General features: G+C 41.6%; 48 protein-coding genes and 2 pseudogenes (2 of these 50 only partly in view). 23 read left to right on the forward strand and 27 right to left on the reverse strand.

The annotated features are described in order from the left end of the window. Positions 1–1,937 carry the 5' portion of a TonB-dependent receptor gene (locus HG263_RS01210; RefSeq protein ID WP_171624264.1) on the reverse strand. 841 nt of this gene lie to the left of the window's left edge, so 1,937 of the gene's 2,778 nt are visible here — the first part of the coding sequence; its start codon is at positions 1,935–1,937; its stop codon lies beyond the left edge, outside the window. Between the two features lie 379 nt (positions 1,938–2,316). On the opposite strand from HG263_RS01210, the gene HG263_RS01215 reads away from it, so the two are divergent. Further along, complete coding sequence (locus HG263_RS01215) at positions 2,317–3,234, forward strand: GGDEF domain-containing protein (protein WP_171624265.1); 918 nt, start codon at positions 2,317–2,319, stop codon at positions 3,232–3,234. Continuing rightward, complete coding sequence (locus HG263_RS01220; protein ID WP_171624266.1) at positions 3,234–4,271, forward strand: helix-turn-helix domain-containing protein; 1,038 nt, start codon at positions 3,234–3,236, stop codon at positions 4,269–4,271. Before HG263_RS01215 ends, HG263_RS01220 begins: the two co-directional genes overlap by 1 nt. A 2-nt stretch (positions 4,272–4,273) precedes the next feature. Here HG263_RS01220 and HG263_RS01225 read toward each other — a convergent pair whose 3' ends face one another. The 7 genes from HG263_RS01225 to HG263_RS01255 form a co-directional block, all read right to left on the reverse strand. After that, the gene (locus tag HG263_RS01225) at positions 4,274–5,287 is read right to left on the reverse strand and encodes a cupin-like domain-containing protein (protein ID WP_171624267.1); all 1,014 of its coding nucleotides are present in this window, start codon (positions 5,285–5,287) and stop codon (positions 4,274–4,276) included. 1 nt (position 5,288) lies between these two features. Further along, positions 5,289–6,002, reverse strand: coding sequence for a SapC family protein (locus tag HG263_RS01230; RefSeq protein ID WP_171624268.1), 714 nt, complete (start codon positions 6,000–6,002; stop codon positions 5,289–5,291). Between the two features lie 14 nt (positions 6,003–6,016). Further along, positions 6,017–7,567 carry a tryptophan halogenase family protein gene (locus tag HG263_RS01235; protein ID WP_171624269.1) on the reverse strand — a complete coding sequence of 517 codons (1,551 nt, stop codon included), beginning with the start codon at positions 7,565–7,567 and terminating at the stop codon, positions 6,017–6,019. Between the two features lie 85 nt (positions 7,568–7,652). After that, a complete protein-coding gene (locus tag HG263_RS01240) occupies positions 7,653–10,613 on the reverse strand; it encodes a TonB-dependent receptor (protein ID WP_171624270.1) in 2,961 nt (986 codons plus the stop codon). A gap of 211 nt (positions 10,614–10,824) precedes the next feature. Next, on the reverse strand, positions 10,825–11,826 hold the full coding sequence (locus HG263_RS01245; protein ID WP_171624271.1) for a LacI family DNA-binding transcriptional regulator: 1,002 nt from the start codon (positions 11,824–11,826) through the stop codon (positions 10,825–10,827). 15 nt (positions 11,827–11,841) lie between these two features. Continuing rightward, entirely contained in the window at positions 11,842–13,185 is a 1,344-nt protein-coding gene (locus HG263_RS01250) for a glycoside-pentoside-hexuronide (GPH):cation symporter (protein WP_171624272.1), read from the reverse strand. Positions 13,186–13,196: 11 nt separating this feature from the next. Then, on the reverse strand, positions 13,197–14,534 hold the full coding sequence (locus HG263_RS01255) for a GH1 family beta-glucosidase (RefSeq protein ID WP_171624273.1): 1,338 nt from the start codon (positions 14,532–14,534) through the stop codon (positions 13,197–13,199). Between the two features lie 223 nt (positions 14,535–14,757). Here HG263_RS01255 and HG263_RS01260 point away from each other — a divergent pair, with 223 nt between their 5' ends. Both HG263_RS01260 and HG263_RS01265 read left to right on the forward strand, forming a co-directional pair. Continuing rightward, the gene (locus tag HG263_RS01260; RefSeq protein ID WP_171624274.1) at positions 14,758–16,029 is read left to right on the forward strand and encodes a sugar MFS transporter; all 1,272 of its coding nucleotides are present in this window, start codon (positions 14,758–14,760) and stop codon (positions 16,027–16,029) included. After that, positions 16,026–18,563 carry a glycoside hydrolase family 3 protein gene (locus HG263_RS01265; RefSeq protein ID WP_171624275.1) on the forward strand — a complete coding sequence of 846 codons (2,538 nt, stop codon included), beginning with the start codon at positions 16,026–16,028 and terminating at the stop codon, positions 18,561–18,563. The genes HG263_RS01260 and HG263_RS01265 overlap by 4 nt, the downstream gene beginning before the upstream one ends. A 417-nt stretch (positions 18,564–18,980) precedes the next feature. On the opposite strand, the gene HG263_RS01270 is transcribed toward HG263_RS01265, so the two are convergent. After that, the gene (locus HG263_RS01270; RefSeq protein WP_171624276.1) at positions 18,981–19,337 is read right to left on the reverse strand and encodes a hypothetical protein; all 357 of its coding nucleotides are present in this window, start codon (positions 19,335–19,337) and stop codon (positions 18,981–18,983) included. Positions 19,338–19,616: 279 nt separating this feature from the next. Between HG263_RS01270 and HG263_RS01275 the strand changes: the two are divergent. Beyond that, a pseudogene (locus tag HG263_RS01275) lies at positions 19,617–20,087 on the forward strand (transposase); the annotation flags it as partial. A gap of 509 nt (positions 20,088–20,596) precedes the next feature. Here HG263_RS01275 and HG263_RS01280 read toward each other — a convergent pair. Next, a complete protein-coding gene (locus HG263_RS01280; RefSeq protein WP_171624277.1) occupies positions 20,597–21,571 on the reverse strand; it encodes a transposase in 975 nt (324 codons plus the stop codon). 80 nt (positions 21,572–21,651) lie between these two features. Here HG263_RS01280 and HG263_RS01285 point away from each other — a divergent pair, with 80 nt between their 5' ends. Next, on the forward strand, positions 21,652–22,422 hold the full coding sequence (locus HG263_RS01285) for an IS4 family transposase (RefSeq protein ID WP_171624278.1): 771 nt from the start codon (positions 21,652–21,654) through the stop codon (positions 22,420–22,422). 47 nt (positions 22,423–22,469) lie between these two features. Here HG263_RS01285 and HG263_RS01290 read toward each other — a convergent pair whose 3' ends face one another. From HG263_RS01290 to seqA, 7 genes are all read right to left on the reverse strand, one after another. Further along, a complete protein-coding gene (locus HG263_RS01290; RefSeq protein ID WP_171624279.1) occupies positions 22,470–22,784 on the reverse strand; it encodes a hypothetical protein in 315 nt (104 codons plus the stop codon). A gap of 253 nt (positions 22,785–23,037) precedes the next feature. Continuing rightward, positions 23,038–24,600, reverse strand: coding sequence for a dihydrolipoyllysine-residue acetyltransferase (locus HG263_RS01295; protein WP_171624280.1), 1,563 nt, complete (start codon positions 24,598–24,600; stop codon positions 23,038–23,040). 9 nt (positions 24,601–24,609) lie between these two features. Continuing rightward, positions 24,610–25,587, reverse strand: coding sequence for an alpha-ketoacid dehydrogenase subunit beta (locus HG263_RS01300; RefSeq protein WP_171624281.1), 978 nt, complete (start codon positions 25,585–25,587; stop codon positions 24,610–24,612). Beyond that, positions 25,587–26,804: a thiamine pyrophosphate-dependent dehydrogenase E1 component subunit alpha gene (locus HG263_RS01305; RefSeq protein ID WP_171624282.1), complete on the reverse strand. Its 1,218-nt coding sequence runs from the start codon at positions 26,802–26,804 to the stop codon at positions 25,587–25,589. Before HG263_RS01305 ends, HG263_RS01300 begins: the two co-directional genes overlap by 1 nt. Positions 26,805–27,090: 286 nt before the next feature. Beyond that, positions 27,091–28,125, reverse strand: a complete 1,035-nt coding sequence (gene astE, locus HG263_RS01310) for a succinylglutamate desuccinylase (protein WP_171624283.1) — start codon at positions 28,123–28,125, stop codon at positions 27,091–27,093. A 108-nt stretch (positions 28,126–28,233) separates the two neighbouring features. Next, positions 28,234–29,871, reverse strand: coding sequence for a phosphoglucomutase (alpha-D-glucose-1,6-bisphosphate-dependent) (pgm, locus tag HG263_RS01315; RefSeq protein WP_171624284.1), 1,638 nt, complete (start codon positions 29,869–29,871; stop codon positions 28,234–28,236). Between the two features lie 9 nt (positions 29,872–29,880). Further along, positions 29,881–30,432 carry a replication initiation negative regulator SeqA gene (gene seqA, locus HG263_RS01320; protein WP_171624285.1) on the reverse strand — a complete coding sequence of 184 codons (552 nt, stop codon included), beginning with the start codon at positions 30,430–30,432 and terminating at the stop codon, positions 29,881–29,883. Positions 30,433–30,559: 127 nt separating this feature from the next. Here seqA and HG263_RS01325 point away from each other — a divergent pair, with 127 nt between their 5' ends. The 6 genes from HG263_RS01325 to HG263_RS01350 all read left to right on the forward strand — a co-directional run bounded on the left by HG263_RS01325 (position 30,560) and on the right by HG263_RS01350 (position 35,007). Further along, positions 30,560–31,324: an alpha/beta fold hydrolase gene (locus HG263_RS01325; protein ID WP_171624286.1), complete on the forward strand. Its 765-nt coding sequence runs from the start codon at positions 30,560–30,562 to the stop codon at positions 31,322–31,324. An 85-nt stretch (positions 31,325–31,409) separates the two neighbouring features. Continuing rightward, on the forward strand, positions 31,410–31,631 hold the full coding sequence (locus tag HG263_RS01330; RefSeq protein ID WP_171624287.1) for a DUF2788 domain-containing protein: 222 nt from the start codon (positions 31,410–31,412) through the stop codon (positions 31,629–31,631). A 2-nt stretch (positions 31,632–31,633) separates the two neighbouring features. Next, positions 31,634–31,912, forward strand: a complete 279-nt coding sequence (ybfE, locus tag HG263_RS01335; RefSeq protein WP_171624288.1) for a LexA regulated protein — start codon at positions 31,634–31,636, stop codon at positions 31,910–31,912. Between the two features lie 14 nt (positions 31,913–31,926). Next, positions 31,927–32,454: a flavodoxin FldA gene (gene fldA / locus HG263_RS01340; RefSeq protein ID WP_171624289.1), complete on the forward strand. Its 528-nt coding sequence runs from the start codon at positions 31,927–31,929 to the stop codon at positions 32,452–32,454. Positions 32,455–32,562: 108 nt separating this feature from the next. After that, positions 32,563–33,009, forward strand: a complete 447-nt coding sequence (gene fur / locus HG263_RS01345; protein ID WP_171624290.1) for a ferric iron uptake transcriptional regulator — start codon at positions 32,563–32,565, stop codon at positions 33,007–33,009. 153 nt (positions 33,010–33,162) lie between these two features. Further along, on the forward strand, positions 33,163–35,007 hold the full coding sequence (locus tag HG263_RS01350; RefSeq protein WP_171624893.1) for an ABC transporter ATP-binding protein: 1,845 nt from the start codon (positions 33,163–33,165) through the stop codon (positions 35,005–35,007). Here HG263_RS01350 and HG263_RS01355 read toward each other — a convergent pair. Continuing rightward, positions 34,991–35,590, reverse strand: coding sequence for a TetR family transcriptional regulator (locus HG263_RS01355; RefSeq protein ID WP_171624291.1), 600 nt, complete (start codon positions 35,588–35,590; stop codon positions 34,991–34,993). The genes HG263_RS01350 and HG263_RS01355 overlap by 17 nt on opposite strands. A gap of 293 nt (positions 35,591–35,883) precedes the next feature. On the opposite strand from HG263_RS01355, the gene HG263_RS01360 reads away from it, so the two are divergent. Together HG263_RS01360 and HG263_RS01365 are read left to right on the forward strand one after the other, a co-directional pair. Further along, complete coding sequence (locus tag HG263_RS01360) at positions 35,884–37,056, forward strand: efflux RND transporter periplasmic adaptor subunit (RefSeq protein WP_171624292.1); 1,173 nt, start codon at positions 35,884–35,886, stop codon at positions 37,054–37,056. Between the two features lie 6 nt (positions 37,057–37,062). Continuing rightward, complete coding sequence (locus tag HG263_RS01365; protein ID WP_171624293.1) at positions 37,063–40,236, forward strand: efflux RND transporter permease subunit; 3,174 nt, start codon at positions 37,063–37,065, stop codon at positions 40,234–40,236. Positions 40,237–40,291: 55 nt separating this feature from the next. Here the strand turns inward: HG263_RS01365 and HG263_RS01370 are convergent. Together HG263_RS01370 and HG263_RS01375 are read right to left on the reverse strand one after the other, a co-directional pair. Continuing rightward, positions 40,292–40,687 (reverse strand): annotated as a pseudogene (locus HG263_RS01370) (hypothetical protein); the annotation flags it as partial. Between the two features lie 337 nt (positions 40,688–41,024). Next, the gene (locus HG263_RS01375; protein ID WP_171624294.1) at positions 41,025–41,633 is read right to left on the reverse strand and encodes a GNAT family N-acetyltransferase; all 609 of its coding nucleotides are present in this window, start codon (positions 41,631–41,633) and stop codon (positions 41,025–41,027) included. Between the two features lie 181 nt (positions 41,634–41,814). Between HG263_RS01375 and HG263_RS01380 the strand changes: the two genes are divergently transcribed. Genes HG263_RS01380 through HG263_RS01405 form a run of 6 tightly spaced genes read left to right on the forward strand, consistent with a single transcriptional unit; the run spans position 41,815 to position 49,013 of the window. Beyond that, entirely contained in the window at positions 41,815–42,414 is a 600-nt protein-coding gene (locus HG263_RS01380) for a PilZ domain-containing protein (RefSeq protein ID WP_171624295.1), read from the forward strand. 54 nt (positions 42,415–42,468) lie between these two features. Beyond that, entirely contained in the window at positions 42,469–43,506 is a 1,038-nt protein-coding gene (locus tag HG263_RS01385; RefSeq protein ID WP_171624296.1) for an agmatine deiminase family protein, read from the forward strand. Positions 43,507–43,514: 8 nt separating this feature from the next. Beyond that, positions 43,515–44,405 carry a carbon-nitrogen hydrolase gene (locus HG263_RS01390; RefSeq protein ID WP_171624297.1) on the forward strand — a complete coding sequence of 297 codons (891 nt, stop codon included), beginning with the start codon at positions 43,515–43,517 and terminating at the stop codon, positions 44,403–44,405. Between the two features lie 23 nt (positions 44,406–44,428). Beyond that, positions 44,429–47,917: a transcription-repair coupling factor gene (gene mfd, locus HG263_RS01395; RefSeq protein ID WP_171624298.1), complete on the forward strand. Its 3,489-nt coding sequence runs from the start codon at positions 44,429–44,431 to the stop codon at positions 47,915–47,917. Further along, positions 47,914–48,750, forward strand: a complete 837-nt coding sequence (locus tag HG263_RS01400; protein ID WP_171624299.1) for a CsiV family protein — start codon at positions 47,914–47,916, stop codon at positions 48,748–48,750. Before mfd ends, HG263_RS01400 begins: the two co-directional genes overlap by 4 nt. A gap of 14 nt (positions 48,751–48,764) precedes the next feature. Next, positions 48,765–49,013, forward strand: a complete 249-nt coding sequence (locus tag HG263_RS01405; RefSeq protein WP_171624300.1) for a DUF3862 domain-containing protein — start codon at positions 48,765–48,767, stop codon at positions 49,011–49,013. Between the two features lie 165 nt (positions 49,014–49,178). Here HG263_RS01405 and HG263_RS01410 read toward each other — a convergent pair whose 3' ends face one another. The 6 genes from HG263_RS01410 to HG263_RS01435 form a co-directional block, all read right to left on the reverse strand. Beyond that, on the reverse strand, positions 49,179–49,343 hold the full coding sequence (locus HG263_RS01410; protein WP_171624301.1) for a hypothetical protein: 165 nt from the start codon (positions 49,341–49,343) through the stop codon (positions 49,179–49,181). Positions 49,344–49,476: 133 nt separating this feature from the next. Beyond that, entirely contained in the window at positions 49,477–49,851 is a 375-nt protein-coding gene (locus HG263_RS01415) for a rhodanese-like domain-containing protein (protein WP_171624302.1), read from the reverse strand. Positions 49,852–49,898: 47 nt separating this feature from the next. Further along, complete coding sequence (locus tag HG263_RS01420) at positions 49,899–50,087, reverse strand: hypothetical protein (protein WP_171624303.1); 189 nt, start codon at positions 50,085–50,087, stop codon at positions 49,899–49,901. 185 nt (positions 50,088–50,272) lie between these two features. After that, the gene (locus HG263_RS01425) at positions 50,273–50,812 is read right to left on the reverse strand and encodes a manganese efflux pump MntP (protein ID WP_171624304.1); all 540 of its coding nucleotides are present in this window, start codon (positions 50,810–50,812) and stop codon (positions 50,273–50,275) included. Between the two features lie 132 nt (positions 50,813–50,944). Next, a complete protein-coding gene (locus HG263_RS01430) occupies positions 50,945–51,238 on the reverse strand; it encodes an antibiotic biosynthesis monooxygenase family protein (RefSeq protein ID WP_171624305.1) in 294 nt (97 codons plus the stop codon). Positions 51,239–51,836: 598 nt separating this feature from the next. Beyond that, positions 51,837–52,361 (reverse strand): YaeQ family protein, encoded by a 525-nt coding sequence (locus HG263_RS01435; protein ID WP_171624306.1) that lies wholly within the window; start codon positions 52,359–52,361, stop codon positions 51,837–51,839. A gap of 157 nt (positions 52,362–52,518) precedes the next feature. Between HG263_RS01435 and HG263_RS01440 the strand changes: the two genes are divergently transcribed. Then, on the forward strand, positions 52,519–54,930 hold the full coding sequence (locus HG263_RS01440; protein ID WP_171624307.1) for a TonB-dependent receptor: 2,412 nt from the start codon (positions 52,519–52,521) through the stop codon (positions 54,928–54,930). Between the two features lie 130 nt (positions 54,931–55,060). Then, on the forward strand, positions 55,061–56,887 hold the full coding sequence (locus HG263_RS01445) for a di-heme-cytochrome C peroxidase (RefSeq protein WP_171624308.1): 1,827 nt from the start codon (positions 55,061–55,063) through the stop codon (positions 56,885–56,887). A 65-nt stretch (positions 56,888–56,952) separates the two neighbouring features. Here HG263_RS01445 and HG263_RS01450 read toward each other — a convergent pair whose 3' ends face one another. Then, the gene (locus HG263_RS01450) at positions 56,953–57,144 is read right to left on the reverse strand and encodes a DUF3185 family protein (protein ID WP_171624309.1); all 192 of its coding nucleotides are present in this window, start codon (positions 57,142–57,144) and stop codon (positions 56,953–56,955) included. A gap of 282 nt (positions 57,145–57,426) precedes the next feature. On the opposite strand from HG263_RS01450, the gene HG263_RS01455 reads away from it, so the two are divergent. Further along, on the forward strand, positions 57,427–57,671 hold the 5' end (the start) of the coding sequence (locus HG263_RS01455) for a collagenase (RefSeq protein ID WP_171624310.1). Its footprint extends 589 nt past the window's final position; 245 of the gene's 834 nt are visible here — the first part of the coding sequence; it begins with the start codon at positions 57,427–57,429; the stop codon falls past the right edge of the window.

Consider the following 57,671-nt stretch of genomic DNA (forward strand, 5'->3'; position numbering starts at 1 on the left):
ACTTCATCGGTGACCAGCTCAACTCTGTTGCCATTAGTATTAAAATCGGTCGTTTCATAGCGCAACCCCGATATCACCTGCCATTGACCAATATCCATTGTTAACATCAAATACGCAGCCCCGATCTGCTCTTCAGATGTGTAGCTACCACCAGCGCTTTTGATATTGCTCTCTAGGTGGTTAGTTTCAAATGAACTGCGATTTAACTTAACAAAATTTTTCAGGGCATTTTGACTTAATCCCGAACCAAACTTACCTAAGTCATAGTTGGGCTCGTTTATTTTGAATTGCTCTGCCACTACCTCATCAAAACCACCATCAAACACGATGATATCGGCGTTTTTAAGTTTTTCTCGTTGTGTGTACTTAGCACCAAATTTTAGTTGTGCGTTGTAATTAGCAATCACCAGATCTTTACTCAAGTCTAGCTTGAAACTTGTCGACTCATCTTCGCTAAAGTTATTTTCAACAACAACTTCATCCAAAGAAAACTTATTCAAGTCGAAAGCATCATCACTTGCACTGAGAGTTGGCTTTTCTCCTAAGCTTGCATAGCCAAGCCAAAAGCCTTTTCCTGCAAAACTGGTGTCGAGGCGATTCGGCTCTTTTTCATTAGACTTCGAGTAACCTAAACTGTACTCCACTACCCATTCATTTAATTGGTGTTCAGCACCAGTAACTATTGAGACAACTTGTTGCTCTTCAAATCTATCTTTTGTATCTCTGTCCATTTTTGCTGATTGAAACAATGCTGAGTTAGCTGATAACTCTGATGCAACCAGCTCGCCTTTATCAAACTTGTATTCGTTACGTAGGCGATACTCATCATCAGAAAATTCACTAACGAGTGTTTTTAGATAATATAGATTCCCCTGCTCGTCTTTTAAGTCTAAATTGATAGCACCTCCAAGGCGCTCCCTTTCAATCGTATAATGACGCTGCTCGATTTCTTCAGCTGATAGCACTGATGTTGTATTACCGTTGCTCCTTTGAAGGTCAGTGGCATACCATCCGCCATCGGTTTCCATGTTATGAGAGCCAAATCGCCTTTGCGACCAAGATAGTGCTGATGCAATGCCAAAGTCATAGCCTTTGGACAATTCAAATACATCGCTATAGCTTGCAGACAACTTTGGACTACTTTTTTCAACTTGTGCGTTATAAGTATTTTGCACGCTTGCGCTGTAGCTTGTTCCATCTCTATCAAACGCACTTAAGCTCTTAACTTCAATGCTGCCTCCAATTGCTGATGCATCCATATCAGGTGTGACCGTTTTACTCACCTCTAAACTTTGAATTAGCTCACTTGGGATCACATCCATAGCGACGCTGCGAACACCCGCTTCCGGAGATGGCAGATTTGCGCCATTAATAGTGACATTATTTAAATTTGGATCTATGCCACGTATCCCGACAAATCTCCCCTCGCCTTGATCTCGTTGAATAAACATCCCTGGTAAACGTTGTAACGCTTCAGCTGCATTTTGATCCGGTAACTGACCGATTGAATCACTACTTACGATAGACTTGATCCCTAAAGCGTTTTTTTGTCTATTGAGCGCCCCTGCCTGGCCAGCGCGTTGACCTATAACAATGACATCTTCAAGTGTTACATCGTCGCTTTGTAAAAATACATCAACATTTACGGTACCATCAGCGCCAACGATGACTGTTTTGCGCACTGATTTAGCCCCGATGTAATCAACTTGCAGCGTATACGTGCCAGCAGGAAGGTTTGTTAATTTAAAAGAACCATCTCTTGCACTTACCGTGCTCCTATTAAGCGCTTCAATAGTTACTCTCGCACCTTGAAAAAAAACGTTTTTTTCTTCACTTGCGATTTTACCAGCGATTGAACTTGCAAAACTTGAAGATGCAAATAATGCACAAGTTAGGCTTAAAGCGACTTTAGATTTTGAAAATGTAAACGGTTTCATTGCTACTCTCTAGTTACACGGTAATTTTTACAAACAGTTGTTTGCTACGACGGCACCGAACAATAGAGAATTGATATGTAAGAAATATTTCAATGTTTTTGAAAAGCGTCTAAATTAGCATTAATGCGTATGATTTAAGGCAGTTTTGAGCCATTTTGACCCCCCTTTTTTTAGCCAATTTGCCATTTTGAAGGGAAATTCATCGTAAAAGTTCGTTAATTGTCATCTTTTTGTCCCGTTACGTGAGCTATTTTAACCCTGCCAAGCGATATGCTTTTGAGCAATACTTTTAAATGCGCTTGGCTGTGTTCTGATACTCGCGTAGAAAATCGAGCCAATTACCAACATCTCTAAAAAATTTAGACTTCTAAGGCAATAAATGAGCGTTATACAACAAAGTTTCTTTAAACTACACAAGCCATTGTGGGTACTGCTGGCCATAGTGATCCCTACCACAATTCTAACGGTTGCAAGCAACAGCACACTAAAAAATACTGATGCAGTAGATTGGATAGATTGTATCTGTGAAGGGGGTATTGCCTTTATGACGCTACTTTGGCTGATAGCAACACTACTGTCTCGACCCAAAGGAAACGTCACCCTGTTACTGTTTTTTGGCTTATCTGCAATGCACATTTCGATGCTTATGGACTTCCTCGATGAGTTTTACCGTTTTGATAGCGCTAATACTTGGCTCAGTGCATTTGAGGCGTTTCCCGCATTTATTGGGATGATACTCATGTCTTTTGCAATGTACTTTTGGTACCAAGAACAGCAAATATTAAACTTTATGTTGTTAAAAAAAGAGCGCTTTTATCGCGAATATGGTTTAACCGATTTTATAAGTGGCTTATACCGCGCCGAATATATGAAACAGCAAATTGATAAAGAGTTACTGGCATTAAAGCACCACAATATTCCATTTTGTATTGCTTTAATTGATATAAAAGAGTTCTCAGTATTTAACGAAAAATATGGTGTAACGAAGGCCAATAGCCTACTTGCTGATGTGGGCCAAATTATCTTGTTAAATCTACGTGACTCAGATTTAGCCTGTCGATATGCCAGCGATAGGTTTATCGTACTGATGCCTAACACCAATTTGAGCACGGCAAAACAAGTTATCAATCAGGTTGCTGATAGAGTTTCTAACCATAGGCCATACGCGCAAGGCCATTTAATTTCCGGAAGTAATGACGTGCATTGGTTATGTGAACAAGCACACAAGGGCGAGCAACAAGCAAGTTTACTTGCTCGTATTAATGCACAGTTAAATACCCAAAAGTCGGCGGCATAATGGCGCAGTTTTATGAAGTGGAAGATGCCATTTTTGATGCGCATACGCTTATTTTACCAATCGTTGAAATGGCGGCACAACGAGGGGTGATGCCCGACAAAATACTCAAAGGCTCTAAGCTATTTTACGATGACCTAAATAAGCAAACGAAACGAGTCAGTTTTGCACAGTTACACTGTGTGATCAGTAATACCACCAAACTATTGAATGCCGATGGCATTAGCTTTTTACTTGCAGAGCGCTTATTTCACAGCTTGCATGGCAATGCGTTTCAAGCACTTATGCACGCATCAAATTTACAGCAAATGTTTAGAATAAGTCAGCTTACCCAATATGAGCTATTCCCCTACATGTATGCAAAAAGCTACTATGGGAACGAGCAAGTGCATTTTGTGGTAAATTTCTCTGTGTGCGAGCCTTGTGAAGTCGTTAAAGGGTTTTTCTACGAGCTATTAGCGGGTTTAATTGAATGTTTGCTGAAGTGGCATTTCAACAAGCCGGCTAAAAGACAAGAGTCGCACGGATTTCATATTAAATTTCCAATCGCACCACCTAATCATATTGAGCAGTTCCATAGCCATTTAAGTTGTCATTATTCATTTGCTCATCCGATGTTTATAGTATCGGTTGACCGCGCCATATTGCTTAACAAACGCGACAATGCGCTCCCAGCTATGACCTCTTATTATCTTAAACAATCAAGGTTATCTGACTACACAATAGGGTTTAAGCAACACCTAGCACAGCTAATAACAAAAATGCCAAAAGCCACCAGCGAACAAATCGCGACAGTAATGGGCATAAGTAGTGCAACACTTAAACGTAAGCTAAAACAACACAATACCAGCTTCAAAATGCTTAAAGATGAATGGCAAAAACAGCAGTCTCTTATATACATTACCGCGCAAGGTTACTCCAATGAAAAAGTGGCACAAGCGCTGGCTTTTACTGATATTACAAATTTTCGGCGCGCCTTTAAGCGCTGGACCGGCAAAACCCCAAGTCAGCTCAGAGCAGAGACAAAACCGTTCCTTTGAAGTTAACTATTGAGCTTCTGAATAATTTGCCAACGCAGTTTCCTTGCCATTTCCTCATCAATCTCACCTAAACTCCCCAACGCATCTTGGTTTATATGAGAATGTGCATTATCAGAAAATACATAATGGTCAAATACCGCCTTGTATGCTTGTTTCTGAGCGCTCGGCAAATGCCCAACAGACAAAATGGCATGAAGTAACGCATCCGTTGGTAACCCTAGATAGGCCTCGCTTTGACGCCACCAATAGTTTATTAAACCGTTGATAGACTCTGTACTTTTGACATGGTGCCACCACATACTAGGAATATAAATCGCGTCACCAGGCGCTAATTCTACAAATTTTGCGCCCTCTAATGCGGTTTTAAATTTAGGATGCTTTACATAATCTGGTTTCGAAAAATCAACCATGCTGACGACTTGCCCTGCAGGTGTAAAGTCGATGGGCCCGGGATATAAGCAATCGATCAGTTGCGGTTCAAACAAGGTAAACTGCCTCTTTCCCGCAACAACACACGCGATATTATCGGGAACATCATAATGTGCTGCCACCTCACTTTGATTACCAAGCCAGATACTCACCAATGGGGCAAGCTCAAGCATAGGTAAATTATTTTCTTGCTGTAAATTAGGTAAACAATAACCTAAGGTAGTTGACCCCATATAAAGGCTTGGCTGATTTTCGCTACGTTGATTAAGTAATTGGCAGAATATATCTTTAAGATGCGTTTTTACTTGCGAAAAGTTCTTTTGTGTATGGCTTGATGTATAAAAAAACCTGCCTTTGTACTTCGCTTCGCACTGGTAGGCATAAACACCTACCCCAGCATCAAAATGCTTCAAATAATCGCAAAATGCTCCATCGGAGTGATTTGCCGCCACAACAATCGGCCAGTCCTTAACCGCATTTTTGAACACCAAAGGTTGCGGCACGCGCTCTTTAGACTGAGCAATAACAATTGCAACCATTTCTTGGGCGGTCAAATTGCTGTACGCCTTTATATGCCCGTTTAACACGTTATCTTTCCTCTATCTGCTCTTTCATTCGCACCAGCTTTCTTAGCTGACCTAATGACGCCAACACCATATAAATATGCTGTAGATAGCCTTGATTATGAAGCTCTACTATGGCGTTGTCTGTCAAGCGAGAAAGTACGTCCTCATTGATAGTGTACAAGCCACTTAAACGTGCAGTTCCCGCATTAATTAACGCGCTTTCTAGCAACTCATATTTTAGTAAGCTAGCAACAAAAGATTCACTTTGACTATGCCCACTATGGATTGCCAACAAGATGCTATTAACATTTTGCAAATAGTCGCTCATGCCACCTTGGCTTGAAAACAACGCCTCTCCTTGTTGTGTACTTACCCTTGGATGTGACATATCAATATGTACTGCCGGTTCACTCACCGGAATGCCATTTAGCTGCTTTTCGACAAAACCAATTAGAAAAGGTTGGCGTAGAATGCTCAGCGGTATGTATTGTGCCTGCCAACCACTCTGAGTTAGATACAAGTTTTCCCGCTCGTTAAATCCAAGCAACGCAACCGCTTCGAACTGCCCTGTTTGGCCGTTCTTTTTAAAAAATATTGGATAATCGCTTTGTAGTTGCGCAAATTCTGACGGAAATACCCGGGTAATACTCACATCATCGCCAAGGCTTGCACTGCGCTGAGTGAGTATTTTGATATCTTTGTGAGTAATATTATCGAGTAGTTGTTCTTGACTCATAAAACGTCCTTTAACTAAATCGTTGAAATACCAAACTTGGTAATATTCGTTAACAAGTCTCGGTTAGTTGGTAACGTGCCTAGCCCTCGCTGTGCATTTTGTGTAACTTGTTTGAACAGAGTATTTATCACTTCATGATTTATTTGATCTGACCAAGCGCTCTGATACAGCGTTGAAGAAAATCCCATCCCAAATAACACATACTGATAACTTGCCGCAGAGAAAACCTCATCGATGTGATCTAAATCACTGTGCTTAGGTGGCTGATATTGCCAAAGTAATAGCAATTCTTGCAGAGTTTGCGGTATATGCTCAGCGCGCATGGTTTGCCAATAGGCCGTGTCATCACGACTGCTTAAGACGTAATGCAATTTTAAAAAGTCGATGATGCGGTGCCAACGATAAACAAATTTGGCATTAAACCGATTTGCAACCACATTCATCATCGAATGCGTTTTGGGGAAATTGTCAATGAGATATTGAGCACTTAGCTCTATCATAACCAAAGCTGACGCTTCAAGCGGTTCCAAAAAACCTGCAGACATACCGATTGCCACACAGTTATTGTGCCAAAGCTTTTCTCTAAATCCTGGATTGAATTTGATCTCTTTAAATGTACTGGGTGCTGGCGCTTCTAAGCCTTGATCAGTGATATAATTAGCTAGTTGCAGCTTCGCAGTATCAAAGTCACAATACTCACTTGCAAAGGTATAACCAATGCCTCTGCGGGTTGGCAATGCAATATCCCATATCCAGCCATAGGGTTGGGCTGTTGATTTAGTGCATGACGCAATTTTTGCTTGCTCGTCACTATGCATGACCTGTACGGCAACTGCGCTGTCATTTTTCAATATGTGTTTTTGTGACAACCAAGAGACTTTAAAGTGCTCACCTAATAAAAGTGATTTACTGCCTGTACAATCAATAAACAAGTCAGCAGTAATTTGACCATGGTCGATGCTCGTAACGGCAAGTATATCGCCATCATTATCGCCAAGGACTTTACATACATCATCTACAATAAGTTTTACGCCAAGTCGCTCTGTCGCGTGCTCTTTAAGTAACTTCGCGAATTTATCCGCGTTAAGGTGATAACCATAATTAGCTTTGCCTGCAAATTGTATATCACTGGGCAACCTAGGTGCTTTGTTTTCATCGCACCAGTAAGCTTGAGCGCTTACCGCGTGGGCAAAATCGACTTTATCTTTAACCGTTAGCCAAGGTGAAACCATATCAATGTCTTGTTCGAACCCAACAGGCAAAGAAAATGGGTGATAATACGAATGATTTTGTGCCTTAGCCCAATTGACAAATTCAGAGCCTTGTTTGAATGACGCATCACATCTTTGTATAAATTCCCCTTCCGTTATTCCTATTTTCTCTAGCGTGTTACGCATTGTTGGCCATGTTCCTTCGCCAACACCAATCGTCGCAATATTTGCAGATTCAATGAGCGTTATTTCAACCTCGTGGCTATGCGTAGCAGCAAGCACACATGCGGTTAACCAACCGGCACTTCCGCCGCCAACAATAAGTACACGTTTTATCTGTTTAGTCTGTGCCATATGCTGTTATCTCGTGACATTTTATAAAACAAAGCCGCAGTTAAATGCGGCTTTATATTAATAATAGTACGGTTCCAAACGCAGGTTAGAAAGTATAACGCGCACCTAAGTTATAGCGAGCACCGTATTGAGCACCATTTAAGAATTGCTCAGGGTAACGCACGTACACACGCTGCGTTTCCTCGGTGATATTCAATCCTTCAAAGAATACCGTCAACTGCTCCGTTACTTGATAGTTTACGTTTACGTCAATTTGTGAGTAAGCTTCCGTAAATGCAGGTGAAGAGTGCTGATCAAAATCAGACAAAAATTCATCACGCCAGTTGTATGAAACCCTGACCGATAAACCATCTTTATCGTAAATTGCCGATAGATTGGCTGAATCGCTCATGCCCACTAACGCAAACTGCGGCGTTGTGATATCGCGATTTACGCTTACGTCACCGTTAACCATAGTCGCATTTGCTTGTACACCAAAGCCACTATCACCAAACATGTGTTGTAGTGCAATCTCCCATCCATATAAACTAGATGATCTTAGGTTTACGTCTTTTGAAACCGCAAAGGAGGCTAATGGATCTGTCTCATCAGCACCGATACGCGAACCAGATTCAGCGCCCATGTTGGCATTGATGCGGTCGTGGATGGCCTGATCTGACGGCTGGATACCTTCTGCAATCAACTGCTCGCGTGCTTCTTCAGCTCGCGGCCCGATAAAGACATCACGAAGGCCTTCTATCGTCTCATTGGTTGTGACATTAACAAGGAAGTTATCAACTTTTTTATTGAAGTAACCCACAGACACATAACTACCTTCGTCATAGTAATACTCAAGTGACACATCGTAATTATCGGCGACATAAGGCTTTAACTGAGGATTACCTACTTCAACTTTACGCTGGCCAACTTTCGGATTGCCAACAAAGTTTTTGGTTGAGCCTAATGCGCCAATAGGTGGACGTGTCAAAGAGCGTGAGTACGACGCACGTGCAATCACGTCATCCATTAGCTCATAATCTATATCAATACTGGGTAAAAACTCTTCAGTCTCGCCTGAACCATCGGAGAAACTTTGCTCTGATGCATAAACGTATTCCCATTCATTACCATTTACCCACTCCATAGCAACAGCAGGTCGCTCCAAACCCATCGAGTCAATGTCGGTTTTTTCGTACCGTACACCTACTGACACGTTTAATGGTCTATCTGCAACATCAAAGGTCATGTTAGCTTGAGTATAAAGTGATGTTGTTGTCTCTTTGACTCGGCTATCATTATCAATTGGACCGGCTTGAAATTGACCATTGACCTCCTGCGGCCAACCATCGTTGAAAATATCCGGAGCGATGGTATCTTCAATGGTTTCAAACAAATTAAGAACTTTGTCGAAATCGGCAGTTAGATAGTAATTAACTGGCTTATTTCCAGCATTCGAAAAACCATCTAACATGCCATCAATTGCGACACGGTTAAACATATCATCAGGGAAGTGTACTGCTGACCAGTTCCACCAACCGGCTGGTAAGTTTTGTGAGTAAGCAGTGGTTTGTCTAAATTCCATTTTTGTACGTGCTGCACCAAAAGACACTTTGTTTAAAAAGCCGCTTTCATTGTTAACCCATTCACCTTTAAGCTGGAACTGGGTCATATCATTAGTTTTATCTTCTTGCGTTACAGCGCCAAATAACGAACCCATGTCTGCGCCTGTAAGCTCAGCCTGAGGATTACCTTGACCGTCAACTAAGTCAAAGCCCCACAAAGGCACGCCGCTACCCGACACCGCATTGGTCTTCACATTAATATTTGCAGTATTCGGGCCAAACGCATCGCCTGCATCATCACAAAAACCACAAGACGTGTTGCCTATGATCACAAATGCATCATTACCCAACCCAGCACCTTTGTTGGTTGCAGAAGAGTCATGTGCATCAAGCTCAAATTTAAGAGAGTCAGATGCTTGCCATTGCAGGTTTAACCCTAATGACTTGTTTTCATTTACATATTCTGCACGGCTTAGGTTAGTTGCATAGTCGCCGCCAACTTCCGCTACATTGGTGTATGTGCCATTTTCGTTAATCGTGGCACTTTTAACGTTACCGCCGTTGTTAAACCACACACCAAAGGCGTTCCGATTTGATTCAAATTCTAATTTTGAATAGGTATAGTCAACTGTTGCTGTAAAGTCGTCATTGGCTGCGTATTGCAATACAAGCTGGCCGTTTACACGAGTACGCTCATTATCATTAATTGAATAACCAGAGTTTTGCGGGTACCACGTTGCACCATCCGAGCGCTGGTTGTTGTCTGTGAGGTCAAGATTTGGTGAAGCACTCAAGTCTACATTGGGGATCCAGTTGTCGATAGCCGCTTTTTCTTCACGGTTGTTTCTGTCTTGGTAAGAGCCCGACAACAACACACCAAATTTATCATCATTGAAAGTATTGCTATAAATACCCGACACTTCAGGCGTAATATCATCGCCCGCTTCATTTGAGGTTTCAAGTACCCCTTTAACACCCAGTGACGCTTTTAGACCTGGAGACGTTAAAGGTCTCGCAGTTAACATATTTACGGTTGCACCAATACCACCGCTTGGTAAATCTGCTTTAGTTGTTTTGTAAATTTCGACCGCACTGACACCTTCGGTCGCAATATTTGCAAAATCAAATGAACGACCGCCAACTGTGGGCAATTGACGTCCATTCAAGGTGACTAAGTTAAACTCAGGTCCCATGCCACGTACGGTTACTTTACTACCTTCGTTATTACTGCGGTCTATCGACACACCCGTAATACGTTGTAGCGATTCGGCCAAGTTGGCATCTGGGAATTTACCAATGTCTTCTGCGGTAATGGCATCTACAACACCTGTAGCGCTTCGCTTCACGTCCATTGATTTGATTAAACTACCCTTGATACCTGAAATTTCGATAACTTCGATGTTTTCTTGTTGTTCTTGAGCCACTGCATTAGGTGCAAAGTTACCTGCTAAAATAAGCGATAAACTCGTTGCTAACACCGACTTGTTAAAATGTTTTGTTGTCATATTGATCCCCGGACCACACGATTGTTTATAGCTTCTCGAAAACGTAGTTCACATTTTAAAGAAGCACACAATGTAAGCGCTTACAATTAACTTCAAAAAAATATGAAAGCGCTTACATTTAACTTAGAGCATATGCTGCTTATAGTCAAATAAAATATCACACGCTCATTTTTTTTAGTTTTATTTAGTATTAATATCAGCTAGTTATAGTCTATGTGTGCTGAATACTCGAATTTCTCACCTTGAGCTTGGGCACAAATACAGGCGTCACTTGCACATCTTTTTTGTTGTATACCGTTTTTAGTATCGAATACGCAGCCATTTTACCCATGTCATAAATTGGATAGTCTATGGTAGTCAATGTTGGATACAAATAACTTGCATAGATAATATTATCGAAACCAACGATAGATAGCTCATCAGGTACCACGATACCTAATTGCCTAGCTCGACTCATAACGCCCGAGGCCATTTCGTCATTTGCACACACAATTGCGGTAAACTTTTGACCCCGTTCTAAAAAATAGTCTAGCCCTTTACACCCTGAGTCCTGTCGATAGTCACCTTCAAACAGCTGAGCTTGGGTAAATGCTATGTTTGCCTCATTGAGCGCCTGTTTATGCCCTGTTAAGCGCGCTTGCGCATCTTGCTTCCAAAGAGGCCCAGAGACATAAACTAGCTGTCGATGGCCCAGGTTAAGCAGGTGTTGCGTAGCTAGATAGCCACCTTGACGGTTATCGAGGCAAATACACCTGTTTTTGAGGCTTTCTATATATCGATTGATTAAGACAAACTCTATTCCTCGCTGCTCAAGCTCCAGCAAGTACTCATCACTGACCGCTTCTGCATGTAAAATAAGCGCATCGCACTTGCGGCCAATTAAAAACTCTATGCTTTCTTTTTCTCTTTTCTCATCTGAGTGACCGGAGGTAATTATGGTGTGCTTCCCCTCGTACCTCAGTGTTTCTTCGATAGCACTCATCATATCGCCAAAAAATGGACCATGAAGTTCAGAAACTAAAACACCGACACTATTGGAGCGATTAGACGCAAGCGACTGAGCAATCGAGTTAGGTTGATAGCCTAACTGAGCCATCGCATCTAACACCTTTTGTTTGGTTTTATCGCTGACTTTAGCGTTATTATTCATTACTCGAGACACTGTCGCTAGCGATACCCCCGCCAGCTCAGAGACTTGATAAATGGTGGCCATACACTTCCTTAAAAACTAATGACTATGTTGCTGCTTTAACTCGCTAAGCTCAGCTTGAACGGATAACATCATTTGCGAATCGAGTGCATAATTACGCATTAAAAAAGCAACCAAAATAGAGCCAAATGCTGGCAATATACTAAAACTTAAAGCAATGCCACGTTGTGTGTATTCTGATTGTGCCATATCAGCTTGATAACCAAAATAGCTAAGTAACCAACCAGCCATAGCACCGCCCAATGCAATGCCCATTTTGATGAAAAACACCACTGATGAATAGACCATTCCTGTGACGCGGCGTTTGGTTCTAAGATGCCCATAGTCGATAGTATCTGCCATCATAGCCCACAGTAAAGGCGTAGCCATTTGCAAAAAAAAGCTCCACAGTGCAAACAGTGCAAATGCAATTTGCCACTGGCTTTGTTTTACAAAAAACGCCAGTGCACACAGTAATGCAGCCAAAATTTGTAGCACAATATAGGCTTTTACCTTACACACTTTACTCGCCAACCAACTAGAGCACGCACACCCTAAAATGCTGGCAACCATTCCTAGGGTCACAAAATGACTGACCATTTGTGGCATGTCTAAATAATATTTTACATAATAGACTGCCAGTGATGCTTTAAGCACTTGCCCTGTCAGTAGGCTTACACCCACCAATGACAAAATACGCCATTGAGAGTTTTTATATAACAATTTAAAGTCACTTGAGAGTGATGGGGTTGATGCGCTAGGCTTAGCGATCACGCGTTCTTTTGTGCCAAAAAAGCACAATAAAAACAATAGTAAACCAAGAACTCCCATAACAGCCATAGTGAGCTGATAGCCCCTTTGCACATTACCTTGGCCCAATAAGTCGACCAAAGGCATAGTCCCTGCTGCGATGATTAGCCCGCCAAGCATACCAAATACAAACCGATATGATTGCAGCGAGACTCGTTGCTGAGGATCGGCGGTCATGACGCCGCCTAAAGCAGAATACGGAATGTTGATAGCGGTATACACCAACATTAATAGAGCATAAGTGACAAACGCATAAGCCACCTTTAAATTGTATGGCCAGTCAGGCGTAGTAAAAGCCAAAACACTAATGAGGGCAAATGGTACGCAAAGCCATAGTAAATAAGGACGATATTGACCGTATTTAGTATGCGTTCTATCTGCAATAGCGCCCATCAGTGGGTCGGTGACCGCGTCAAATATACGTACAACGAGAAACAGTGTGCCCACCAGCGCGGGCTCAATCCCCATCACATCGGTATAAAACAGCAATAAAAACATCATAACTGTTTGAAAAATTAAATTACTCGCGGTGTCCCCTAATCCATATGCTATTTTTTCTTTTTTTGTCAGCATAAATGTTGTCTCTATATTTTTCGCGATAGCAGCATATCTTGATATGCCAAGGCGCTTTGTTTAAGTGTTCTTTGCTGGGTTTGGTAATCAACATAAATAATACCAAAACGTTTTTTATATCCTAGCGCCCATTCAAAGTTGTCCATTAAGCTCCAAGCAAAATACCCTTTGATATTCACGCCTGCAACTATCGCCTGCTCAACAGCATCTAAATGGCTTTTATAATAAGCGATCCGCGCGTTATCAACCACTTGACCATCAATCAGTTTATCGTCGATTGCGGCACCATTTTCTGTAATATAGATGTCTGGCAAAGTGTAGCGCTTATTTAAGTCGGTTAATAATTTAACCAGACCTTGCGGGTAGACCTCCCACCCCATATCTGTCAGATTCATACTCTGAGGTGAACAAACCTTAAAACCATCTTGCTCACAGTGCTGGTAAATTGCCCTGCTGTAATAATTAACGCCAAGAAAGTCTATCGGTTGCGAAATGAGCGACATATCTCCAGCTTCAACCTGTGGTCGGTGCTCTTTAGGCATAGAGTGAATAATGTCTGGGTAGCTCCCTTGCAAAATAGGTCGTAAATACCATTGATTAAAGTGTTCATCTGCCAGCTTAGCAGCTGCAATATCTTGTTCGTTGCTACTTGCAGCATAACTAGGGCTAAAATTAAGCACAATGCCATTTTTGCTCTTTGGACTATTTTTGCGCAGCACCTGCATCGCCAAGCCATGTGCGAGTAACAAATTATGCGCCGCCTGCTTACCTCGCTGCTTGCCTTTTAAACCTGGTGCATGAATACCCACTTCATAACCTAAATATGCACTGCACCAAGGTTCATTGAGTGTTGCATACGAATACACTCTATGTGCAAATTCCTTTGAGACAATATCCACATAATGGGCGAATTCAAAAGCAGTGTCTCGGTTTAACCAACCGCCTTTATCTTCAAGATGCTGTGGTAAGTCCCAATGGTATAGCGTAACAAATGCTTTTATATCTAGCGCTTCTAGCTTATCTAAAAGACGACTATAAAACGCTAATCCTTCTGGGTTTGGGGAACCATCTTGGTTCACTACACGCCCCCACGCAATAGAAAAGCGATATGCATCCACACCTAGATTTGCGATCATTTGTATATCTTGTTGCCAATATTTAACATGCTCACAGGCTGTATCACCATTGGACGAGTCTGCAATCGCACCTTTTTTAAGGCAGAACGTATCCCAAATCGTATCTTGCCTTGACCCACGCGCACCTTCAATTTGAAACGAAGACGTGGCAACGCCAAACATAAAAGACGGGTCGTTAAGCGGTGACATGTTTGACAACTTCAATGAGTTCATTAGTTCTACTCTTAATTTTTTATCGTTTAAAGCAGCTTTCGATTTATTAAAACTCGATAACAAAAAAGCCTTGCTTGTTGCTTTACATCATGACTATGCTATAAATGAAAGCGCTTACATTTTTACTTAACGTTAATGGTAATCTAGTAAATGGTCAAGCCGTTTTAATATTTAAATCGCTAAGCTATTAAAATAAAAAGTTTAATTATAATGAGGAACAAGTATGGCAGGGTCTCCACCGGTAATGCCACCACATGGCACAGCTGAACAGCACAGCGGCACAAATAATATGTTTGCACTAAGTGCACTCACAACACTGTTTTTTATGTGGGGCTTTATAACCTGCTTAAATGATATTTTGATCCCTTACCTCAAAGCAATGTTTTCGCTTAACTACACTCAAGCTATGTTGATCCAATTTTGCTTTTTTGGTGCCTACTTTGTGGTCTCACTCCCTGCGGGAAAATTGGTTGCTAAGCTGGGTTTTCAAAGAGGTATTGTAACTGGGTTACTGGTTGCCGCTCTAGGATGTGCACTTTTTTATCCTGCAGCAGCATTGGCTCAGTATAGCTTGTTTCTTGGGGCGTTATTTGTTTTAGCCAGCGGAATTACAATATTACAAGTTTCAGCAAATCCGTTTGTAAGTATATTAGGCAGCCCCAAAACAGCATCTTCTCGCTTGACCATGACTCAAGCATTTAATTCATTGGGCACTACTGTAGCGCCAGCATTTGGCAGTATGCTGATTTTATCTGCAGGAGTTACCAGTCAAGATGGCAGCGAAGTTCAGTTTTCTTATTTATTGTTAGCTGGCATGTTATTGGCTCTTGCTTTGGTATTTGCATTGATAAAACTTCCCAGTGTTAAGCATAACGAAGAGCAAAATACGATGACCAGTCGTTTTGCTATTTTGCATCACAAACATTTGAGCTTGGGCGCAGTTGCTTTATTTTTATACGTTGGTGGTGAAGTAGCCATTGGCAGCTTTTTAATCAATTACATTGGTCTTGAAAACATTGCGGGGCTTGAAGAAGCACATGCTGCCCATTTGATTACCTACTATTGGGGCGGCGCAATGGTTGGTCGTTTTGTTGGTGCAGCCGTAATGCAAAAGGTGAATGCAGCAAATGTACTTGTATTCCACGCGCTTATGGGCGCAATACTGGTGCTGTTGGCAATTTTTACCAATGGTGCGCTGGCAATGTGGTCTTTACTGCTAGTGGGCTTATGCAACTCTATTATGTTTCCAACAATTTTTAGTTTGGCTATTAACTCTTTGAAAGCGCAAACAGCCCAAGCGTCTGGCTTATTATGTTTAGCTATCGTAGGGGGAGCTATTGTGCCACTACTACAAGGCATGCTAGCCGATAATATCGGCCTACAGGCTTCTTTTGTATTGCCCTTATTGTGCTTTGTTTATATCGCTTACTACGGTTTTGCAGGTACGACACCACAAAAATTTAAACGCTTCGACATTCAACCGGAAAAATTATGATGCCAAGAATTTCTTTAATCACCCCTGTCATGATCGCCGCTTTTGGGTTATCGGGCTGTGCACAAGATTTAGACTCAAAAACAGAGCAAACGACACACGCTGCAAACACGGCTATATGGCCTAAATTGCCCAAAACTGTGCCTGTAGATAAAACAGTTGAAAGCAAGGTATCCGCGCTACTGGCAAAAATGACGCTAGAGCAAAAGGTCGCACAAATGATCCAGCCAGAGATCCGCGATGTCACCGTTGAAGACATGCGCCGCTATGGCTTTGGTTCATATTTAAATGGCGGGGGCGCATTTCCAAACAATAACAAGCACGCTACGCCTGCTGACTGGATAGCGTTGGCCGAAAAGATGTATCAAGCATCTGTAGACGATAGCCTTGATGGGATTAATATTCCTACCATGTGGGGCACCGATGCGGTTCACGGACATAATAACGTCATTGGCGCGACTCTATTTCCTCATAACATAGGGTTAGGCGCCGCTAATAACCCAGAGCTTATTGAAAAAATAGCCGCTATCACAGCAAAAGAAGTGATGGTTACCGGCATTGATTGGGTATTTGCACCAACCGTTGCCGTTGTGCGTGATGACCGTTGGGGTCGCACCTACGAAGGTTATTCTGAAGACCCAGCCATCGTTGGCAAGTACGCTGCAGCAATTGTATCAGGATTGCAAGGTCGACCCGGTGATGGCTTTTTAGGTGATCAACAGGTTATTAGCACCGTTAAACACTTTGTTGGTGATGGTGGCACTCAAGGTGGTGATGATCAAGGTAATAACCTTGATAACGAACAAGACCTGTTTGACATACATGCTCAGGGCTACGTACAAGGTTTGGGTGCTGGTGCGCAATCGGTGATGGCTTCTTTTAACAGTTGGCATGGTGAAAAAATACATGGCAACAAATACTTGCTCACCGATGTATTAAAAACTCAAATGGGGTTTGACGGTTTTGTGGTCGGTGATTGGAATGGTCACGGCCAAGTGACTGGGTGTAGTAATGAAAACTGCAGTCAAAGTATCAATGCAGGACTTGATATATTTATGGTTCCCACTAATGCGTGGAAACCGCTGCTTGAAAATACGATAGCGCAAGTTAAAAATGGCGAAATAAGCCAAACCCGAATTGATGACGCAGTGTCTCGTATTCTCAGAGTCAAATTTAGGGCGGGCTTATTTGACAAGCCTAGCCCTGCAAACAGAGCGCTTTCTGGTAAAACTGAACTGATCGGTCACCCTGAACACCGTGCGGTTGCACGTCAAGCGGTACGCGAGTCGCTGGTATTACTTAAAAATAATGACGGTATTTTACCACTTAAACCTAGCACGCGTATTTTAGTGGCAGGTGATGGTGCCGACAACATTGGCAAACAATCGGGCGGCTGGACTATTACATGGCAAGGCACAGGTAACAGTAATGAAGACTTCCCTGGTGGTAGTTCGATTTATGATGGTATAAATGACGTTGTATCTGCGCACGGCGGACAAGTGCAACTCAGTGTTGACGGGTCATTTACTGACAAACCCGATGTAGCAATCGTGGTCTTTGGTGAAGAACCATACGCTGAGGGAAATGGGGATTTAGACAACCTTGATTATCAACGAGGTCAGGCTAAAGATCTTGCGCTCTTAAAGCAATTAAAAGCCCAAGGTATTCCTGTGGTATCGGTGTTTATTACTGGCCGCCCTCTTTGGGTCAATCCAGAGATAAACGCATCTGACGCATTTGTCGTCGCTTGGTTACCGGGCTCTGAAGGTAAAGGTGTTGCAGATGTACTGTTTAGTAACGCTGATGGAAAAATTAACCACGACTTTAAAGGTCAATTATCTTTTTCGTGGCCTAACAGCCCAGATGATACCGCTGTGAATGTTGGTAACGAACAGTACGCCCCCCTATTTGCCTATGGCTATGGATTAACTTATCGCGACCAAACAAACCTGCCGTTACTGTCTGAAGAAATTACTCAGACTGCAAACTCTGTTAGTAAATTAGCGATTATGCAAGGCACGGTAAAATCTCCTTGGTCGTTACAACTGCATAGCGCTGAAAAGTCATTGACCATGACAAGCAATACTGCAAAATTAGAGAGTGTAAGGGTGAGAACCACAGACCGATTTGTACAAGAAGATGCACGTGCAATTCATTTTATGAGTAGTGAGATCAGTAAAGTTGCAATCGCTCATGTATTTCCTGAAGACTTGCGTGCATTTAACAGCAAAGGAAGTGTGCTAAGTTTCGATATGTTGCTCAATAGTGATGTATCGAATGACGCAAAAGTTGGTATCAATTGCGATGTGGCGTGTTCGCAAGGAGTTTTACTATCAAAATTAGTTACAAATAAGGATAAGGGTAAGTGGAAAACAATTCACATTGCTACTAATTGTTTTGCCAACGACACCGACAATATGGCAAAAGTGTATAGCCCTTTTGCTATCGCAAGCAAAGGACCTCTTAATTTAGTCGTTTCTAATATATCTTTCAATACCAACACAGATACAGCGCTTGTGCACTCTTGCAGCGAATAAGTCAGATTAAAAATATGTTTATATCTCAAAAGGCCGACAGGCCCTTTGAGATAAACAAATTAGATGAGGGAGCGCAACGCAGTTTTAGAACTAATTTAACCTGCCACTAAAAAGTGCCGTTAAAATAAGTGAGTGAAGTAAAAATACAAGCCATTTTTCAGGTTAATGATTTGAATAAGTCTTAAATTTGGCCTGTCAGATTCGTTCAATAGACCTCAATAAAACCAGACAGTCGCTGATGTGCCAAGCTTGGTCGTTCAACAGCAAATTAATATCTTAAATCTATTTACGATAAGGACGCTCAACCGAGTCATTTCTGGACAGAATTGAGTTAGAGACTAAGGACAGTTTCGCGCCAGAAGCAGCCGTTAAATAGTATTATTAAAATCAACAACTCTGACCCCATAGATTACCTTTTTAATATAGAAAATATCTAATATTTGCAGTTTTCCAACTTTCCCAACCGTTACAGCTCGTAGGGACATCGTCCCCGTCAAACCAGACGCTGCCCATTTGAGCGTTAGTGGATTTGGCATGCATTAACATTGAAAGCAAAGAATTACACATCTCCGGACTAGTTTTGTAGTTCGTTCCTGGAACGCTCCACTCTTGATTCGGTTGACAAATAAACACAGCCTGATTCATGGAGCTTAACTTAAGCATGATTTTATTTGATGAATGAAGACCTAATTTTTCTACAGTGCCAGTACATTTGATTGTTCCTGAAAGCACCGGAGGCGACATTATTAAAAGTAGTAGTAGAAATTTTTTCATGAGGTTTCCTTGTGAAAGCTAACGCCCAAATATGGGGCTGATTAATAGTTTACTAAAATGTGAAGCGAAGCGGAACCGAACAAACTGTTACGAATCCGACTTTAATAGAAACTAAGATGGACAAACTAAGATGGACAGGCTCTTAAAGTCATGCTTAAAATCTCTGACCTTGTCTTTTTAATCCCTCAAGTTCATTTCAATATTAACCGATATGTTCCCAAAAAGTAACTTCCCTGCCAGCTTGTTGTCTACAAGCAAAAAGCGAAAGGAAGAAAAGAACTCAATCGTTCGGGAAAACCAAAACAATCAAAGCATGCAAAAGTGCATATTAAATCAGCGAGAGATCCATGGCTTATCTCTAGCTCACTTCCTTATTCACGTAACTCTGCAACTAAGCTAGTCAAGATTTACCAGCTAAGAATGCAGATAGAAGAAGGATTTAGAGATATGAAAAGTCGGCGTTTTGGACAAGGGTTCACATACAATAAAGCAACCATTCAAAGCCGTTTATCCTTGCTTGTATTGCTCACCACCTTGGCACACTGGTTTCTTATGATTTTAGGCATGACGGTTAAACTTGAGAACAAGCATAGACAGTACCAAGCTAACTCTTTAAAAACAGGCAACATACTGTCATTACAATTTATTGGTCAACGTGTCGCTGTAGATAAAGGCGTAAGGCTGTATATGCGAAGCTGCTTAAATGCAATTAAGCAGCTTCAAAATGTGGGAGCTGAAAATGATTATTGAAACGTATAATGATTTTGTGGGGATCGTACAGACTCTGCCCCCATTGATTATTCCATTGATTATTTCGTTACTCTTACCCAAGATACAACTGACCTATTACCTTCACAAGTTTTTGTATCATGGAATGCTAAATTATTGTTCGTGGTGAAGGCTGTAAGCACAATTGAAAATTTCCTATTCGCTACCGATTCGTTTGGGCTTTTAACTCGATATAAAGAACTACCGCAACCATGGGGAACGTTAGAGTTAAACTCAAAAACAGTTGAGTCGCCAATCTTAAAAAGGACACACACTTAAAAAGGATCTCGGTTAAATTTTGCGCCTTGGGCCCTTTAATTTACCAAACTCACATTTAACTTAATCTGCACGTTCCCAAAAGGTAACTTTCAGTAATCTAAAATCGCTTTTTGGTTGTTGATTACATTAAAATAACAAAGCTACTGGCACAGTTTATCGCATCTCGGTCTATGCCTTAGCGAGGTGTAGGTGATTAGGTTGACTTATTGAGGTTAAGTTAACAGCGTTTTACTGCTTTTTATACTGCTTCGTCGTTTATGTTGTGCGCGTTCACAGTACATATCTAACGAATGTGCTTTGCCTACGGCACCATGAAAAACACGTTCAAACTGGGTGGTCAGTTTTAGCCAGTTTTCGGCCTGAATATTGAGGCGCTGCAGAATCAGAGCTTGGTATGATTCTATGTGCCCTCGTTTATCTGCTCGTATGCATTTTCCAGTGAGTTCAACCAGCTCTAGATAAGATTTCAGCTCAAAAGGCAATCCTTTTGGCATATGTTTTCTGGGACTACCTACAAAACGGGCTAGTTGTTTAGGTTGTTTTCCTAATGTGGCAGCTTCACAGCGTTTTTTGATGCTGGTATGTTCTGATTGTTCCGGGGTCCGTGCCATTTTCGCGCGTATTGGATTTAAATCTACGTATGCCATGCAGGCCATCAGTGCTGCGTCGTCTAACAGCGCTTGGCTTTTAAATCGCCCTTCCCAAAAGTGGCCTGTGCATTTATCTTCTTTGTTGGCACGGCGGGCTATGTGCTCGTTTAGCACGCGCATAAACCAACTAATGCTCGATAAGCGGTTTCGGTACTCTTTGATATCTTTACTTAAAAAGAACCGCTGACCTTCATCTAACGCTTCACCATTGAGATATTTATGGCTGAGCAGTGTGCCTTTAAACAATTTATGCCAACGTAGTAAAATAGCTCTATCACCCAATCTTTGTGCTTTTTTATCATCTACATACAGCACAATATGAGTGTGGTTACTCATCACCGCATAGGCACAGACATCAATACAAAACACCTGCGCTAAAAACAACAAACGCTCTTCTACCCAGCCTCGTCGATGCTCATACGACTTACCCGTGAGTTTATCTTCGCCGCACAAAAACGCACGGCGAACACAACGCGAAACACAGTGATAATACTTAGTATCGGATAGGCTAATTTGACACTTCCTTGCTAATCCCATCGTTCACTCCTTGAACTGAGAATTGAAATGATTTTGAAGAACTCAAAGTATAGAAAAGTCACTTAAAGTTTCAAATTCGAGTGCCTGTCCTTTACAAATTTTGCAAATTTTATCAGCGAGATTGTAAGCCTATTATTGTCACTGATGCAGGTTTTAAAACACCTTGGTTTCGCAGTGTGTTAGCACAAGGTTCGGACTTTGTTAGTAGAACCCGACTACCAAACTTTTACTCTGTTGACGGGGAGTGTTGGCAATGTATTACACACCTTTACAGAAAAGCGACACAACATGCTCAAGCATTTATTGGCTGCATTGCTCGTAGCAACCCCCTAAAGTGCCAGCTTGTTGTCTACAAGCAAAAAGCGAAAGGAAGAAAAGCACTCAATCGTTCGGGAAAACCAAAACAATCAAAGCATGCAAAAGTGCATATTAAATCAGCGAGAGATCCATGGCTTATCTCTAGCTCACTTCCTTATTCACGTAACTCTGCAACTAAGCTAGTCAAGATTTACCAGCTAAGAATGCAGATAGAAGAAGGATTTAGAGATATGAAAAGTCGGCGTTTTGGACAAGGGTTCACATACAATAAAGCAACCATTCAAAGCCGTTTATCCTTGCTTGTATTGCTCACCACCTTGGCACACTGGTTTCTTATGATTTTAGGCATGACGGTTAAACTTGAGAACAAGCATAGACAGTACCAAGCTAACTCTTTAAAAACAGGCAACATACTGTCATTACAATTTATTGGTCAACGTGTCGCTGTAGATAAAGGCGTAAGGCTGTATATGCGAAGCTGCTTAAATGCAATTAAGCAGCTTCAAAATGTGGGAGCTGAAAATGATTATTGAAACGTATAATGATTTTGTGGGGATCGTACAGACTCTGCCCCCATTGATTATTTCGTTACTCTTACCCAAGATACAACTGACCTATTACCTTCACAAGTTTTTGTATCATGGAATGCTAAATTATTGTTCGTGGTGAAGGCTGTAAGCACAATTGAAAATTTCCTATTCGCTACCGATTCGTTTGGGCTTTTAACTCGATATAAAGAACTACCGCAACCATGGGGAACGTTAGAGTTAAACTCAAAAACAGTTGAGTCGCTGTCCAATTGATAGACATAATTTACCTGACTTGTACCGACATCTTTGCCAGCAAATGCTTGCACCGAGAAAAATGCTAGAAAAAGCATCACAAATTTATTCATTTTATCCTCTAATTGCTTTCAATTTATTGGTATAACAGTGAATTCAGGTTAATGCTCTACCCACTAGAACCACATCACACCAACTAACAAATTTTAATTATGCCAAATATTAACATATTAACTACCTTTTTGTCCCCAAATAATCCACAAGAGTCAAAGGTCAAAACGAGAATTTACTTAAGCAAGAATCGAAAAACGCGGGCCAACAAAAAAGCCCAGCAACATGGCTGGGCTTTTGATAATTAATAATGAGTTAACTCATTGCCATCATCATCTTGGCAGGGTTTTCAAGGAAGGCTTTCCAAAGGTTATTAAACCTTGCAATAGTGCCACCGTCTATTACACGGTGGTCGCCTGACCAGCTCACTTGCATAATGGCTCTTGATACCACATTACCTTTGTCATCAAAGCGCGGTAAGTGTTGCAGTTTGCCTAGCGCTACAATCGCCACTTCAGGCTTGTTGATGATAGGCGTTGCGGTTGTGCCACCAATTGCTCCGATATTTGAGATTGAAATCGTACCACCTTTTAAATCTTCTGGTGATACGCGCCCTTCTCTAGCTGCATCTGTTAAACGCGTTACTTCTTGCGCAACCGCTACAATTGATTTGCTTTGACAGCCTTTGATGTTTGGTACTAATAGCCCCAATTTAGAGTCAACCGCCATACCGATATTATGGTCATCAAAATAAGTGATTTCTGTGCAGTCATCATTCACTTGAGAATTCACAACCGGAAACTCTTTTAGCGCTAAAGACAATGCTTTAATGAAAAACGGCATCATCGTTAACTTAATGCCTTCTTTGGCGTATTGCTCCTTAAGCTCTTTACGCAGCGCAATGATCTCTGTTAAGTCAATTTCATCACTAAACGTAAAGTGAGGAATAGTTGAAACAGAGGCCACCATTTGCTTAGCCATTGCCGCTTTCATACCACGAATTGGCTCAACACGCGTGCCGCCAGATGTTTGGTTTTGTGTCGATTTTGACGAACTGGTCGTTGCAGCAGCGCTAGCTCCAGAGCTAATTGACGCGCCACCTTCTACAAATCGCGTAATGTCTTCTTTATACACTCGACCATTCTTACCTGTGCCAGGCACTTGGTTGATGTCAACATCATGCTCACGCGCTAGGCGACGAACGGCAGGTGATGCTATTGCCTTACCATTGGCAGGCAGCTGTGCTTTTTGTACTTGCTGACTTGCAGCTTTAACCGTTTGGGCGGCCGCTTTCACTTCAACTTTTGCTTCTGCTGGCGCGTCACTGAGCCCAGCTAAACGCAACTGAAATAGTGGGCTGTGTACTTGAGCAATGTCACCTTTTTGGTAGTAGAGCTTTTCTACAATGCCATCGTGTTTTGCAGGGATCTGCACCAAAGCTTTGTCAGTCATTACATCACAAACAGCTTGGTCTTCTTTAATTTCATCCCCTTCTGCGACTAACCATTCGACGATTTCACACTCTACAATCCCTTCACCGATATCTGGTAAAATAAAATCTTCAAGTTGCGAAGCCCCTTGATTAGCTGGCGAGTTTGACACTTCTTCACCCGCAGTGCTGTCATTTGCAGGCGCACTGCCTGCCACTTCCATTGCAAATAATGGCTCATGCACCTTGGCTATTTCGCCTTTTTCGTAGTGCAATGTGGTGATAACACCGTCATGTACGGCGGGGATCTGAACAAGCGCCTTGTCAGTCATAACGTCGCAAATTGGCTGATCTTCTTTCACTTCATCACCCACTGCAACTAACCATTCGACGATTTCACACTCAACAATGCCTTCGCCAATATCTGGTAAGATAAATTCTTTTGCCATGACTATTCCTTAAAACTCTACAGATTTCTTAATCGCAGCGAATACTTTCAATGCATCAGGTACGTATTCTTTTTCAAGCGCCAGTGGATAAGGCGTATCTAAACCACATACTCGAGCAATAGGCGATTCAAGGTGTAAGAAACACTCTTGTTGGATTGTCGCCGCTATTTCTGCACCAAAACCGTTAGTTATCGGTGCTTCGTGGCTAACAATTAGGCGCCCTGTTTTAACAACTGACTTAGCAACTGTTTCAACATCCCAAGGCAAAATGCTTCGTAAGTCAATCACTTCACAGCTAATACCAGCTTCTTCTGCTTTTGCGGCGGCTTGCTCAATGATTTCCATTTGCGCGCCCCAGGCCAGTAGAGTAACGTCTGAACCAGTTTTAACTACTTCTGCTTTGCCAATCTCAATGCTGTAATCTTCTTCGGGTACTTCACCTACCGATGCACGGTATAAGCGTTTTGGTTCAAAGAAGATCACTGGATTGTCATCTTTAATACAAGCTCTTAGCAAGCCTTTAGCTTGATAAGGGTTACGCGGCACAACCAATTTTAAACCAGGCGTGTGTGCAAAATATGCTTCTGGTGATTGTGAGTGATACAAGCCACCTGCAATACCACCACCGTAAGGCGTGCGTATCGTCAAGTTACCGACGTTAAACTCGTTACCGCTGCGGTAACGGAACTTAGCAGACTCATTTACAATCTGGTCAAACGCAGGGAATATATAATCAGCAAACTGAATTTCAGCAAGTGCTGGTGCACCAAACGCAGCTAAGCCGTTGGCAAAGCCTAAAATACCTTGCTCAGTTAAAGGCGTATTAAATACACGGTGCTTACCGTACTTTTCCTGTAAGCCAGACGTTGCTCTAAAAACACCACCAAAATAACCCACATCTTCACCAAAAATACACGCCTGTGGGTGTTCATTCATGGTGATATCTAGCGCCGAGTTAATGGCGTGTAGCATATTCATTTTAGCCATTATTTAATTCTCCCTGCTGTCACTGGATAGGCATCTGGGTGCTGCTTTATATGCTCTTTTAATTCTTCATATTGCTTTTGCAATGACGGAATAGGCGTATCGTAAACATCCGACACAAGCTCTTCAAGCGCTGGCTTTTGTACTTTTTCTGCAACTTTAACCGCTGCTAAAATATCTTCGCGAATTTTATCTTTTGCAGCTTCATCTTCTTTTTCGTCGATCCAGCCCTGCTTCGATAACCACTTTTTAAAGCGTTCAATTGGACAATTGGCTTTAAATGCAGCCTCTTCTTCTTTGCTTCGATAGCCAGAAGGATCATCTGAAGTTGAGTGCGCACCTAAACGATAAGCAATTGATTCAATTAAAACCGGCTCACCTTGCTCAGCTGCAATCTTACGAGCAGCTTGTGTTGCAGCAAAAACCGCCAGTGCATCTGCACCATCAACTCGAATGGTTTTAATACCATAACCAACACCACGAGAGGCAATACCATCGCCTTTAAACTGCTCATCCGCAGGCGTTGAAATTGCGTAGCCATTATTACGTGCAAAGAAGATAACGGGCGCTTCATGCACCGCTGCCATATTAAGACCTGCGTGAAAGTCCCCTTCAGATGCCGCACCTTCACCAAAGTAACAAATGGTCACGTTATCGATTTCTGACTCTAATTTGCCAGTCTCTTTGTCTATATGCTTAAGCTTTTGGCCATACGCATAGCCTGTGGCTTGGGGAATTTGTGTGCCCAAAGGAGAAGAAATAGTCAGGTAGTGCAGCTCTTTAGAACCGTAATGCACAGGCATTTGACGGCCTTTTCCTAAATCTTTTTCGTTAGAGAATAACTGGTTCATGAACTGCTCAAGGGTAAAACCGCGATAAGCGATAGCCGCTTGTTCACGGTATTGAGCCATGATCATATCATCTTGCTTTAAAGCTGCAGCACTTGCAGTAATTGCCGCTTCTTCGCCCAAACACTGCATATAAAAGCTCACACGACCCTGTCGTTGTGCAGCTTGCATACGTTCATCCAATAAACGAATAAAGCGCATCGTTTCATACAGTTTTAGTGCTGTGTCTTTATCTATGTCTGGTGCTTGCGCGCCATCGAGTACTTCACCGTTGTCACCTAAGATAGTCAACATCGGAATATCGAGGGCGTGGCTATCTATAAACTTCAACGCGTGGCTGATATTTAACGATATGTTATTGGGGTTAGTCATAACCTACCTTCTCTTGTTGTCATAACAAATTTGCAGCTATCAGGCATGTATGTACATACGCTAGTTTTGAACAGCACCAATCACATTGAATATTTTAATTATGAACTGGCAGTAGTTTGTAAAAATAATCTGTTCAACAAATGCAAATTGATTAAATAAAAACTACCGACACTTTACGTTAACGTAAAGGGTTATTCAACTAATCCTAGATGAATAACCCTTAATTTGCATAATTATGCTTGGAAAGATTTTATTACGGCTGGCTAAATCTTTTTATAACAGTGGGTTATACAAATTTTTCATCAACTTCCATAGGAATAACTGTCAACAGAGCACGCTGACCAAGTGCAACATTGGCATTTGGAAAAATTATCGCCTCACCCTCTACTTCCGCTAAATATCTAGTCTCACCATCTACAGCAAGCAATTCACCTTTAGCAAACCCGGTAAAGTTTTCAGCACTTTCTGAAAATGGAAAACTAAAATCTTGTTGTGTTCTATTAATGGTCCGATGGACTTGAAAAAGCTCATAATCCGATGAATTAAAATCACCAAATCCAATATTATCCTGGCTAATTAATGCAGACAATGTTTGTTTTGTTTTTGCAAAACGGCTCATATCGTTTTCGCCAAACGGCTTAACTTGCCCCAATTCTACCGTAAATGCGTCTGCATCAAATTGCTTTGAAGAAAAATAGCTGAATGTCGTTGCTTCTGTGCGCATCATGAGTACAGTATTTACACCGCAGGCTAACAAAAATTGTAGCTGTGACTTTTTCCAAGGCTTACCGTGTAAAAATGGATAAACGGCAAACTTTTCGTTTTTAGAGCCTCGAATAGCGGTATGTAGGTCGTAATGACAGCGGTATCTACCCTGTTCCACCGAAGTAAAGAACTCTCTAACATATTGCTCTAAATTAGCAGCACGTTTGCGCTCTTCATTTTCAACGCCACCTTGTGCATGTGTGCCATTAAACAAGCGGTTTAAGTTTTCTTCTACAAAGCGCTCACCGATATTAATCGACTTGGGGTTGCCAAAAATAAACAGTACGCGGTGCTTAAGCAATAGCTCTTCTTTAATAATCGCTTGAATTAACTCATCGCATATTTCAATCGGCGCGGTTTCATTACCATGAACAGCACTAGATAAAACGATATCTTTATGGCCGTAGCTACTAGGAGTGAACTGGATCACACCTGTATCTAGCACATCTACCACTGTGCCATTGCCTAACGTAAATCGTTCGGGCGGCAAATAGAACTCATTGTTTCTTGTCAGTGTTAAAAAATCGCCTGTGGTTTTTAATTCTTCTAGGTACATACGGTCACCAAGTTCTAATTGTGAGAGAAACTACCTAACATACAAAGGTAGATAATATTTAGATAAAAAAAAGCCATGCAATAGCATGGCTCAGTTTCAAAACTTTAACTAGCTAATAACTGAATCAACTAACGCTTTCGCTTCTTGCTCTAACTGTTCAAGATGCGCTTCGCCTTTAAACGACTCAAGGTATATCTTATAAATATCTTCTGTGCCAGAAGGGCGAGCCGCAAACCAACCGTTTTGCGTCACGACTTTTAAGCCACCAATCGCAGCTTTATTACCTGGAGCATTGGTTAATATTTGGGTTATTTTATCACCTGCCAGCTGATCGGCTTTTACATCTTCCGGACTCAGCGCTTTTAATCGTGATTTTTGCTCAGCTGACGCAGGTGCATCGATTCTTTTATATATCGGCGCACCAAACTGTGCTTCAAGCTCTTGGTAACGCTGTGATGGTGTTTTGCCTGTTACCGCTAAAATTTCTGCGGCCAGTAAACCTAAAATAAAGCCATCTTTATCGGTATTCCACACATCTCCATTTAGACGTAAGAACGAGGCTCCAGCACTCTCTTCACCGCCAAATGCTAACCACTGCTTGCTTAACCCTTTAACAAACCACTTAAAGCCTACAGGTACTTCATAAACTTCGCGATTGTTAGCCTGCACTACTCTGTCAATCATTGCCGATGAAACCAATGTTTTGCCAATTTTTACATCACTTGGCCAATCTCTATGAGTAATAAGGTAATCAATAGCCACGGCTAAAAAATGGTTCGGATTCATTAGACCATCTTTGGTAACGATACCATGGCGGTCATAATCTGGGTCATTACCGATACCGATATCATAGTCATCTTTAATTGCGATTAAATTTGCCATCGCATACTGAGATGAGCAATCCATACGTACTTTGCCGTCCTTATCGAGCGGCATAAAAGCAAACCTCGGATCGATTTGATCATTAACAACCGTTAAATTGAGATTGTATTTTTGCGCTATAACAGGCCAAAAGTTGATGCCTGAACCACCAAGAGGGTCTACACCTATCGATACACCCGCTTTTGCTATTGCTTGCAAATCAATAATATTTGCTAAGTCGTCTACATACGGGGTGATCAAATCTTGATACTTTATAAACCCAGAACGTCTTGCTTTAGCAAACGAAAATAGTTCCACTTCTACTAAATCTTCTAGCAGTAACTTGTTTGCTCTATCTTCAATCCATTTTGTTACATCAGTATCTGCAGGTCCGCCATTAGGAGGATTATATTTAAAACCACCATCTTCAGGTGGATTGTGCGAAGGCGTAATTACAATACCATCAGCCAATTCATTTGGATTTTCTTTGTTATGGCAAACAATTGCGTGGCTGATCACCGGTGTAGGTGTGTAGTCGTCATCTTCTTGAGTTATCACCTGCACTTCATTAGCAACCAATACCTCAATAGCAGAATTAAAAGCAGCTTCTGATAGTGCATGAGTATCTTTACCTAAAAATAAAGGGCCAAATATATCATTTGCTTTTCTGTAATCACAAATCGCCTGAGTGATCGCTAAGATATGCGACTCATTAAACTTGACGTCGTATGAGCAGCCTCGGTGACCTGATGTACCAAAAGCAACACATTGCTCAGGATTTTGCTCAAGGTCTGGCTCATTAATATAATAAGCAGAGACAAGTTTTGGAATATTAACCAATTGCGACTGTGTTACTGGTTTCCCAGCACCTGGATGGATTGCCATAAGATGTCCTTATAGGTAGTCTCGGATAGTTTCGGCTTGCGCTTCAGTGTAGCCTAAGCTTAATGCGACTTCATGAAGCATCATTTTCTTACGAGTCGTATTTGAGTTGGTCATCACCCAATATTCGCTATCAAGAATATTTTTGGGATTCATACTACTACCACTTTCAAGTAACGCTTCTTTGCTTTTTGCAAAATAGATCCTATCACGCCCTTTGATATCTAACACTTTATGAAAGCTTTTTTTATGGGTACGATGTAAAGCGCAAAGAATAAACAAAAAGCGCCCAACCACACCTTTTTGCATGGCCAGTTCTTCTTTGTTTAGAATGTTAAATACATTAGCGTTAGATTCAACTGATTCTTTTTCAACTGCTGTATCTGTGCTTTGTTCGGGTTGTTCAGTAACATGCGTACTTTCATCACAGATGGCGTTCGTTCTATTACTGTCAGTAGAGAGGTTCAATAAACGACGTAATATTTGTGAAGCACTTTCGCCAATACTTTGTGTATTACTAGCGATGTATTGATAAAGTTCGTCATCTATTTCTATTTTCTTCATGCTTTTCCTGTCATTACTGAATTTTTCTGCATCTGTGTGCGATTATATCCTGATTTCGCATATTACTCTACGGCTTTGAATTTTTGCCTAACACTGGCACAATTAATCCCTTAAGCTAGGAGAGAAAATGTTACTTAACTACTCACAAACTGGCCAAGGGCCAAATGTTGTACTTATTCATGGACTGTTCGGTTCGTTGGATAATTTAAATATCATTGCAAAAGCACTGAGCGAACACTTTACAGTAACAAACGTCGATTTGAGAAATCATGGCCACTCGTTTCATGATGACGCAATGGATTACCCTACTATGGCGAACGATATTCTCGCTCTTATGGATCATCTAGGCATTACCGATACTCACTTAGTCGGTCACTCAATGGGTGGAAAAGTAGCAATGCAAGTCGCAATGTTGGCAGAGCAACGAGTGAACCGATTGGTTGTGTTAGACATTTCTCCAGTCGCATATCACGCTCGTCATGAGGCTATCATCCATGGGCTTAATGCGGTTTCAAAAAGCCCACAGTTAAATAGCAGAAGTGAAGCCGATAAGCTGATGGCGCAGGATATAGACGAGCCTGGAGTAAGACAGTTTTTGCTTAAGAGCCTGACTAAAAACAGCGAAAGTCGCTTTACTTGGCGCTTTAACCTAGCCGTTATCGCAGCAAACTATAACAAAATAACATCAAATATTAATGAGACTCATTCTTGCTTGTGTGATACCCTATTTATCAAAGGTAATAATTCAGACTATATTCTACCTGAGCATAAAAGTGCGATTTTAAGATGCTTTCCCAAAGCGAAAGCAAAGGTTATCAACGGCGCAGGGCATTGGCTGCATGCAGAGAAACCTCAAGCAGTGAATCGTTCAATTATTGATTTTCTTCAATAATCCGTTTGTTTTTGCGTTACGACCTTAATTTATCGTGAATGATTATGTTATAGTACGCGCCGTTTGAGTTTTTAGTAGAGCGCACATGGTCAGTCAGTTTATAAATGAATTTGAAACCTTGGGACTGTATTTCGCTTTAGCGGGGATCTTCTTTTTTATTGGAATGGCGATACAAGACGTTCTTAAAAAAGGCGATGTTCCAAAATTTGGTAGGTACATCGTTTGGTTAGTGTTGTTTTTGGGCTGTTCAGGATTCATTGCTAAAGGACTAATTCAAGTCTTCTGGCAAGGTGCAGGTGTTGGTTAGAAATGGCAAAATCTGAAACAGATAGAACCACGATTGACTTATTTGAAAATGAAAAGCGCCCAGGCCGACCAAAAACCAACCCACTTCCTCGAGAAGTGCAATTAAAGGTTAACAAGCGCAATCAAATTAAGCGTGATCGTGCAAGAGGTTTAAAACGCGTAGAATTCAAAGTCTCTTCAGAGCTTTATCAAGCTCTAAGTGACATGGCTGATGAGCAAAATCTCAGCCGTAGCGCGTTGATAGAAACTATCTTGCAAGAAAAATTAGCGAATAATAGATAGAAGGTAAGTATTTAATGGCAAGCGTAGGTATATTTTTTGGCAGTGATACCGGCAACACTGAACACGTTGCTAAGATGATACAAAAAGAGCTAGGTAAAAAGCTTGTAGACGTCAAAGACATTGCAAAAAGTAGTAAAGAAGAAATTGCAGAATTTGACCTAATCTTATTCGGCATTCCTACTTGGTATTATGGTGAAGCACAATGTGACTGGGATGATTTTTTCCCGGAACTTGAAGAAGTTGACTTTGAAGGTAAGCTGGTAGCTATTTTTGGTTGTGGTGACCAAGAAGATTACGCTGAATACTTCTTAGATGCGATGGGCATGATCAACGACATCGTTACAGAGCGTGGTGCTATCGTTGTTGGTAACTGGTCAACAGACGGTTACGAGTTTGAAGCATCTAAAGCACTTGTTGATGACAACCACTTTGTAGGTTTAGGCATAGACGAAGATCGTCAACCAGAGCTTACTGAGCAGCGAGTCAAAGACTGGTGTGCACAGGTTTACGATGAAATGTGCCTTGCAGAGCTTGAAGACTGATATTTTTTTCATGCTTTGCACTTAAATGCATAGCACGTTATTCTTAGGTAAAGCAGCGTCGTGCAAATAACCTAAGATAAATACACATAATAGATTGAGACAGATTTAATGACTGATCACAACTTAGAATTAAAAAAAGCAGGTTTAAAGGTAACCCTTCCAAGGATTAAAATTCTTGAAATCTTACAATCGCCAGACAATCAGCATATCAGTGCTGAAGATGTCTATAAGATTTTACTAGATTTAGGTGAAGAAATTGGTCTTGCGACGGTTTACCGTGTTTTAAACCAGTTTGATGACGCGGGCATCGTTTCCCGTCACCATTTCGAAGGTGGCAAGTCTGTATTTGAACTGTCTGGTAGCACTCACCACGACCACTTAGTTTGTTTAAAGTGCGGTAAAGTTGTTGAGTTTGAAGACGAAGTGATTGAAACTCGACAAGATGAAATCGCTAAACAAAATGGCATTAAGCTTACCAACCATTCATTGTACTTATACGGTGAATGCGAAGACAAAGCCGCGTGCAAAAAGTTTGCAGAAGAGAATGGCAACTAAGCATTACGCTTAGTCTCAGATTCGATAAAAGCCGGCTTACGCCGGTTTTTTATTGTGTGAGTTATCCATTTTCCCGCCCAATAATCGTTTTGATAACGTGCTATTTCTAAGCGAATAGATAAAATAGCGCACGTAATAATAAAGAGAATTATGATGTATAAAATTTTCGAACGCTTTACCAATGCTTTTCCTGATGCGCCTGTTTCTCAGCCTCCTCAATCTCTTTACGCATTCTGCCGTTTTTATACAAAAGGGATGGAATGGCCGCTATTTTTTATGTCTCTTTGTGCTGCAGCGCTTGCTATTCTAGAAGTCACACTATTTTCGTTTATGGGAAATCTAGTCGACTGGTTATCTCAATACACACCACAAGCACTATTTGAAAGCAAACGTTCCGAGCTAACTTCTATGGCAATAATAACCGTGATAGTTTTTCCGATACTGGTATTCTTTCACTCCGCTATTTTGCACCAAAGCCTGCTTGGTAATTACCCCATGGCCATTCGTTGGCAAGCACATCGTTATCTATTAAATCAAAGTATGAGCTTCTACCAAGATGAGTTTGCAGGCCGTATTGCAACCAAAGTTATGCAAACTGCGTTAGCAATACGAGAAACGGTGATGAAATTACTCGATGTGCTTGTATATATCGTCGTATATTTTGGCGCTATGCTCGCCCTTGTTGGCCAGGCCGACATGCGTTTAATGTTGCCCATGTTGGGATGGTTATTTTTATACGTCACTATACAAATTTACTTTGTTCCTAGGCTGAAAAGAATCTCTAGTGAACAAGCTGACGCTCGCTCCGAAATGACAGGAAGAATCGTAGACAGCTATGCAAATATCTCCACAGTAAAACTCTTCTCCTACACCAAGCGTGAAGAGCAATATGCCAAAGACAGTATGGATGTGTTCATACAGCCTGTATATAAACAAATGCGCCTTGCAACCAGCCTAAATGTACTGGTCCAAACGCTCAATTACCTACTCATTTTTACTGTCGCTGCATTATCTCTCTATTTATGGTCTTTCAACGCAATTACGGTAGGTGCAATTGCGATAACAGTCAGTTTGGCGCTCCGCTTGAATGGTATGTCACAGTGGATCATGTGGGAACTAAGTGGCTTGTTCGAAAACATTGGTACTGTTGCTGATGGCATCACTACCCTATCCAAACCCATAGAAATTAAAGATTCGCCTAATGCTCAACAGCTGCAATTTAAGCAAGGTGCTATTAATTTCAACAGTATTAATTTCGCGTATAAACGCATTGATAAAAATACCCAAAGTAACGTAATTGATAATCTAAGTTTGTCTATTAAGCCCGGCGAAAAGGTGGGTATTGTTGGCCGCTCTGGCGCAGGAAAATCTACTTTAGTTAATCTACTACTGCGGTTTTACGACTTGGACAATGGCGCGATCACGATTGATGACCAAGATATAAGTACCGTTAAGCAAGAAAGTTTACGTCAACAAATTGCGATGGTGACACAAGACACTTCCCTGCTTCACCGAAGTGTACGTGATAATATTTTATATGGCCGACCTGATGCAACCGACCAAGAACTTATAGATGCTGCTGTGCAAGCCCAAGCATATGATTTCATTCAACAGCTTGAAGATGCAAAGGGTAACCAAGGCTTTGATGCTCAAGTTGGAGAACGAGGTGTTAAGCTCTCAGGTGGTCAACGCCAACGTATCGCCATAGCAAGAGTATTACTTAAAAACGCTCCTATCTTAATCTTAGACGAAGCGACTTCTGCACTCGACTCAGAAGTCGAGTCAGCAATACAAGATAGCCTAGATACATTAATGACAGGAAAAACGGTTATTGCTATCGCGCACAGGCTATCAACCATTGCGCAAATGGATAAGCTAATTGTTATGGAACAGGGAAAGATTGTGGAACAAGGAACACATACGCAACTGCTAAACAAAGGTGGTATTTATGCAAAGTTATGGGCACACCAAACTGGTGGCTTTATTGGTGTTGAGTAACACCTGAGCAAAATAGCAAGCACACTTGCTCGATTAACTCCTCAAGCGCCTTTTCATCTAAAGGTGCTTGCCACTTTATCACTTGCTCCCAGAAGGTTAGCTTCTTCAATCCGCCCCAAAAAATTGCGGCAGCAATTTGCGCATCAAAGCGGCCTAAACAATCAGCGTACGACGCGTCTTCAAACCATTGTAACAGGGCCTTTTCACAGTTCATAAAGCGCTCGTTTAAGGAGTCTGCTTGCTGCTGTGACTTCATGGATTCGATGATCACAATACGAGCTAATGTCAGGTAGTCTTCGTCACTGAGTAACGTCACTGCGCTTATAGCCAAATGTTTAAGTTGAGTTTTGAAATCATAATTTGGGATAAACTGAATAGCCGTAAGCGGTTCAATCCTCGAAATGAGTAAATCGACCACAGCATCAAACAGCGCTTCTTTATTCGCATAATGTTTATAAAGCGTGCGTTTGGAGACGTTCGCATTTACGCTAATTTGTTCCATGGTTGTTGCTGATAATCCATTTTGTGCAAACAGCGTGATTGCCGCACGCAAAATGTCTTCTTGTTTTATTGAATAACTCACAACTGAATACGCTAACACTTGATTTAATTAGCCATATTTTAACAAAAAAATTCAAAAGATATAGTAAACGCCATCGTTTACCAAAATAAAAAAAAGGTATACACTTGCGTTTACCCTTACAAAAGTCCAAAAGTCGTCCATAAAAGTTCACGATGGTATATATTGTATATGGTATGGACACCCTCTGGTTAGGGTAATAGTCGTGTTTGGTCACTCACAACTATATACGACGCCTAAATATCTACATCTAAATGCAAAGTAAAATTACTGCAAAAATGGGAATTGGAGTAAATATGTATCCACACTTCTTTAGTCGTGTAAAACTAATCGTATTATCTTTAAGTACACTTGTATTCATATTCGGTTGCAATGACCAACAAAATCAATCATCTCAACAATCGATGCCACCCGCTGCGGTGAGCATTCAAAATGTGGCTAAAACTAATGTACCTATCACCATTGAACTACCGGCAACGCTTGCAGGTAACAAAGAGGTAGAGATCCGAGCCCGAGTATCAGGGATAGTCGAATCAAGAAATTTCGAGGAAGGCCAGATTGTTAATGAAGGCCAATCTTTATTTACACTCGACTTAGAGCCGTTCAAGCTAGAATTAGAAAAAGCTCAAGCTCAACTCGATGCTGCTAAAGCTCAGGTTGCACAAAATAAGCGCGAAAGAGACCGATTTGAAACTCTGACCAACGAACGCTCTGTCTCTAAAAGAGACTTTGATAATGCTGCCTCTAACTATGATATTTCTCTTGCAAATTTAGAGTTGGCAAAGGCGGCATTGAACGAAGCCAAATTAAATCTAGAGTACGCCCAAGTTAAAGCGCCAGTTTCAGGTATCATTGGCCGAGAGCTTGTTTCTGAAGGGAGTTATGTGTCTGGACCAGAGCTATTGCTTGCCGAGCTCACCGATACAACCAATATGCGAGTTCGATTCGGCTTTTCTGAGCGCGAGCAACTCAAAATGCGTCAAGATGTGGAAAACGGCAGCCTTACATTACCAAAAAACAATGAATTTAGTGCGCAGATTATATTGCAAGATGGCAGCATTTATTCTCAAACGGGTAAAGTTAACTTTTCTGATGTAAGGGTTAACCGCTATACAGGGACAAGTGAGTTACAAGCAAAGGTCGCAAACCCCGCTTCACAGCTTAGGCCCGGCCAATTCGTTCGTGTACGTTTAGATGGTGCAATTCGGCATAATGTTGTGTTACTTCCTCAAAGAGCGGTACTAGACAATGGCACAGGCAAGTTTGTTTACATCGCAACTAAAAATGAGCAAGGCACGCTAGTGGCATTACCCGCGCCCATTGAAGTTGGTGAGTGGGTGCAAAAAAATGGTAAAAACTTCTGGGTGATCCGAGAAGGCCTACAGGAAGGTCAAAATGTAGTAATAGAAGGTATGGCAAGAATATTCTTCCCCGGAATGCCAATTCAAGTGGCCGAAGAGGGAGCATAATTACCCATGTTTTCACGTTTTTTTATAGATAGACCCATCTTTGCTTTTGTTATCTCTATCGTCATTGTATTAGCAGGCCTTGCAGCCATGCGAAGCTTGCCTGTGGCTCAATATCCCGAAATATCACCGCCAGTGGTTCAGGTTACTGCTGTTTATCCCGGCGCCTCAGCAGAGGTACTTGAACAAACCGTTGCTGCGCCAATTGAGAATGCCATAACGGGCGTCGAAGGGATGATGTACATGAGCTCAACGAGCACCAACTCAGGCGTAACAACCATTGCTGTTACGTTCGAAATTGGTACCGATGTAGATCAAGCCGCGGTAAATGTTAATAATCGTATAAAACAGGTTGAAGCTCGACTGCCCGAGGAAACTCGTCGTCAAGGGGTGGTTGTCGCAAAAGGCTCTTCGAGCTTTTTGCAAGTTCATGCCTTTTATTCTCCAGACGATTCTCGAACGAGTCTTTGGACTTCAAACTATGTCACGATGAACGTGCTCGATAGAATCAAACGGATCCCAGGCACTACAAACGTACAAATATTTGGCGCTAAAGATTACGCTATGCGTATTTGGCTTCGTCCAGATTTAATGAGCCAATTAGCTGTGACTGTCGAGGAAGTATCGGCTGCAATTAGAGAGCAAAACTCTCAATACGCTGCAGGTCAAATCGGTGCCACCCCCACTGCGGAGCACGCGCAAGAACTGGTATACAGTGTCACCGCACAAGGGCGTTTATCTAGTGCTGAAGAATTTGAAGATATCTTAATCCGCGTCAATCAAGATGGTTCAAACTTAAGACTTAAAGACATTGCCCGTGTAGAGCTTGGCTCAAAAGATTATAACTTTGCGGGTACTGTTAACGGCAAACAAGCTGTGCTACTGGGGATCTTCTTACAACCTGGCGCGAACGCACTCGATGTTGCAGAGCAAGTAAAGCAAGAAATAGAGCAATTAAAAACACAATTTCCCATCGGTTTATCACACTTGACGGCGTATGACACCACGCGTTTCGTTGAAGTATCAATACGCGAAGTGTTAAAAACTCTAGGGGAAGCAATGGTTTTAGTGTTTCTCGTGGTATTTCTATTCTTACAAAACTGGCGCGCAACACTGATACCTACACTAGCTGTGCCAGTGTCATTGCTCGGTACCTTTGCTGGCATGTATATGCTTGGGTATTCAATTAACACATTGACCTTATTTGGCATGGTGCTATCTATCGGTATTGTGGTTGACGACGCGATTGTTGTACTTGAAAACGTTGAACGTATAATGCATGAAAAGCACATCAGCGCTAGGGATGCCGCAATTCAAGCTATGCAAGAAGTGAGCGGACCAGTCGTGGCCATCGTTTTGGTTTTATGCTCGGTATTTGTACCCATTGCCTTCCTTGGTGGTTTAACAGGCGAACTATTTCGACAGTTTGCGATCACCATTTCAATTTCCGTAAGCCTGTCTGGTGTAGTAGCATTAACAATGACACCTGCCCTATGTGTACTTATTTTGAAGCATGAGCATAAGCAAACCGCAGGCTTTTTTTTATGGTTTAATAACCTGTTTGCAAAGATAACTGCACGCTATGTTGGCACAGTGAGCTTTATGGTTAGACGCGGGCTTTTAGGTTTGGTGCTTGTTACTACGATGGTTGTTATCACTGGGGCTCTTTGGAAAAATACACCAAGCTCTTTAGTGCCTGATGAAGACCAAGGGTTTTATATCTCAGCTATATTCCTACCTGATGGCTCTTCTTTAGAGCGCACAGCTGAAGTTGTTGATGAAGTCATCGCAGCAGTTCAATCAAACCCAGCGAATGAAAATGTAGTCGCCTTTACCGGTTTTGACTTTATCGGAAATGGTTATAAAAATAGCGCAGCTACTTTGTTTGTTACTCAAAAGCATTGGGACGAACGCAATATTGATACTAAGTCCTTAGTTGGCGAGCTATATATGAAAACCGCACATATCAATGAAGCTCTGGTACTTGCTTTCAACCCCCCTGCTATTTTTGGACTTGGCAATACGGGAGGTTTTGAAGTTTATTTGCAAAACAAAGGTGCAGGTGGCCATGAAAAGCTTAAACAGGGCATGCAGTTGTTGATGGGTGAAGCACAAAAAAGCCCTGTACTTGCAAGCTTACAAACCTTATGGCGCCCTGATGCACCGCAGCTTAAAGTTAAAATGGACAGAGAGCAAGCCCTAGCTATGGGTGTTAACATCAACAGTGCCTTTAACGCACTCGCAGCAAATTTAGGCACCTATTACGTCAATGATTTCAACAAATTTGGGCGAGCGTGGCAGGTGCTGCTTTCTGCTGAAGCTGAGTTTAGAATGTCTCCTGAAGATGTTGGCCGCATATATGTAAAGAACAATCACGGTGATATGGTGCCTATTTCCGCATTTACTGATATAGAGTACAGCCGAGGTCCAGATACGCTTGAACGCTACAATAATTTATCTGCCGTTAAGTTATTGGGGGAAGCGGCACCAGGGTATAGCTCAGGTCAAGCAATTGCAGAAATGGAACGTATTGCACGTGAAGTGTTACCACCGGATATGAGCTATGACTGGACAGGTTCCGCATATCAAGAAAAGCAAAGTTCAGGAACAACTGGCCTAGCACTTGGTTTGGCTGTCATTATGGTATTTCTAATTTTGGCCGCCCTTTATGAGCGATGGTCACTGCCCTTTTCAGTGCTATTGGCCTTACCGTTCGGTACATTTGGCGCATTAGTTTCAATATGGGTTGCAGGACTTACTAACGATGTCTACTTTCAAATTGGTCTAGTGACACTGCTAGGTTTAGCCAGCAAAAATGCAATACTGATCGTAGAGTATGCGCTAATGAAACATCAACAGGGCTGGAGTGCAAGCGCAGCTTCATTAGAAGCAGCTAGATTGAGGTTTAGACCAATTATTATGACTTCACTAGCTTTCATTTTGGGCGTAGTTCCTTTAGTGATCAGTTCTGGCGCGGGGGCAGGCGCTCGACATAGCGTCGGGACTGGCGTCATGGGTGGTATGATGGCCGCAACCTTCTTAGCAATATTTTTTGTTCCATTATTCTTTTTCTGGTTAACAAACAGGCGACTCACGGAAAAACGCTCCAGAGAAGAGCTCGCTGACGAAATTGCGCAACAACATAAAAAGGAACATGTTGAAACCACCGAAGGTTTAGCATAACACTAAAAAAGGCGACCCTTAGGTCGCCTTTTCTTTGGAAACTATGTTTACATAATTAAGGTTGAACAACCGTTACATATGGGTCCCAGTTAATTTCTTTGATTAACTCAGTACCTTTGTAAACTTTCACATAAAAGGTATAGGCTTCTACTTGTGACACACCCGGATTTGGACGGCCTGGTAGCGTCGCGTTGGCTTGTACAAACGGCTGATATGCAGTTTGACGCACAATATTAACACGCTGATCTTGTGTCATTGGAATTGCGTCGTTTTCATAAACGTACACTGGTGCGTTACCTTGGTAAGCTGTCCAGTCTTTTAATAGCGTATTATTATTCCAGTCATGTTCTGCATCGATGATAACTGAATAGTTTTCGTCGCTTCCTTCGGGTTGAGTCTCTTTTGGATAAGCACTCCAACGGATGATGTCGTCATTATTTACCCGGATACTTAACTCATAAGAACCTTATGAGTTACTAAGCACAATTTCTTGCGATGCATACATATTTACTGCTCGACTTCCAGCAGCACCATTTTCAATTGCTTCGCAATCAACAACAACTTCTACGCGATGTATAGTCATCTTTTATCCTTAAAGAAATTTAAAATTCAACAATTATGTGAATTATATAATTAACTTTACATATATTTAGAGAATTTCTAATTGCATACACAATTCAAATCGAATTATTTATTCACTCGACAGAATGATAATAGCCTCCCACTCGAAATCGCTAAACATTAAACTCACATGCATCACTAAAATTTTACATTTATAGCTATTTTATCTAGTGAAAGTCAAAAACTCTATTTACTTCAAGTCCATAACACACTTCTTCAAAGGGATACTTATTCATGGTCAATCCCTGTGCGCTATCCAAATTTACCGCCCCATGCTTCTCATAAAAAGAGCGTGCTCGATTGTTTTTGGCATAAATCCAGGTATACGCTTTTTGATATCCTTCCTCATAGAGCTTGAGCAACCTAGCTCTGAGTAATGCTTGTCCAAGGCCCCTGCCTTGGTAGCTAGGCTGAACATATCCCCGATATAGCTCACCTGCGTTTAGTTTACATATTTTTCGACTGACAGGATTGTGAGAGGCTCTATATCCACCAGTTGCGCCGCATGCAGCTATTTTTCGACCATCGCAGATTAATATCGCGTTGTGCTTTTCGGGTTGAGTCAAGATTGATAACCAGATTTGCTCAAAAAATGCGGGCGTCCCTTTAGCAAGTACCTCTCTAGGAAGGAATGGTCGAAATGCTAGCTGCCAACTCTCACACGTTACTTTTGCCATATCTTTAACATCGTTGCGCGTTGCATTTCTGATCACTAAATTTTTTGGCAAGGACAATGCGTAAGTTAAGGCCTCTACGTCCTTTTCGATTATATCCATATAAAACCTCTGATAAAAGTTAATTTTTAGGTAACAGGTGTAATACATTATTGTTACAAAATGACACTTGTACAGATTTTTATTCGAAATAGTTCGTTTTGAAATACATGTAATGTGCACATCTATGGCGTTTTTAGTGCTAACCCGTTAATATTAAATAAAAGGTCAGTGTGGTCGTGATATGAACAAGCAGCAACTTCTGGAAAACTTTGAACAGTACTTTCAAGTAGACGACGCAAATCAGGTCAATCTTAAAGTGACCAGCCAGGATGAAGTTCCGCAAACTCTTGCAGAGCTAGAATCACGGATCCCCGCGCTGTTCAAATTAAGCACCGAAATGAAAGAGCTTGACCATAGTATGCTCAGTCCCTTAAGAAATATGGGCGATTTTGCATCTGAGCTAGCTGCATTCTTGCAAGCACAGTCGCGAAAAATAGATTTGATGATGAGCCATATTCTCGCCACCGAACAGCCCGATGAAGACAACATTTTTTGCGATTCCTATGGTGGTGGAGGTATTCGCTTTAGCTCAGAAATCGAATATTCAATTGGCAGTGCGTTTCGGACTAAACTCTTTTTACGTCAGGAAGCCGCAGCCATTTACTGTTTCAGTGAAATCATCGCAATAGATAAACTGCCATCGGGCAAATTTCAATACTCACTTGCTTTTAGCAATATTAGGGACGAAGATCGCGAGCTAGTCGTCCGCGCAAGCCTACATGCACAAACCCGACAGCTAAAAAAACGCCAATCAGAGCAGAATAAAGAACAAAATAGCTGACACCTTCGAGCACAATGATAAACTAACGGCTTAGTTATTTATTAGTGTTTTATCATGACCTTTAGACTTTTACCTGAATGGGCGCCTCAAGACGCTGTAATGCTTACTTGGCCGCATCAAAACACAGACTGGGCAAGCATTCTAGATGATGTTGAGCCTGTTTACGTTACTTTGTGTCAGCACATCAGTCAGCTGCAATCTGTGCTAATCGTTGCGCACGACGAGCCACTTAAATTGCATATTACAAAGCTGCTGCTTGAAGCTGACGTTGATCTATCAAAAATCATTTTTGTTGTCACGCCCTGCAACGACACTTGGGCTCGCGATCATGGCCCTTTGACCTGTGCCAATCAACAAGGTGAACTGGTAATAAAAGATTTTGTGTTTAATGGCTGGGGTAACAAATTTGAAGCTGCACTCGATAACGCTATTAACCGCTCATTAGTTAAGCAAACGGCCAACCCTCTTAATCAATATAAAGCCTTAGACTTTGTACTAGAAGGCGGAGGTATAGAGATTAATGAGCATGGTACTTTATTGACCACCTCTGAATGTTTGCTCAACCCCAATCGCAACCCAGAATATGATAAACAACGCATTGAGTCTTTGCTTAAAGACGAGTTAGGTGCCATCGACTTCTTATGGGTTGACCATGGCTATCTTGCAGGTGACGATACCGACAGCCATATCGATACTTTGGTAAGGTTTGCGCCCAACAATACGCTTGTTTATGTTCAGTGTGAAGAGCAAAACGACGAGCATTTTGCAGCATTAAGTGCTATGGAAAAGCAATTAATGAGCTTTAAAACTAGCCAAGGAGAAAGTTATAAATTAGTGCCGCTGCCTTGGCCAAAAGCAGTTTATAACAAAGAAGGCGATCGCTTGCCTGCCACCTACGCAAATTATTTGATAATCAACCGTACTGTATTAGTGCCCGTATACGGCGATAAGCAAGATTCGCTTGCGTTATCTCAAGTACAAAAAGCGTATCCAGAACACACTGTAATAGGTATAAATTGCCTGCCAATCATTCATCAATTCGGTAGCTTGCACTGTATAACAATGCAGCTACCACGTGGTTTTCTAAAATAGGTCACATCATGAGTCAACAATTATTAAAAGTTGGTTTAGTACAGCATGCCAACACACACGATTTGGCACACAATACAACTAAAACGGAACAAGGTATTCGAGAAGCGGTAAAACAAGGGGCTAAACTCGTGGTACTTCAAGAGTTACACCGTAGCTTGTATTTTTGTCAGACAGAAGATACTGACCTGTTTGACTTGGCAGAGCCGATTCCAGGCCCAAGCACCGACTTCTACTCAAAACTTGCCAACGAGCTAAATATTGTTATCGTTACGTCGTTATTTGAAAAACGTGCGACAGGGCTCTACCACAACACAGCCGTCGTCATTGAAAGTGATGGCAGCATAGCTGGAAAGTACCGAAAAATGCACATTCCTGATGATCCTGGTTTCTATGAGAAGTTTTACTTCACTCCTGGCGATTTAGGGTTTACCCCAATCGAAACGTCTGTTGGTAAACTTGGTGTACTGGTGTGCTGGGATCAATGGTTCCCTGAAGCGGCGAGGTTAATGGCAATGGCTGGTGCGCAGTTGCTCATTTATCCGACCGCTATCGGCTGGGATCCTAGAGATGATCAAGATGAACAAATACGCCAGCGCGACGCCTGGATAATCTCACAACGCGCACACGCTGTTGCCAATGGAGTACCAGTGATAAGCGTTAATCGTGTTGGCCATGAACAAGACCCAAGTGGGCAAAGTGAAGGTATCCAATTTTGGGGCAACTCTTTTGTTGCGGGTCCACAAGGTGAAATGCTAGCTCACGCAAGTGAAACCCAAGAGCAGACGCTTGTGGTAGAAATTGATCAAGCACGTAGTGAATCAGTGCGCCGCATTTGGCCATATCTGAGAGATCGCCGCATCGATCATTATCAAGACCTGTGTAAAATTTACCGAGACTAAATAACAATAAATAGGAGTGTTCAATGGCATCTGCGCATTGGAGCGAGCTACCATGGGTAAAAAGCCCAACCGATAAAATTCACTGGGGGCAGCTCAGTGGTAGTGGTTTAAGTGTTGCACTCAGTTCAGGTATAGCGCAGCACCATGAATTGGTTGTAATCGTTACCCCTGATACGCCCTCTGCATTGCGTCTGGAAACAGAACTCGGTTATTTACTACCCGAGCGACCCGTAATGGTTTTCCCTGACTGGGAAACTTTGCCATATGATCACTTCTCCCCTCATCAAGATATTATATCTGCAAGATTGGCATCACTTAATGCCCTTAAGCAGCAAAATGACAGTGTTTTGATTGTTCCAGTATCTACTTTAATGCTTCGCACTGCCCCGCCAGCGTTTATTTATGGTAATGCACTGAAGTATAAAGTAGGTGATATTATTGATGCACAGCAGTTAAAGTCAGCACTAGGTGAGTCGGGTTACCGACATGTTCAACAAGTCATGGAGCATGGCGAATTTGCCGTGCGAGGGTCGATTGTGGATTTATACCCCATGGGCAGCCCACACCCTTACCGCTTTGATTTTTTTGACGATGAATTAGATAGTATTCGCTTATTTGATATCGAGACACAACGTTCACATGAGAAAGTTGACGCAATCGATTTGCTACCTGCTCATGAATTTCCAACTAACGATGCTGATATTGAACGTTTTCGCATCGCTTATCGCGAAGCATTTGGTGCAAGTGCTGAGCAAGATTCTATCTATATGCAAGTCAGTAAAGGCAACTGGCCGGCGGGGATTGAGTACTACCTGCCACTTTTCTTTGAAAAACTGGCAACAATATTTGACTACCTACCAGCAGATGCAACCATAATGCATCTTGGCGATATAGAACACGCGGCGCAATCGTTTTGGCAAGATGTTGAAAAGCGTTACGAAAATCGCCGAGTTGACCCGTTAAGACCATTACTTGAGCCAGCCAAGCTATATCAGCCAATAGAAGAGTTATATGGCAATTTTAACCGCTATGGGCGTATCAAACTTAGTCAAGCAAAGCTTGGCACTAAAGCTGGACATACTAACTTGTTGGCCAGCACTGTGGACGATATTCGAATTGACCACAAACTAGCCCAACCATACAGTAAAATTCTTGACTATATAACCGCGCAAAAAAAGCAACAAGGCCGAGTACTATTTAGCGTAGAATCTGATGGTCGTCGTGAATCCCTGATTACTTTGTTAAAACCTACAGGGCTTAAACTCAAAGAGTTTTCTGGTTTTTCAGCGTTTGTCGCAGATAAAACAGATGTGGGTTTAATTGTAAGCCCACTTGAGCAAAGCGTGTGTTTATTAGGCTCAGGAAAAATAAATAATCCTGCGCTGAGTATAATTACAGAGCAAGAGTTGCTGGGTATAAAAGTCTCTCAACGAAGACGCCGCAAACACAAGTACGAACAAGGTCAAGATGCACTTATTCGTAACTTAGCCGAGTTAAAAGAAGGTCAGCCAATTGTTCATTTAGACCATGGTGTTGGCCGTTATATTGGTTTGCAAACCATTGATGCTGCGGGCGTGGCGACAGAGTTTGTTACCATTACATATGCTAACGACGCAAAGCTCTACGTCCCAGTATCGGCCCTACACATGCTAAGTCGCTACTCTGGTGGTGAGGAAGCATCGGCTCCGCTGCATAAACTCGGCTCAGATGTGTGGGAAAAAGCCAAGCGTCGAGCTGCCGAAAAAGTCAGAGACGTGGCCGCTGAATTACTAGATATTTATGCCAAGCGACAAAGCAAACCGGGCCATGCGTTTAAACTGGATGGCGCACTGTATCGAGAATTTGCTCAAAGTTTCCCGTTTGAAGAAACCGACGATCAACGTAATGCAATCGAAGCAGTTTTAGCAGATATGCAATCTGACCAAGCGATGGATAGATTAGTATGTGGCGATGTTGGATTTGGTAAAACAGAAGTTGCAATGCGTGGCGCATTTGCGGCTATAAATGATAACAAGCAAGTCGCGGTTTTGGTTCCCACAACCCTACTGGCACAACAACACTTCGAAAACTTTAAAGATAGATTTGCTGACTTACCAGTAGAGATAGGCGTGTTATCACGTTTTAACAGCGCTAGGGAACAAAAAGATACGCTCGACAAGCTAGCAAATGGTCAAATTGACATCGTTATTGGCACCCATAAACTCATTCAAGAGAACATTAAATTTTGTGATTTGGGATTATTGATCGTCGATGAAGAGCACCGTTTTGGTGTTCGACAAAAAGAGAAGATAAAGCAACTTAGAGCGGATGTAGACATTCTAACTCTCACAGCTACCCCAATTCCTCGTACATTGAATATGGCAATGAGTGGAATGCGTGATTTATCTATTATTGCGACCCCACCAGCGAAGCGACTGGCAATAAAAACGTTTGTCAAAGAGAGAAATGATGACCTTATAAGAGAAGCTATTTTGCGTGAGATAAAACGCGGTGGCCAAGTCTACTTCTTACATAACAACGTTGAAACTATAGATAAAACTGCTGCCGACATAGCCGCGCTTGTCCCTGAAGCAAGCATTGCAGTCGCACATGGACAAATGCGCGAACGCGAACTTGAGCGTTTGATGAGTGACTTTTATCATCAAAAGCATAACGTTTTAGTATGTACAACCATCATTGAAACAGGTATCGATATTCCCACTGCTAACACCATTATCATGGACAGAGCTGACAAATTGGGGCTTGCGCAAATGCATCAACTGCGCGGTCGTGTTGGACGTAGCCACCATCAAGCATATGCATATCTGCTCACCAGAAACACCCAGAGTTTAACTAAAGATGCGGTTAAGCGCTTACAGGCAATTGAGTCATTAGAAGACTTAGGCGCTGGCTTTGCACTTGCAACCCACGACCTAGAAATTAGGGGCGCAGGTGAGCTACTGGGTGACGACCAAAGCGGGCAGATCCAATCTATCGGGTTCAATCTGTACATGGAAATGTTAGATCAGGCAGTACAAGCGCTAAAAGATGGAAAAGAACCAACACTTGATAACTTGTTACAACAGCATACAGATGTTGATTTAAAGATCCCTGCACTTCTTCCAGATGATTATATACCCGACGTAAACATGCGTTTGAGCATGTACAAGCGTATTGCCAGCGCACACACTGCTGATGAATTGGATGAGCTACAAGTTGAACTAATTGATCGCTTTGGATTACTGCCTGATGCTGCAAAAAACCTGTTTCAAGTGCAACTTTTGAAGCAAAAAGCCAACCTACTTGGCATTAGTAAGGTTGAGGCAAATAATAAAGGCGGCTATTTTGAATTTAGCGATTCAACTAAGGTTAATCCAACATTCATCATAGCTTTGATACAAAGCAACCCTCGCGTCTATAAGATGGAAGGCGCAAGTAAATTGCGTTTCGCAATAGAAGAAAAAAATGGACAAGAGCGATTGAAGCTTATTAGTGCTATGATCGAAGACTTTAATAAAAAGGCTGTTGCATGAAGCATTTAGTAAAAATATCTGTACTATTTTTAGCACTGACGCAGTCTATGTCAGCGTATGCATTGCGCTGGTTTGAAGTAGAGTTAATTGCATTTGAACAACAACCTTCTCCTTTACTAAGAGAAGATTTCAGTTTGGTTCACCCGCTAATCAAAGGTAATAATCAACTTGATTTACTTACCGACGGGTTTAATGCTCAAGGGCAACAACGTTGCCTTGAGGGAGATGCTGATTTCGACCCTCGTCCGATAGCACAGAAAGTCTATGATTCATATTCTTGGGCTTGCCCTTCAAGTCATGATTACATCTCTCATTATGAGACTCTGCCAATCTCTCCCTATGCAGAGCCACAAGAGCACATGGACAATATTTACTTATTATCACAGCAGCAGCTGCAATTTGCAGATACTTTGAGACAACTGCAAAGTAAAGGGTTAAAACCTATTCTACATACAGGATGGCGCTTTCCAGAGCAAAGTATGCGCAGAGCACCTTTTATGAAAATCTTTGCCGGAAAACAGTTTGAATCCCCTATTAGCTATAAGTTAATCGACACGCTCTCACAAGAAGGTTATTTAGGGCTATTAGACAAACCTTTTTCTGTGCAACAAGAAAACGACATTGATCATTGGCAGCTTGAAGGATTACTGAAGATCCATGTAAAGCACTATTTATATGTCACTAGCAACTTAGATATACGCTATCTTGCTGATGATGGAAATATTCAAACCGCAAGAATGTCACAATTTACAAGAGTTTATAGCGGCGACATTCACTATTTAGATCATCCAAAACTTGGGATCATCTTTCAAATCAGAAAATACAAACACTAAAGACGGGTAAAATTATGAAAAAACTACTAGTTGGTGCAGCAATTTTAACACTTGTAGGCTGTTCAAAAGTCACTATGGAAAACTATAACAAAGTTAAAGTTGGCATGGATAAAACAGAAATAGAAGCTATTTTAGGCTCTGCTGATAAGTGCGAAGAAAAAACTCTACACACTAACTGTACATGGGGTAACGAAGGCAAACATATTAAAGTGACTTTAGTATCAGACAAAGTAACTTTATACACAAAACAGGGTCTAGAATAAGCATTACTGCCCGAGGAGTTCTGTGCTTCTCGGCATTTTCACATACTTCTTACGACATTGACTAGATTATCTCTGGTTGATTACCAGTATTAAATACGCACAATAAAATCAATATAACGTGAATAATAAAATTGAGCGCCTAAGGCGCCCAATAATAATCAGGGTTTACCATGGCTGAATGCATGTGTCTTCGCGGTCACCCCAACCACATGTAAATGCCCAATCAGCACTTAATCTGCCTGCGCCACCGACTGCAGGTGTTAACTTATTAGAAATTTCTTTCTTTTCTGATAATTTTTTAATGTTTTTCTTTTGTAATTTTAATTTCATAATCTTTCCTTAAATTATTATATGCCATTACATCATGGCTTGATTAAATTACAACACTGCAGAGCATAACTCAACCCAATATAAGTCTTTTTATATAAGCTTACTGAAAGTTGTAAAGCTAAAATAACCACACTTATTGTTTAATTGTCGGTAAATCTGCCCCTTGCCAGCCTTTCATATCCCCCTGAAGGTGTATCAATTTAAAGCCTTGTTCAGTAAGTTTGTCGATGAATAACCCAGCTCTACGGCCAGAACGGCAATAGACAACCAGATCTTTACTTTTTAGCTTACTCAAGATTTCACTGTGCTCATCAATAGTATTATGGGGAATGTTAATGGCACCTTTTAGATGGCCACTATTGTATTCATCTACACTTCTTACATCGATAATCGTATAAGCATTATGAGACATCTGGTTTATTAACAGCTCGTTTGCCGTAATTGATTGCTGCGCAAAGGCACCTACAGATAAAAAAATCAAAGCAAATGTTAAATATCTAAGCCACATTTTGGCCTCCTATAAAATCTCAATATGTGAATACCAGCAAAGCTGGTTTAGTCTTTACAACGCCCTTGCTTTTTCAATCCCGGTGGGCATTTTTTGGCGGAACTTGGGTTATCTGACTCAGCGCTTTCTTTTGTACTGACTTGCACTTCTACATCTTGCACTTCGCCTTCTACACGAGTGAGCTTGCAACTACTCAAGAGAAAAACCAATCCTATTACTACAATAACAGTCTTCATTTGCTTTACCTTTTTTAATGTCCAAGGGCACTGTCTGATACTAGCAGACAACAACTTTTTCGCCCGATATTATGTGGGCAGAGCTGAACCGGCAATTAAATATGCACATGTAAGGATGTTTCCGATAAGTAGTTAATGCGCAATCATTTTATTGGGCAAATTCATTTATTCGAAGCTAAAGCTAGTTAGATGAGTAGTATTTTAAAAGCCAACAGTATTAGCACAACACCACCAACGCATTCCGCTTTATTTTCTAACCAAGTGCCGCTTTTATGACCAATGAATACACCTAACCAACTAAACCCAAACGTTACAATTGCGATTAGCGCGCAAGCGACAAACGGGTTTTGATTAGATAATGTTAAAGAAAAGCCCGCAGCCATTGCATCTATGCTTGTTGCAATAGCGAGCATAAACATCACTCTATTGGTAATGTGTTTGAAATCATCCTCGATTCTTTCAGATATCGATTCATAAATCATCTTAACGCCTATCAGCAGCAACAATAAAAATGCTACCCAGTGTGCATATCCATCAATAACACTGAGTGCCCCTTTACCGCCTAAATAGCCGATAAGCGGCATCAGACCTTGAAAAACGCCAAAATAGATGGCGGCTTTTATAGCTAAACTTGCAATATGCTGCTTTTCTTTCGAGCCAAGCCCGATAGCAACAGCGAACGCATCCATACTCAGTGCGATAGCCAGTACTAATACTTCTAGCATCAACTTAACTCTCTGTTATGTTAATAACGACTCGTCGTCAACGACGCCGCGATCATAACAGTATTTAAATAGTCTCGTTAACGCAAAAGGTTAGACTGACAAAGAAAATAGTTTAATCACGCCATTTATTAGTTATTCAGAAAAGCTGTAGCGCCTTTTTATCTCAACAACCTCTACGGTATATGACGCATACCATTTATCCCTACCCATCTGTTGGGCAACGTTATGCTGGCTATCCCGATGCCATCTTTGAATGTCCTCTTGCGAGTTCCAATAAGAAATTGCTATTTCTTGCTCCCCTTCAGTTACCGCAATGAAATCTTGGCAGTTGTACTTAGAAAATGCCAAATCACGCATCAGCCCCACTGTTTTTGAGTACTCTGCATCTTGCACGCCAGTCTTAGCCTTAAAGATTACTGCAAACATCTACTTTCCCCTATAAATAGTTTCAATTAAGGTCTCTCGTTTATTTCCCATAGTGTACCTTGCTTTAGAGCAAGTCTTTCTAACTAACGGTTTGGAAATTACTTATCAGATTAAAACGTAAAATACTGTTGCAATGAGAAAATACTAACATTTCTATAGGGAAGCCAGCCTGAAGTGAGGCATACAGCAAATACTGTGAATACAACTGAACAAAAGGTGTGATGTTCTTAAAATGCCCATTAAATAGGTTTAACGCTACATTGGCTCGGTTTAGTGCACTCAGTGCCATAATATAATAGTGTGGAGCGTTACCTTGATGCCATGTCAGCGCAGCATGCACGCACAGCTTGAATGCTTTTTAACACATGACGATTGTTACTGATTAACGCGAACTTATCTGCCGCTTCCTATGTTTGCCTAAATTTAACAACAATAGAATATGTGTCAGCTTATGCGCTTGATATAAAGCAGTGTAGTTATGATGATTTTTTACACTAATTAAGATAGAACGATGTGATTTGATTACATTAAACTCAGTAGACGCAACTTAGCGCTTCTAAAACAATTCCTCTAATGCTGTAAGTACGAGTTCATAGCATTACACTAACTTAACTACAGTAGTTTCGTAGTATTCTGTTTTATCACTTACACTTATCTGATTCTGTTCAATAACAATATCCCAATGCAAACTTCGACTTAATGCCTCACTGAGGGAGTCAATAAAGTCAGCTTCCAATTGGAAAATACTGATATTATCTACATAGCTTAATCGTTCACTCACAGAGTCAAACCATTGAGCGCCTTCTTTGATAAGTAATACGAGTTTTTGAGATTGCTTAGCAACGCGTACAATATCTTCTAAATCCATCTCACCCGCATACAAAGCAACTGTAATATAACCCTGTTCATCTTCCAACCAAACATCGGGTTTTTGCTTTTCAGAAAGGCTATTAAGATGTGCTTCTTGTTCATACGATAAGGCACAATATCCCAAAAGCTTTAAAACAAAATGATCTAAGGTTTCAGCTTTTTGCAATGCAGTTGTAAACACTTCTTGATGATTTGCATGGTGGAACAAGTCTGCAACATTCAATCGTGCTTTAAAAACAAACGGTTTGCTCATAATCAGTACCTAAATTTACATTCCTTCTAACTATAGGAGTTATGATCGCATAATCAAAAAAAGTTTAAGTTATAATATAACATTATTGAAAGTGCAGATTTGCAGTGTTATATTATAACAACACTAAACATTCATTCTTTATTAGAAGTCGAAAATTATGATCAAGCAGTCCCTTTTAAGCAGTGCCATTATTTCCGCTTTATTTTCCTCCTATGCATTTGCCGGCGAGATAAAAGGCAAAGTGGTTGATCACAATAATCAACCTGTAAGCGGCGCAAAACTTCATTTGCACGGTAAGTCTCAATCAATCAGTACAGATAAAAACGGCCTTTTTTCAATTCCTGTTGATGCCGATTCTCAACTTCATATATCTAAAAACAACTACCTAGATGAGCGTATTCAAATAAATGAACACAGCGGTTTTGTTAACGTTACGCTTAAACCCAGTGCTGTTGAAAGTATTGTCGTATTTGCCTCAGCATTGCACAAAAACAATGTAGAAATGGCCGCCCCTGTATCAGTATTAGGCGGTGATGAATTAAAAAACGCTGCTAAACCAACTTTAGGAGAAACCTTAAAAGGCTTACCAGGTATCAATGCAAGTTACTTTGGACCGGTTTCATCAAGCCCTATTATTAGAGGGTTAGACGGTCCTCGCGTTAAGGTTATGCAAAACGGTTTAGACAGCAGCGATGCATCGCGTGTTGGCCCTGATCACGCAAACAGCAATGACAGTTTATCGGCTCAACAAATTGAAGTTTTGCGTGGCCCAGCTACTTTACTATACGGCTCTGGTGCTATTGGCGGTGTAGTAAACGTTGTTGATAACCGCATACCAAGCGATATTTTAGAGTCAATCAGTGGCGCAGCCGATTATAGTCATGACAGCGTGTCTAACACTAATACCTATGCCGCTTTATTAGAGACTGGTAACAATGGTTTTAACTTCCATTTTGATGGTGTAAGCCGTAAAGGCGGAGACTACGACACCCCTAGTTTCACGTTGCCTGAAGAAGCACATCACGAAGATGAAAGCGCTGAAGAGCACGAAGAACACGCTGAACTTGCAAACAAAGTCGACAATACATTTATCGACTCTCAACAGTTTAATTTGGGCACCAGTTTTATTAATGAACATTTAACCATGGGCCTATCTTACGGACGTATAGATACAGACTATGGTATACCCGCTCACAGTCACGCCCATCATGAACATGATGAACACGATGAACACGATGAACACGATGAACACACAGAGGAAGGTAATGTGTTTGCAAGGGTCAAGCAAGACCGTTGGCAAGCATTATTAAACTACGCTCTACATAACCAGTGGATAGAGTCAGTTAGTGTGCGTGCAGGCTTCACTGATTATCAACACAGTGAAATTGAGGGCGAAGCTGTAGGCACAACATTTAGTAATAAGTCAAAAGAGCTGCGCACAAGCCTTGAGCATAAACTGGGTCAGTGGCACGGCATTTTTGGCTACCACTACAGTAATAGCGACTATAAAGCTCAGGGCGAGGAAGCTTTTACTCCAGCAACCAAAACCACGTCTCATGCTTTATATTTGCTTGAAGAGCGCACTTTTGGTGACTTTACACTGGAGTTAGGTGCCCGTATAGAAGACTACCAGCTGAGCAGCACAGTCACCGAACAAACACATCATCACAGTCATGATGAAGCACACGATGAGGATGAGCACGAAGAAGCCGCATCTGAAATTGCGTATCAGCTAGATATGACCAACATCAGTACCTCTATTGGCGGTGTGTATCAATTTACTGACGGCCACAACGTCGCATTAAACCTCTCTCGTTCAGAGCGCGCTCCACTCACTGCTGAATTACTATCCAATGGCACACACATTGCCACTGGTACTTATGAGCTTGGCTTAGGGTATCACCTTGAAGACGGCGAAGTGCATTTTGAACCAAACGATATAAAACAAGAAACAGCAACGAATATAGATTTAAGCCTTCGTCGCTTTATCGGCGATTTTGGCTACACAATCAACGTATTTTATAATGATATCGACAATTATTATTATCAAAAAAATACCGGGTTGATGTTTAGTGATGCGCACGGCATTGAGGTAGCAGATCATGATCACGAAGATGCAATGCCCGTATTCCAGTTTGCAAGTCAAGATGCGCGACTATATGGTCTTGAGTTGGATGCTCACTACAGCATTAACAACAAAAATCGCGTGAAGTTTTTTGCGGATACACTCACTGCAGAGCTAAAAAACAACGCGTCACTTCCGCGTATTCCTAGCAACAAACTTGGCATAAAGTATGAGTATTCACACAACGGTTTTACCAGCAACTTAACCGTTACTCGCTACAACAAGCAAAGTAATATCACTAGCTTCGAAACCACAACTGCCGGCTATACCCTAGTAGACGCAAGCATGCAGTATGACTTTGCACAAAGTGATATCGATTTTGTTGCTTACCTTAACCTTGATAACCTGACAGATGAGCTTGGCTTTGTTCACAGCTCATTTATTAAAGAGCAAGCGCCACTGCCGGGTCGTAACATCAAGTTAGGTATTCGCGCTTATTTCTAACGCTCCAATGCAATGTTAGGAAACCTGTTGTTTTTCTTAGCATTGCATTTTCCCCGTCTGTAATTCTTTGTAATAGCTATTGTAACAATTAATAACTATTATTTTACATTTATCGTTACGAGGAATACCAATGAGCAAGTTACGTCTCGCGGCTGCATTGAGCGCTGTCGGTCTTATGACCGTTGTCGGCTGTAGTACAAATCAACATAATGCCCAACCAGATCCCATTTCTATAACACCAGAACAAGGCGAAGTACCTAAAAGAACCTGGTTAGATCAAGGTTGGAGCCAACAAATCAGTGAAAATTTTTGGTTTACCAATCAAGGCTCACAAATTATTCCTTACAACTGGTTTGTATGGCTTGAACAAGCCGATAACACCCAGCTGTTTCGCCATACTGAGCATATGGAGTCACTACGTTACTTGCCAGTTAAAGCAAGCGCAAGGAACCCCGGGGGCCTCCCAATAGGGTTTGCTTTGCACAGCAACCAAACTACTGGTGAAAACTGGGTTGGGATGACGTGCGCGGCTTGCCATACTAATCAGTTAGATTACAAAGGGACAAAAATTCTCATTGATGGTGCCCCTACTTTGGCCAACTTTGTATTGTTTTTTGACCGCCTAGTAGCTGCACTTAATAAAACGCTAAACGATGATGAAAAGTTTGAACGGTTTGCACGAAACGTACTAGGTTCAAGCTACGACACCACTAGTAAAAATAAACTAAAGGAGCGTTTGCAGAGCGTTGCACTGCAAACTGCACAACGACAAGTTGTAAACTCATTGCCTGAAGACTATCCACAAGACTTTACAAGCTACGCTCGACTCGATGCATTTGGCAATATACAAAACGCAGGCACAGCATTTGCGCTCAATGATTTGAGCAATAAAAATACACCTACGGGCCCAGTGTCATACCCATTCCTTTGGGGTACCCACCAATCGGATGTGGTGCAATGGAACGCTTCTGCACCAAACACTCCAATTGTGGGGCCATTGGTTCGAAATATTGGCGAAGTTGTTGGCGTGTTTGGTGAATTAGAGATTAAAGAGGCTCCATTTTGGCAACGTCTGTGGGGTAAACACTTTAGATATAGTTCGACCGTCGATATGATTGGCCTAGGTAACCTAGAATCATGGGTGAAAACACTTAAGTCGCCGCAATGGCCACTTCAATACTTCCCAGCCATTGATACACAAAAAGCGGCTCAAGGTGAGCTTATCTATCAGCAGCAGTGCGCAAGCTGCCACCAAGTGATACCGCGCGACAAGGAGCATCTAGATTATGTAGCGAACCAAACGCTTATCAGCGAACTTGGCACCGATCCTGTGACTGCCTACAACGCTTCATGCCACATGGCAAAAACACTGATATTAGAGGGCACAAAAGAGCGCATTGTAATTGGTTCAACGTTTCAAGAGGTTGATAATGCGATTGATATCCCTGTAAATGGCGTTGTAGGGCTGGTGTTGAAAGACCTACCACTTGCGCTTAAAGCCGGCAATATCCCTGAGCGAACTGATGCTGACGGGAGTAAGATAAGCGTTGTCAAAGAGCTTGAAAATTTAATAGTACAACACCTTAAAAAACGTGGCGAAAAAGCAGATGAAGCCGAAACAGATTGTGCTGACGGCACACTAGATGGTGGCGTTTATAAAGGCAGACCACTGAACGGTATTTGGGCAACCGCCCCCTATTTACACAATGGCTCAGTACCAAACCTGTATGAATTAATGAAAAAGCCTGAGCAGCGTGTTACTGAGTTTTGGGTAGGTAGTCGTGAATTTGACCCTGTCAATGTTGGCTACGTCACACATGAAGGATTAAACAAATTCAAAGTAAACAATAACAGTGGTCAGATCATGCCTGGCAATTCAAATCGAGGCCATAGCTATGGCACTGACCTTAACGAAGAACAAAAATGGCAAGTGATTGAATATATGAAAACGCTCTAACATATTATCCCAATAAAGGGGCCTACAGTTAGGCCCCTTACTAGGCAATAGCAGCGCAATAGAAATCACTTTACTTTAAAAACACCCAAAGCCACACAAAGTGCACCACCCACCATGCCAACCCACGCTTCTATTGGAGTCTCTCCGCTCAACGCCCTACCCAATTGAGACTCTGCGGAGTCATAAATATTGTACCCCCACGCCACTAAAGCAACACCCACAATAATTAGTACGATCCCCAACAATTTACCATTCATAATCAAACCTACTTAGTGTTTTTAATTAGTTAATTATTTATTAAAGAAGATTTTGATAAAAACGCAATTTTCGCCAAGTCAGATTTCCCTCGTAAAGCATATGATTTTATGAACTTTTTACGATACCACTGCCATTTTAGTCGCTTCCACCCCAATTTTCATGTTGTAAATTAGTTAAAAAACACACCAATGAATATTGTATACATTATTCATTGGTGCTATACATTACAGAATAATCTGGCCGGATTAAACATAAAACAACAATAACCGGAGGAACAAAAAATGAAATATCCAATCGTGATCAGTGCTTTGCTAGCGGTTTCAACAACCAGTGTGTTAGCCAAAGGCAAGCCAACACCAGATAATATCTTACCTTTACGCCATACCTGTAGTGATACGTTAAGGTTTCAAGCACAAGATATGACAAATACACAGTTTAACGATTCGTGTGCGTTAGTTGGCGATGAAGAATCTTACTTTCATCAGCGATTAGAGACCGCATGGCAGCCTGTAAGTAACGACTTAAA

Origin of the sequence: Pseudoalteromonas caenipelagi, from assembly GCF_013140855.1 — a bacterium.
In the GTDB taxonomy this organism is placed as follows: Bacteria; Pseudomonadota; Gammaproteobacteria; order Enterobacterales; family Alteromonadaceae; genus Pseudoalteromonas; species Pseudoalteromonas caenipelagi.

Bases quoted from the DNA above. Each gene is read 5' to 3' on its own strand.
- HG263_RS01215 (WP_171624265.1), top strand. From the start codon at position 2,317: ATGAGCGTTATACAACAAAGTTTCTTTAAACTACACAAGCCATTGTGG.
- HG263_RS01220 (WP_171624266.1), top strand. From the start codon at position 3,234: ATGGCGCAGTTTTATGAAGTGGAAGATGCCATTTTTGATGCGCATACG.
- HG263_RS01230 (WP_171624268.1), bottom strand. From the start codon at position 6,002: ATGAGTCAAGAACAACTACTCGATAATATTACTCACAAAGATATCAAA.
- HG263_RS01235 (WP_171624269.1), bottom strand. From the start codon at position 7,567: ATGGCACAGACTAAACAGATAAAACGTGTACTTATTGTTGGCGGCGGA.
- HG263_RS01240 (WP_171624270.1), bottom strand. From the start codon at position 10,613: ATGACAACAAAACATTTTAACAAGTCGGTGTTAGCAACGAGTTTATCG.
- HG263_RS01245 (WP_171624271.1), bottom strand. From the start codon at position 11,826: ATGGCCACCATTTATCAAGTCTCTGAGCTGGCGGGGGTATCGCTAGCG.
- HG263_RS01250 (WP_171624272.1), bottom strand. From the start codon at position 13,185: ATGCTGACAAAAAAAGAAAAAATAGCATATGGATTAGGGGACACCGCG.
- HG263_RS01255 (WP_171624273.1), bottom strand. From the start codon at position 14,534: ATGAACTCATTGAAGTTGTCAAACATGTCACCGCTTAACGACCCGTCT.
- HG263_RS01260 (WP_171624274.1), top strand. From the start codon at position 14,758: ATGGCAGGGTCTCCACCGGTAATGCCACCACATGGCACAGCTGAACAG.
- HG263_RS01265 (WP_171624275.1), top strand. From the start codon at position 16,026: ATGATGCCAAGAATTTCTTTAATCACCCCTGTCATGATCGCCGCTTTT.
- HG263_RS01270 (WP_171624276.1), bottom strand. From the start codon at position 19,337: ATGAAAAAATTTCTACTACTACTTTTAATAATGTCGCCTCCGGTGCTT.
- HG263_RS01280 (WP_171624277.1), bottom strand. From the start codon at position 21,571: ATGGGATTAGCAAGGAAGTGTCAAATTAGCCTATCCGATACTAAGTAT.
- HG263_RS01290 (WP_171624279.1), bottom strand. From the start codon at position 22,784: ATGAATAAATTTGTGATGCTTTTTCTAGCATTTTTCTCGGTGCAAGCA.
- HG263_RS01295 (WP_171624280.1), bottom strand. From the start codon at position 24,600: ATGGCAAAAGAATTTATCTTACCAGATATTGGCGAAGGCATTGTTGAG.
- HG263_RS01300 (WP_171624281.1), bottom strand. From the start codon at position 25,587: ATGGCTAAAATGAATATGCTACACGCCATTAACTCGGCGCTAGATATC.
- HG263_RS01305 (WP_171624282.1), bottom strand. From the start codon at position 26,804: ATGACTAACCCCAATAACATATCGTTAAATATCAGCCACGCGTTGAAG.
- astE (WP_171624283.1), bottom strand. From the start codon at position 28,125: ATGTACCTAGAAGAATTAAAAACCACAGGCGATTTTTTAACACTGACA.
- pgm (WP_171624284.1), bottom strand. From the start codon at position 29,871: ATGGCAATCCATCCAGGTGCTGGGAAACCAGTAACACAGTCGCAATTG.
- seqA (WP_171624285.1), bottom strand. From the start codon at position 30,432: ATGAAGAAAATAGAAATAGATGACGAACTTTATCAATACATCGCTAGT.
- HG263_RS01325 (WP_171624286.1), top strand. From the start codon at position 30,560: ATGTTACTTAACTACTCACAAACTGGCCAAGGGCCAAATGTTGTACTT.
- HG263_RS01330 (WP_171624287.1), top strand. From the start codon at position 31,410: ATGGTCAGTCAGTTTATAAATGAATTTGAAACCTTGGGACTGTATTTC.
- ybfE (WP_171624288.1), top strand. From the start codon at position 31,634: ATGGCAAAATCTGAAACAGATAGAACCACGATTGACTTATTTGAAAAT.
- fldA (WP_171624289.1), top strand. From the start codon at position 31,927: ATGGCAAGCGTAGGTATATTTTTTGGCAGTGATACCGGCAACACTGAA.
- fur (WP_171624290.1), top strand. From the start codon at position 32,563: ATGACTGATCACAACTTAGAATTAAAAAAAGCAGGTTTAAAGGTAACC.
- HG263_RS01350 (WP_171624893.1), top strand. From the start codon at position 33,163: ATGTATAAAATTTTCGAACGCTTTACCAATGCTTTTCCTGATGCGCCT.
- HG263_RS01360 (WP_171624292.1), top strand. From the start codon at position 35,884: ATGTATCCACACTTCTTTAGTCGTGTAAAACTAATCGTATTATCTTTA.
- HG263_RS01365 (WP_171624293.1), top strand. From the start codon at position 37,063: ATGTTTTCACGTTTTTTTATAGATAGACCCATCTTTGCTTTTGTTATC.
- HG263_RS01375 (WP_171624294.1), bottom strand. From the start codon at position 41,633: ATGGATATAATCGAAAAGGACGTAGAGGCCTTAACTTACGCATTGTCC.
- HG263_RS01380 (WP_171624295.1), top strand. From the start codon at position 41,815: ATGAACAAGCAGCAACTTCTGGAAAACTTTGAACAGTACTTTCAAGTA.
- HG263_RS01385 (WP_171624296.1), top strand. From the start codon at position 42,469: ATGACCTTTAGACTTTTACCTGAATGGGCGCCTCAAGACGCTGTAATG.
- HG263_RS01390 (WP_171624297.1), top strand. From the start codon at position 43,515: ATGAGTCAACAATTATTAAAAGTTGGTTTAGTACAGCATGCCAACACA.
- mfd (WP_171624298.1), top strand. From the start codon at position 44,429: ATGGCATCTGCGCATTGGAGCGAGCTACCATGGGTAAAAAGCCCAACC.
- HG263_RS01400 (WP_171624299.1), top strand. From the start codon at position 47,914: ATGAAGCATTTAGTAAAAATATCTGTACTATTTTTAGCACTGACGCAG.
- HG263_RS01405 (WP_171624300.1), top strand. From the start codon at position 48,765: ATGAAAAAACTACTAGTTGGTGCAGCAATTTTAACACTTGTAGGCTGT.
- HG263_RS01410 (WP_171624301.1), bottom strand. From the start codon at position 49,343: ATGAAATTAAAATTACAAAAGAAAAACATTAAAAAATTATCAGAAAAG.
- HG263_RS01415 (WP_171624302.1), bottom strand. From the start codon at position 49,851: ATGTGGCTTAGATATTTAACATTTGCTTTGATTTTTTTATCTGTAGGT.
- HG263_RS01420 (WP_171624303.1), bottom strand. From the start codon at position 50,087: ATGAAGACTGTTATTGTAGTAATAGGATTGGTTTTTCTCTTGAGTAGT.
- HG263_RS01425 (WP_171624304.1), bottom strand. From the start codon at position 50,812: ATGCTAGAAGTATTAGTACTGGCTATCGCACTGAGTATGGATGCGTTC.
- HG263_RS01430 (WP_171624305.1), bottom strand. From the start codon at position 51,238: ATGTTTGCAGTAATCTTTAAGGCTAAGACTGGCGTGCAAGATGCAGAG.
- HG263_RS01435 (WP_171624306.1), bottom strand. From the start codon at position 52,361: ATGAGCAAACCGTTTGTTTTTAAAGCACGATTGAATGTTGCAGACTTG.
- HG263_RS01440 (WP_171624307.1), top strand. From the start codon at position 52,519: ATGATCAAGCAGTCCCTTTTAAGCAGTGCCATTATTTCCGCTTTATTT.
- HG263_RS01445 (WP_171624308.1), top strand. From the start codon at position 55,061: ATGAGCAAGTTACGTCTCGCGGCTGCATTGAGCGCTGTCGGTCTTATG.
- HG263_RS01450 (WP_171624309.1), bottom strand. From the start codon at position 57,144: ATGAATGGTAAATTGTTGGGGATCGTACTAATTATTGTGGGTGTTGCT.